Origin of the sequence: Citrobacter sp. CK199 (assembly GCF_030333285.1) — a bacterium.
GTDB classification, from domain to species: Bacteria; Pseudomonadota; Gammaproteobacteria; order Enterobacterales; family Enterobacteriaceae; genus Citrobacter_B; species Citrobacter_B koseri.
The window spans coordinates 402,885-460,555 of record NZ_JAOWGF010000026.1; the positions used below are offsets into that span (position 1 = coordinate 402,885).

Annotated in this window: 48 protein-coding genes, 1 tRNA gene and 3 pseudogenes (2 of these 52 cut by a window edge); 30 read left to right on the forward strand and 22 right to left on the reverse strand. The window is 53.8% G+C overall.

Features of this window, described 5'->3' with window-relative positions; translation table 11 throughout:
* On the forward strand, positions 1–1,780 hold the 3' portion of the coding sequence (gene rpoD, locus OGX75_RS13005; protein ID WP_256372597.1) for an RNA polymerase sigma factor RpoD. It extends 95 nt beyond the left edge of the window; 1,780 of the gene's 1,875 nt are visible here — the last part of the coding sequence; its start codon lies off the left edge, out of view; it ends in the stop codon at positions 1,778–1,780.
* A 51-nt stretch (positions 1,781–1,831) separates the two neighbouring features.
* Here rpoD and mug read toward each other — a convergent pair whose 3' ends face one another.
* Positions 1,832–2,338: a G/U mismatch-specific DNA glycosylase gene (mug, locus tag OGX75_RS13010; RefSeq protein WP_012135205.1), complete on the reverse strand. Its 507-nt coding sequence runs from the start codon at positions 2,336–2,338 to the stop codon at positions 1,832–1,834.
* 125 nt (positions 2,339–2,463) lie between these two features.
* Between mug and OGX75_RS13015 the strand changes: the two genes are divergently transcribed.
* Positions 2,464–2,539: transfer RNA gene (locus OGX75_RS13015), tRNA-Ile, on the forward strand.
* Between the two features lie 115 nt (positions 2,540–2,654).
* Here OGX75_RS13015 and OGX75_RS13020 read toward each other — a convergent pair.
* A complete protein-coding gene (locus OGX75_RS13020) occupies positions 2,655–2,978 on the reverse strand; it encodes a DUF1889 family protein (protein ID WP_012135206.1) in 324 nt (107 codons plus the stop codon).
* Between the two features lie 563 nt (positions 2,979–3,541).
* On the opposite strand from OGX75_RS13020, the pseudogene OGX75_RS13025 reads away from it, so the two are divergent.
* Positions 3,542–3,640, forward strand: a pseudogene (locus OGX75_RS13025) (hypothetical protein); the annotation flags it as partial.
* Positions 3,641–3,694: 54 nt separating this feature from the next.
* On the opposite strand, the gene dhaR reads toward OGX75_RS13025, so the two are convergent.
* Both dhaR and OGX75_RS13035 read right to left on the reverse strand, forming a co-directional pair.
* Positions 3,695–5,620: a dihydroxyacetone kinase operon transcriptional regulator DhaR gene (dhaR, locus tag OGX75_RS13030; RefSeq protein ID WP_114848348.1), complete on the reverse strand. Its 1,926-nt coding sequence runs from the start codon at positions 5,618–5,620 to the stop codon at positions 3,695–3,697.
* A gap of 105 nt (positions 5,621–5,725) precedes the next feature.
* The gene (locus OGX75_RS13035; RefSeq protein ID WP_286449073.1) at positions 5,726–6,823 is read right to left on the reverse strand and encodes a glycerol dehydrogenase; all 1,098 of its coding nucleotides are present in this window, start codon (positions 6,821–6,823) and stop codon (positions 5,726–5,728) included.
* Between the two features lie 594 nt (positions 6,824–7,417).
* Between OGX75_RS13035 and OGX75_RS13040 the strand changes: the two genes are divergently transcribed.
* A complete protein-coding gene (locus tag OGX75_RS13040; protein WP_286451106.1) occupies positions 7,418–9,076 on the forward strand; it encodes a glycerone kinase in 1,659 nt (552 codons plus the stop codon).
* A 59-nt stretch (positions 9,077–9,135) separates the two neighbouring features.
* On the opposite strand, the gene OGX75_RS13045 is transcribed toward OGX75_RS13040, so the two are convergent.
* Positions 9,136–9,912, reverse strand: coding sequence for a siderophore-interacting protein (locus OGX75_RS13045; RefSeq protein WP_047463900.1), 777 nt, complete (start codon positions 9,910–9,912; stop codon positions 9,136–9,138).
* Positions 9,913–10,151: 239 nt separating this feature from the next.
* Between OGX75_RS13045 and OGX75_RS13050 the strand changes: the two genes are divergently transcribed.
* On the forward strand, positions 10,152–10,712 hold the full coding sequence (locus OGX75_RS13050) for a PadR family transcriptional regulator (protein WP_048902416.1): 561 nt from the start codon (positions 10,152–10,154) through the stop codon (positions 10,710–10,712).
* Here OGX75_RS13050 and OGX75_RS13055 read toward each other — a convergent pair.
* Both OGX75_RS13055 and OGX75_RS13060 read right to left on the reverse strand, forming a co-directional pair.
* A complete protein-coding gene (locus OGX75_RS13055) occupies positions 10,709–12,274 on the reverse strand; it encodes a methyl-accepting chemotaxis protein (protein WP_275165166.1) in 1,566 nt (521 codons plus the stop codon). The genes OGX75_RS13050 and OGX75_RS13055 overlap by 4 nt on opposite strands.
* A 327-nt stretch (positions 12,275–12,601) precedes the next feature.
* Positions 12,602–14,122 carry a methyl-accepting chemotaxis protein gene (locus tag OGX75_RS13060; RefSeq protein ID WP_286451105.1) on the reverse strand — a complete coding sequence of 507 codons (1,521 nt, stop codon included), beginning with the start codon at positions 14,120–14,122 and terminating at the stop codon, positions 12,602–12,604.
* A gap of 431 nt (positions 14,123–14,553) precedes the next feature.
* Between OGX75_RS13060 and ygjG the strand changes: the two genes are divergently transcribed.
* Positions 14,554–15,933, forward strand: coding sequence for a putrescine aminotransferase (gene ygjG / locus OGX75_RS13065; RefSeq protein ID WP_111925746.1), 1,380 nt, complete (start codon positions 14,554–14,556; stop codon positions 15,931–15,933).
* Between the two features lie 91 nt (positions 15,934–16,024).
* Here ygjG and OGX75_RS13070 read toward each other — a convergent pair whose 3' ends face one another.
* Both OGX75_RS13070 and OGX75_RS13075 read right to left on the reverse strand, forming a co-directional pair.
* On the reverse strand, positions 16,025–16,222 hold the full coding sequence (locus tag OGX75_RS13070) for a hypothetical protein (RefSeq protein WP_286451714.1): 198 nt from the start codon (positions 16,220–16,222) through the stop codon (positions 16,025–16,027).
* Positions 16,219–16,551 carry a tRNA-binding protein gene (locus OGX75_RS13075; protein ID WP_049009430.1) on the reverse strand — a complete coding sequence of 111 codons (333 nt, stop codon included), beginning with the start codon at positions 16,549–16,551 and terminating at the stop codon, positions 16,219–16,221. The genes OGX75_RS13070 and OGX75_RS13075 overlap by 4 nt, the downstream gene beginning before the upstream one ends.
* Before the next feature lie 219 nt (positions 16,552–16,770).
* On the opposite strand from OGX75_RS13075, the gene ebgR reads away from it, so the two are divergent.
* The 7 genes from ebgR to OGX75_RS13110 all read left to right on the forward strand — a co-directional run bounded on the left by ebgR (position 16,771) and on the right by OGX75_RS13110 (position 28,762).
* Positions 16,771–17,754: a transcriptional regulator EbgR gene (ebgR, locus tag OGX75_RS13080; protein WP_049009429.1), complete on the forward strand. Its 984-nt coding sequence runs from the start codon at positions 16,771–16,773 to the stop codon at positions 17,752–17,754.
* A 207-nt stretch (positions 17,755–17,961) separates the two neighbouring features.
* The gene (gene ebgA / locus OGX75_RS13085) at positions 17,962–21,054 is read left to right on the forward strand and encodes a beta-galactosidase subunit alpha (protein WP_286451104.1); all 3,093 of its coding nucleotides are present in this window, start codon (positions 17,962–17,964) and stop codon (positions 21,052–21,054) included.
* Complete coding sequence (locus OGX75_RS13090; protein ID WP_049009427.1) at positions 21,051–21,500, forward strand: beta-galactosidase subunit beta; 450 nt, start codon at positions 21,051–21,053, stop codon at positions 21,498–21,500. The genes ebgA and OGX75_RS13090 overlap by 4 nt, the downstream gene beginning before the upstream one ends.
* A gap of 67 nt (positions 21,501–21,567) precedes the next feature.
* Positions 21,568–23,001, forward strand: a complete 1,434-nt coding sequence (locus OGX75_RS13095; RefSeq protein ID WP_049009425.1) for an amino acid permease — start codon at positions 21,568–21,570, stop codon at positions 22,999–23,001.
* A gap of 88 nt (positions 23,002–23,089) precedes the next feature.
* Positions 23,090–24,145 carry a protein YgjJ gene (ygjJ, locus tag OGX75_RS13100; protein ID WP_407056836.1) on the forward strand — a complete coding sequence of 352 codons (1,056 nt, stop codon included), beginning with the start codon at positions 23,090–23,092 and terminating at the stop codon, positions 24,143–24,145.
* 16 nt (positions 24,146–24,161) lie between these two features.
* Positions 24,162–26,513, forward strand: a complete 2,352-nt coding sequence (gene ygjK, locus OGX75_RS13105) for an alpha-glucosidase (protein WP_286451103.1) — start codon at positions 24,162–24,164, stop codon at positions 26,511–26,513.
* 230 nt (positions 26,514–26,743) lie between these two features.
* Positions 26,744–28,762: an NADPH-dependent 2,4-dienoyl-CoA reductase gene (locus OGX75_RS13110; RefSeq protein ID WP_286449081.1), complete on the forward strand. Its 2,019-nt coding sequence runs from the start codon at positions 26,744–26,746 to the stop codon at positions 28,760–28,762.
* Between the two features lie 91 nt (positions 28,763–28,853).
* On the opposite strand, the gene rlmG is transcribed toward OGX75_RS13110, so the two are convergent.
* A complete protein-coding gene (gene rlmG / locus OGX75_RS13115; protein WP_012135225.1) occupies positions 28,854–29,990 on the reverse strand; it encodes a 23S rRNA (guanine(1835)-N(2))-methyltransferase RlmG in 1,137 nt (378 codons plus the stop codon).
* An 86-nt stretch (positions 29,991–30,076) separates the two neighbouring features.
* Here rlmG and OGX75_RS13120 point away from each other — a divergent pair, with 86 nt between their 5' ends.
* From OGX75_RS13120 to sstT, 4 genes are all read left to right on the forward strand, one after another.
* Positions 30,077–30,580 (forward strand): M48 metallopeptidase family protein, encoded by a 504-nt coding sequence (locus tag OGX75_RS13120; RefSeq protein WP_012135226.1) that lies wholly within the window; start codon positions 30,077–30,079, stop codon positions 30,578–30,580.
* A gap of 69 nt (positions 30,581–30,649) precedes the next feature.
* On the forward strand, positions 30,650–31,636 hold the full coding sequence (locus OGX75_RS13125; protein WP_012135227.1) for a Gfo/Idh/MocA family protein: 987 nt from the start codon (positions 30,650–30,652) through the stop codon (positions 31,634–31,636).
* A gap of 325 nt (positions 31,637–31,961) precedes the next feature.
* Positions 31,962–32,930, forward strand: a complete 969-nt coding sequence (locus tag OGX75_RS13130; protein WP_012135228.1) for a TerC family protein — start codon at positions 31,962–31,964, stop codon at positions 32,928–32,930.
* Between the two features lie 255 nt (positions 32,931–33,185).
* Positions 33,186–34,430, forward strand: coding sequence for a serine/threonine transporter SstT (gene sstT / locus OGX75_RS13135; RefSeq protein WP_012135229.1), 1,245 nt, complete (start codon positions 33,186–33,188; stop codon positions 34,428–34,430).
* 93 nt (positions 34,431–34,523) lie between these two features.
* On the opposite strand, the gene OGX75_RS13140 is transcribed toward sstT, so the two are convergent.
* Together OGX75_RS13140 and uxaC are read right to left on the reverse strand one after the other, a co-directional pair.
* Positions 34,524–36,011 carry a UxaA family hydrolase gene (locus tag OGX75_RS13140; RefSeq protein WP_153257879.1) on the reverse strand — a complete coding sequence of 496 codons (1,488 nt, stop codon included), beginning with the start codon at positions 36,009–36,011 and terminating at the stop codon, positions 34,524–34,526.
* A gap of 14 nt (positions 36,012–36,025) precedes the next feature.
* Positions 36,026–37,438, reverse strand: a complete 1,413-nt coding sequence (uxaC, locus tag OGX75_RS13145) for a glucuronate isomerase (RefSeq protein WP_286451102.1) — start codon at positions 37,436–37,438, stop codon at positions 36,026–36,028.
* Positions 37,439–37,910: 472 nt separating this feature from the next.
* Between uxaC and OGX75_RS13150 the strand changes: the two genes are divergently transcribed.
* The 11 genes and pseudogenes from OGX75_RS13150 to OGX75_RS13200 all read left to right on the forward strand — a co-directional run bounded on the left by OGX75_RS13150 (position 37,911) and on the right by OGX75_RS13200 (position 45,348).
* Positions 37,911–39,212: an MFS transporter gene (locus OGX75_RS13150; RefSeq protein ID WP_047463898.1), complete on the forward strand. Its 1,302-nt coding sequence runs from the start codon at positions 37,911–37,913 to the stop codon at positions 39,210–39,212.
* A 142-nt stretch (positions 39,213–39,354) separates the two neighbouring features.
* Entirely contained in the window at positions 39,355–40,131 is a 777-nt protein-coding gene (exuR, locus tag OGX75_RS13155) for a transcriptional regulator ExuR (RefSeq protein ID WP_012135233.1), read from the forward strand.
* A 349-nt stretch (positions 40,132–40,480) separates the two neighbouring features.
* Positions 40,481–41,143, forward strand: coding sequence for a DedA family general envelope maintenance protein YqjA (gene yqjA, locus OGX75_RS13160; RefSeq protein WP_012135234.1), 663 nt, complete (start codon positions 40,481–40,483; stop codon positions 41,141–41,143).
* A gap of 3 nt (positions 41,144–41,146) precedes the next feature.
* Positions 41,147–41,530 carry an EnvZ/OmpR regulon moderator MzrA gene (gene mzrA, locus OGX75_RS13165; RefSeq protein WP_047461090.1) on the forward strand — a complete coding sequence of 128 codons (384 nt, stop codon included), beginning with the start codon at positions 41,147–41,149 and terminating at the stop codon, positions 41,528–41,530.
* Positions 41,531–41,677: 147 nt separating this feature from the next.
* Positions 41,678–42,046, forward strand: a complete 369-nt coding sequence (locus tag OGX75_RS13170) for a DUF1090 domain-containing protein (RefSeq protein ID WP_049010354.1) — start codon at positions 41,678–41,680, stop codon at positions 42,044–42,046.
* 41 nt (positions 42,047–42,087) lie between these two features.
* Positions 42,088–42,393 (forward strand): ElaB/YgaM/YqjD family protein, encoded by a 306-nt coding sequence (locus OGX75_RS13175; protein WP_012135237.1) that lies wholly within the window; start codon positions 42,088–42,090, stop codon positions 42,391–42,393.
* Positions 42,394–42,395: 2 nt separating this feature from the next.
* Positions 42,396–42,801 (forward strand): annotated as a pseudogene (locus OGX75_RS13180) (phage holin family protein).
* The gene (locus OGX75_RS13185; RefSeq protein ID WP_012135239.1) at positions 42,791–43,090 is read left to right on the forward strand and encodes a YqjK-like family protein; all 300 of its coding nucleotides are present in this window, start codon (positions 42,791–42,793) and stop codon (positions 43,088–43,090) included. The pseudogene OGX75_RS13180 and the gene OGX75_RS13185 overlap by 11 nt, the downstream one beginning before the upstream one ends.
* Positions 43,091–43,367: 277 nt before the next feature.
* Positions 43,368–43,760, forward strand: a complete 393-nt coding sequence (locus OGX75_RS13190; RefSeq protein WP_012135240.1) for a DoxX family protein — start codon at positions 43,368–43,370, stop codon at positions 43,758–43,760.
* 68 nt (positions 43,761–43,828) lie between these two features.
* A complete protein-coding gene (locus tag OGX75_RS13195) occupies positions 43,829–44,824 on the forward strand; it encodes a glutathione S-transferase family protein (RefSeq protein ID WP_049010352.1) in 996 nt (331 codons plus the stop codon).
* A 158-nt stretch (positions 44,825–44,982) separates the two neighbouring features.
* Complete coding sequence (locus tag OGX75_RS13200) at positions 44,983–45,348, forward strand: DUF805 domain-containing protein (RefSeq protein WP_012135242.1); 366 nt, start codon at positions 44,983–44,985, stop codon at positions 45,346–45,348.
* Between the two features lie 89 nt (positions 45,349–45,437).
* On the opposite strand, the gene yhaJ is transcribed toward OGX75_RS13200, so the two are convergent.
* The gene (yhaJ, locus tag OGX75_RS13205) at positions 45,438–46,334 is read right to left on the reverse strand and encodes a DNA-binding transcriptional regulator YhaJ (RefSeq protein WP_012135243.1); all 897 of its coding nucleotides are present in this window, start codon (positions 46,332–46,334) and stop codon (positions 45,438–45,440) included.
* Positions 46,335–46,438: 104 nt separating this feature from the next.
* Between yhaJ and OGX75_RS13210 the strand changes: the two genes are divergently transcribed.
* Together OGX75_RS13210 and OGX75_RS13215 are read left to right on the forward strand one after the other, a co-directional pair.
* Positions 46,439–47,140: a pirin family protein gene (locus tag OGX75_RS13210; RefSeq protein ID WP_219936544.1), complete on the forward strand. Its 702-nt coding sequence runs from the start codon at positions 46,439–46,441 to the stop codon at positions 47,138–47,140.
* 26 nt (positions 47,141–47,166) lie between these two features.
* Positions 47,167–47,331, forward strand: coding sequence for a protein YhaL (locus tag OGX75_RS13215; protein ID WP_047463896.1), 165 nt, complete (start codon positions 47,167–47,169; stop codon positions 47,329–47,331).
* Positions 47,332–47,363: 32 nt separating this feature from the next.
* Here the strand turns inward: OGX75_RS13215 and OGX75_RS21315 are convergent.
* The 9 genes and pseudogenes from OGX75_RS21315 to tdcB all read right to left on the reverse strand — a co-directional run.
* Positions 47,364–47,501, reverse strand: a pseudogene (locus tag OGX75_RS21315) (hypothetical protein); the annotation flags it as partial.
* A 76-nt stretch (positions 47,502–47,577) separates the two neighbouring features.
* Positions 47,578–48,888, reverse strand: a complete 1,311-nt coding sequence (locus tag OGX75_RS13220; RefSeq protein WP_286451100.1) for an L-cysteine desulfidase family protein — start codon at positions 48,886–48,888, stop codon at positions 47,578–47,580.
* Positions 48,889–48,913: 25 nt separating this feature from the next.
* Positions 48,914–50,245 carry an SLC5/6 family protein gene (locus tag OGX75_RS13225; RefSeq protein WP_047461077.1) on the reverse strand — a complete coding sequence of 444 codons (1,332 nt, stop codon included), beginning with the start codon at positions 50,243–50,245 and terminating at the stop codon, positions 48,914–48,916.
* A gap of 381 nt (positions 50,246–50,626) precedes the next feature.
* Entirely contained in the window at positions 50,627–51,991 is a 1,365-nt protein-coding gene (tdcG, locus tag OGX75_RS13230) for an L-serine ammonia-lyase (protein ID WP_200073985.1), read from the reverse strand.
* A gap of 100 nt (positions 51,992–52,091) precedes the next feature.
* Positions 52,092–52,487, reverse strand: a complete 396-nt coding sequence (locus OGX75_RS13235) for an enamine/imine deaminase (RefSeq protein ID WP_153257884.1) — start codon at positions 52,485–52,487, stop codon at positions 52,092–52,094.
* A 13-nt stretch (positions 52,488–52,500) separates the two neighbouring features.
* The gene (gene pflB / locus OGX75_RS13240) at positions 52,501–54,795 is read right to left on the reverse strand and encodes a formate C-acetyltransferase (RefSeq protein ID WP_012135251.1); all 2,295 of its coding nucleotides are present in this window, start codon (positions 54,793–54,795) and stop codon (positions 52,501–52,503) included.
* Between the two features lie 32 nt (positions 54,796–54,827).
* On the reverse strand, positions 54,828–56,036 hold the full coding sequence (gene tdcD, locus OGX75_RS13245; protein WP_024130974.1) for a propionate kinase: 1,209 nt from the start codon (positions 56,034–56,036) through the stop codon (positions 54,828–54,830).
* 31 nt (positions 56,037–56,067) lie between these two features.
* On the reverse strand, positions 56,068–57,399 hold the full coding sequence (gene tdcC, locus OGX75_RS13250; protein ID WP_012135253.1) for a threonine/serine transporter TdcC: 1,332 nt from the start codon (positions 57,397–57,399) through the stop codon (positions 56,068–56,070).
* Between the two features lie 34 nt (positions 57,400–57,433).
* Positions 57,434–57,671, reverse strand: partial view of a bifunctional threonine ammonia-lyase/L-serine ammonia-lyase TdcB gene (gene tdcB / locus OGX75_RS13255; protein WP_012135254.1) — the 3' end only. The gene runs 752 nt beyond the window's last position; 238 of the gene's 990 nt are visible here — the last part of the coding sequence; its start codon lies off the right edge, out of view — the gene reads right to left on this strand; the stop codon is at positions 57,434–57,436.

Below are 57,671 nucleotides of genomic sequence, written 5' to 3' on the forward strand. Positions count from 1 at the left end.
GACCTATGCCGAGGTCAATGACCATCTGCCGGAAGATATCGTCGATTCAGATCAAATCGAAGACATCATCCAAATGATCAACGACATGGGTATTCAGGTGATGGAAGAAGCACCGGATGCCGATGATCTGCTGCTTGCTGAAAACACCAACAACACCGACGAAGACGCGGAAGAAGCTGCTGCTCAAGTTTTATCCAGTGTTGAATCTGAAATCGGTCGTACCACTGACCCGGTACGCATGTACATGCGTGAGATGGGTACGGTTGAACTGTTAACCCGTGAAGGCGAAATCGACATCGCTAAACGTATCGAAGACGGGATCAACCAGGTTCAATGCTCCGTTGCCGAATACCCGGAAGCGATTACTTATCTGCTTGAACAGTACGATCGCGTTGAAGCCGAAGAAGCTCGCCTGTCAGATCTGATCACCGGCTTTGTTGACCCGAACGCTGAAGAAGATATGGCGCCTACCGCCACGCACGTCGGTTCTGAACTCTCTCAGGAAGAGATGGACGACGACGATGATGAAGACGAAGAAGAAGACGACGACAGCAGCGATGACGACAACAGCATCGACCCGGAACTGGCGCGCGAAAAATTCGCAGAGCTGCGTACGCAGTACGAAGTCACCCGTGACACCATCAAAGCGAAAGGTCGCAGCCACGCCGATGCGCAGACCGAAATTCTGAAGCTGTCTGAAGTGTTTAAGCAGTTCCGCCTGGTGCCGAAGCAGTTCGACTACCTGGTGAACAGCATGCGCGTCATGATGGATCGCGTTCGCACGCAAGAACGCCTGATCATGAAGCTCTGCGTTGAGCAGTGCAAAATGCCGAAGAAAAACTTCATCACCCTGTTCACCGGCAACGAAACCAGCGAAACCTGGTTCAATGCCGCCATTGCGATGAACAAGCCGTGGTCCGAAAAGCTGCACGATGTCACTGAAGACGTTCAGCGCAGCCTGCAAAAACTGCAACAGATTGAAGAAGAAACCGGCCTGACCATCGAGCAGGTAAAAGACATCAACCGTCGCATGTCCATCGGCGAAGCGAAAGCCCGCCGTGCGAAGAAAGAGATGGTTGAAGCGAACTTGCGTCTGGTTATCTCTATCGCCAAAAAATACACCAACCGTGGTCTGCAATTCCTGGATCTGATTCAGGAAGGCAACATCGGTCTGATGAAAGCGGTAGACAAGTTCGAATACCGTCGTGGTTACAAATTCTCCACCTATGCCACCTGGTGGATTCGTCAGGCGATCACCCGCTCTATCGCGGATCAGGCGCGCACCATCCGTATTCCGGTGCATATGATTGAGACCATCAACAAACTCAACCGTATCTCCCGCCAGATGCTGCAAGAAATGGGTCGCGAGCCGACGCCAGAAGAGCTGGCCGAGCGCATGCTGATGCCGGAAGACAAGATCCGTAAAGTGCTGAAGATCGCCAAAGAGCCTATCTCCATGGAAACGCCGATCGGCGACGATGAAGATTCGCATCTGGGAGATTTCATCGAGGATACCACCCTCGAGCTGCCGCTGGACTCTGCCACCACCGAGAGCCTGCGTGCCGCAACGCACGACGTGCTGGCTGGCCTGACGGCGCGTGAAGCAAAAGTGCTGCGTATGCGTTTCGGTATCGATATGAACACCGACCATACGCTGGAAGAAGTGGGTAAACAGTTTGACGTTACCCGCGAACGTATCCGTCAGATCGAAGCGAAGGCGTTGCGTAAACTGCGTCACCCGAGCCGTTCTGAAGTGCTGCGTAGCTTCCTGGACGATTAATCTCGCCGCATAAGCATCAACGCCACCGCAAGGTGGCGTTTTTTTTACCGCTTACAGTCCATCAACCACCAGCGATTCATCAAGTTCCCGATACGCCTCCACCAGCTTTTCCGTCCTGATGCGATTTAAGCCGCTGGGATTCGGCAACACCCAGATCTGCGTATCGCCAATGGTCATCGTCTGTTTTCCCCACTGCGCGCCGCGCTGGCTAAATCCCTGCTCAAACGCCTGCTTGCCCAGAATCGCCAACGCCGCAGGTTGATAGTGCTCAATCTTCTCAATGAGCTTATGGCCGCCGCTACGCATCTCCTGAAGCTTAACTTCGTTCGCCTGCACGGTAGGCCTGTCGACAAATTTGGTAACGCCACAGCGGAAATCCAGCAGATGCTGCGCCTCTTCCGGTTTCAGTTGACGCCCGGTAAATCCGGCAAGGTGGATTACCTTCCAGAAACGGTTGGCAGGATGCGCGAACGGGAACCCTGTCCCCGCAGAAGAGAGGCCGGGATTGATGCCGCAAAATACCACTCTCAGCTCCCGCGCCAGTATGTCCTTAACCATATTAACTCCTGAACGATACATCAGGCTGAAAGTATAACGGATTGAAAATACGTTGTTTATAAAAACAGCATCCGTACGGTTATGGCTGGATTGCAACACGGAGTTACTTTATAATCCACCGCCACGGCCCCTTAGCTCAGTGGTTAGAGCAGGCGACTCATAATCGCTTGGTCGCTGGTTCAAGTCCAGCAGGGGCCACCAAATATCAAGGACTTGCGAGAAATCGCAGGTCCTTTTTTTTGGGTGGCCGGAATAGATGCTCCCGAATTGAAGGCGAGAGCATCGGGGCAGATAGATCTTTTTGCGCGCGCTCAGCTTATACCAGTGCCCGAAGCTGCTCACGCATATATAAAGAAAAATATTCAGGGTTTTTAATAAGCACCCGTTCTCCTGACGCAATTTTTTCAGCCCACCCGACCAATTTTTCCGTAAACCCGGCATTCCACCCTTCCCGATCGCCTCGGGCTGCCACATCTTCTGCTCTCGCCGGAACCCCCAACTCGTTCAAATATTTAAAAATCCCCTTGGCTGTACTTTCATCCATTGGGTGTGGGACTGAAGCGGATGTATTCATACCGTTAATGAAATCTAAGGCTTTATCAATGACTGCTGGCATACTTTTATCCTTAAAATTAACCATCTGAAAAACACCTCTCTAATATGCCCCTGGATTGAACTTAATATCAAAGAAATCATTAAATTTATCCTTTTCTTTCAACCAGGTTTCGAGGTGAGTCACAACACCATCCGTCTTCCTCTCCACAGATCAACCAGATAGCCCGCAAGGCAGGAGACAACAAGCGCAGCAAGTGTGGGGGATTAGACGCCTGGTGAGGGGCGGTCAGTGCCGGGTTCACCGAGAGAAAAAACAAAATTAATTACGTTCCAGTTTGATACGCCTCTAAAAATATGAGTTTCAGTATGAAACACAAATAATGGTCTGTAGAGAAAAGTGTGATCATGTCGAATGACATTAATCAAAAAATACGTTTGGAAGATAATTGCGTTATCAATTGAGTAATTTTTATCCTGCTGACTTAATACCTGAGAGCGACAAAATAAAGAACACGAAATAAAACATTTACCGCCGCGCGATAATTCATCGCGGCCTCAGCCCTGTACGTCGTAGCAGGATATGTTATTGGCAGAAACTGCGTTGCGCTGTTTCTCTGAATGCTCATCCGAACCCTGGAAGGTCTTATTATGAGCTATCGTATGTTTGATTATCTGGTGCCAAATGTGAACTTTTTCGGCCCCAATGCCATTTCGGTTGTGGGCGAACGCTGCAAACTGTTGGGCGGGCTGTAACCCGGAAAAATTTGCGGATATCGTCGGGAGCTCCCGGCGAAAGCCGGTCTAGTCGTGATGCTTGCGCTTGAACTGGCTGGCGTCGATGTCGTACTGCTTCATCTTACGCCACAGCGTAGTGCGGCCAATGTTCAGCAAATGAGACATTTCCTGCACCCGTCCGCTGGTGACGCGGGCGGCATGGATAATCGCCTCTTTCTCGATAGCCGTAAACGTCAGGCTGGCGGGTAACAGCGATGATGTCGTATCCACGCCGGGGCGTTCAGAAAACAGATATTCCGGCAGATTACTCAGGCGGATGTGGCCGTTATCGCTGCTGATAGCGATGTTTTCGATGACGCTGTTCAGCTCGAAGTCATTGCCCGGCCAGGAATAGGCCACCAGTTGCGCCAGCGCATCATCATCCACCTTCAGGCTGGTTGAAAAGCGTTTTTTCAGGCCGTTCAGCCGGTTATAGACCAGCGAAGGGATGCTGTTACGCCGCGCGCGCAGCGGAGGAATAATAATTTCAAACGAATGCAGGGCATAGTAAAGCTGACGGCTAAAGCGGTTCTGCTCAACCAGATTCGCCAGATCAACCGTGGTCGTCGCGATCACTTTCACATCCACCGGGATCAGACGTCGCGCGTCAAGGCGGGTTAACACGCCCTGCTTGATCACTTGCAGCAGCGCGGACTGCAACTCCGGCGCCAGATATTCAATTTTTTCCAGAAACAGCGTGCCACCGCTCGCCAGTTCAAGGCGGCTCAGACGACCATTTTCATCATCGGTTGGCGCACTGCCCATAAAATCCTGCCCCAGCACACTATTGGCATAGAGCTGGCAGTTTACGGCGATATAAGGCCCGCTCGCGCGCTCGCTTTCGTTGTGGATAGCCTGGCTGAGAAGCTCTTTGCCCACCCCTTCTTCACCACACAGCAGAACCGGGAAGCTCCCCCTCGCCGCCTGGCGGCCAAAGTGGATCAACCGACGCGTTTCTGGATCGTCCGTCGACATCTGTTCAAAGGTATGGCTCACTTTCCCCAGTTGACTGGTCATCAACTGGCGCATTTGCTCCACCGGGTGCAGCAGCAGAATAAAGCTGTTGCCCTGCTCCTCAACAATCGGTTTCAGGGTAATGACGGCATCAACAAACTGATGCTGACTTTCAAAAGTCACTTCGACATGGCTCAACCCGCGGACGTGTTTAATGGCGCGACGCAGCAAGGCAGGCAAATTGACCAGATCATGGATGTTTTTCCCCTGGCTGGCCTGCGTATCCAGATGCAGCATCGTGGCCGCCCGCGCGTTGAGAAACTGCAACACGCCCTGCTCGTTCCACGCCATAACGCCATCGTCCATGCTTTCCAGCAGCCCGTACATCTGATTCAGATGACGATTAGACTCGGCCAACAGGCTATCGGTTAACAGTGAATTTCCCACTTCACGGGCGATCGCCAGCGTCAGCGATAAATCAGAAACTGACTGGTGCTCCACCAGACAGCAGAGCGAAATGGAGCCAAACAGGCGGCCGTGATTATCAAATACCGGGGTTGAGCAGAACGACCACGGGTGCAGCGCCTGTTTAAAATGCTGCTCTCCGGCCGTTTTGGTTGGCTGCCCCGGCATGGTTGCCAGCGACAGCGCACAGCTGCCGATGATGCTTTCCGCACAGTAGCTGCCGTCGAGAAAGCCCAGTTCCGCCAGTTTCTCCAGCGTCCCGGGATCGCCGCAGCGGTTTAAGATACAGGCGGATTCATCCAGGATAAACAGCGCGCAAGGTCGTCCATCCATGAACTCCCAGGCATCTTCCAGCGCAGCCTGGCCTATCGTCAGCAACGCCGTTTTGCGTCGGCAAATCGATTCAAAGGTCAGCCCTTGCGCCTGGTGCGGCGTCTGCCAGGTTTCTCGCTGCATAAACTTGCTGCAACGATGCCATGACTGAGCGATGACGGAAGATACTTCCTTCCCGATGTCCTGCGTCTGAGCCGTCATATCCTTTTCCGCTGTTTTACCATAGACAACCCCTCCGGCCGGAACGGTCAGAGGGGAGGAGAAACTGCCTGTTCATCTCGGGAAGAGAACGTAACTAAAGGCGGATTAACGCGCCAGCCACTGCTGACCTAACAGATCCGCCGTCAGAATCGCGGCATAAACGCTGTCCGGCGTCACCTCAAACGGCATATTGTGGATGGTTTCGCCTTCCGCGCAGGTCGCTTTCGCCACCGCCTGAATTTTCCCTTCAATGCCGTCTTTCACGCCCATCTGCGCGAGGGTAATCGGCAGTCCCACTTTCTCGCAGAACCCCAGAACGGTTTCGATCTCTTCCATCGGGCTGTTCTGTAATACCAGTTGCGCCAGCGTGCCAAACGCGACTTTTTCGCCGTGATACAAATGGTGGCACTCTTCCAGAATAGTGAAACCGTTGTGAATCGCATGCGCCCCGGCCAGACCGCTGCTCTCAAAGCCAATGCCGCTGAGATAGGTGTTGGCTTCAACGATACGTTCCAGCGCATCGGTCACAACGCCAGCCTGAGCCGCCAGACGCGCTTTTTCACCTTCTGCGAGCAATGTATCATAACACAGGCGCGCCAGGCTCAAGGCCGCCGCCGTAGACTGCCCGCCCGCCATGCTGGTCGCTCTGGCGTCATAGCAGGCTTTCGCTTCAAACCAGGTGGAAAGCGCATCCCCCATCCCGGACACCAGTAAACGCACCGGCGCTTTGGCGATGATTGCCGTGTCCATCACCACCATATCCGGGTTTTTCGGGTAGATCAGATACTCTTCAAACTCGCCCGCTTCGGTATAGATAACCGACAATGCGCTGGTCGGGGCATCGGTGGACGCAATAGTCGGAATAATAACGACCGGCAGTTTCTGGTAGTAACCAATGGCTTTTGCCGTATCAAGCGTTTTCCCGCCGCCGATCCCCACCACGCCACGGCAGCCTTTTTGTTTCAAAATGGCCATCAGACGGTTGATTTCAACATGGCTGCATTCGCCATTGAAACGTTCTGCGTGGCAACGGATTTCGTGGCTATTCAGGCCATTCAGCACCTTCTCGCCCGCCAGGTTCATGACGAAGTCATCTGCAATCACGAAAAAGCTGTCCGCCAGGTCTTTGGCATATTGACCGAATAAGACAGAAGCATCAGGTCCCTGGAGATATTTGGCTGGAGATTGAATAACTTTTAGCATTCCTGTCATCCTCAAATAAGTGCATGTATTTACATGGTGAGCCCTGGCGTTATCCTGTTTGGCCCTGTGTTAATGGCGAAAACGGAGCGATACCGGAGCGATGCAATCACTGTAGGACGAGGCATCGCCAAAAAAATCTTTCCTCTTTTTGTTCTGAAATGGAACACAGAAAAATTCATCACGTTTCATAGTGGAACAATAAACCCTAAAAAACGGCAGGATTGCGATCCCGATCCGTTCAGCCTTCTCATAATGCCTCTGAAAAAAGGGGAATCATGCGTGGTTTTCGCCGCCGATTGCCGACAAGACAGGAAAATATTTTTCTGTCAGGCCAACTTTTCTGCGTGAATGAGCGGGAAAAAGGCGCGCTCCGGCTCGCATTTTGGCTTTTTTCCATCAGAAAACGTTTCATTACGGAACATAAAAGAATAATTTCGTTTCGTAATGAAACTCATTTTCCTCAAATTTTTTTCTTCATGAACTCAGCCAGAATCTCCTCATCGCCGACCTGCCCCGCAGCGTCCCGATGATGAGCGCCTCCGCAACCATAATGTGCAGCCGGGGGTCTGTTTTTCCCACTCTCCAGGAACCGTTATGACTCAATTCTTTTTTAACCAGCGACCCCATCTCGTCAACGACGTCATTGAAGGAACGATTATCTCCAGCCCGTGGAACAATCTGGTGCGCCTGGAGAGCGATCCGGCGATTCGTGTCGTGGTTCGCCGCGATCTGAACCGTAACAACGTCGCGGTGATTTCCGGCGGCGGCTCCGGGCACGAACCTGCCCACGTTGGTTTCATCGGGAAAGGCATGTTAACCGCTGCCGTCTGCGGCGATCTGTTTGCCTCCCCCAGCGTCGATGCAGTGCTGACCGCTATTCAGGCGGTCACTGGCGACGCCGGCTGCCTATTAATCGTAAAAAACTATACCGGCGATCGTCTGAACTTCGGCCTTGCGGCAGAGAAAGCGCGCCGTCTGGGCTACAACGTTGAAATGCTGATTGTCGGGGATGACATTTCGCTGCCAGACAATAAGCACCCGCGTGGTATCGCGGGCACCATTCTGGTTCATAAAGTCGCCGGCTATTTTGCCGAACGCGGCTACAACCTGGCGACCGTCTTGCGTGAAGCGCAGTACGCCGCCAACAATACCGTGAGTCTTGGCGTTGCGATTTCCAGTTGCCATCTGCCGCAGGAGACGGAGAACGCGCCACGCCATCATCCTAATCAGTCTGAGCTGGGAATGGGGATCCACGGTGAACCCGGCGCATCAGTCATTGATACCCAAAACAGCGCGCAGATTGTGAGCCTGATGGCCGACAAACTCCTCTCCGCTCTGCCTGAGACCGGTCGTCTGGCGGTGATGGTCAATAACCTTGGCGGCGTCTCTGTCGCGGAAATGGCCATCATCACGCGTGAACTGGCGCGCAGCCCGCTGCATAAACGTATCGACTGGCTTATCGGCCCGGCTTCACTGGTGACTGCGCTGGATATGAAAGGTTTTTCACTGACGGCAATGGTGCTGGAAGAAAGTATCGAAAAAGCGTTGCTCTCCGGGGTGGAAACCAGCAGTTGGCAAACGCCGGTGCCGCCGCGTGAGATAACCATTATGCCATCCTCATTGCAAAGCGCGCGGGTAGAGTTTCAGCCTTCAGAGAACGCGTTAGTTGCCGGGATTGTTGAGCAGGTCACCCGCACGCTGTCCGATCTGGAAATGGATCTTAACGCGCTGGATGCCAAAGTCGGCGACGGCGATACCGGCTCAACTTTTGCGGCAGGCGCGCGTGAAATCGCGGGCCTGCTACACCGCCAGCAGTTGCCGCTCGACCATCTCGCCACGCTGTTCGCACTCATTGGCGAACGCCTGACCGTCGTCATGGGCGGCTCCAGCGGTGTGCTGATGTCCATTTTCTTTACCGCCGCGGGGCAGAAACTGGAGCAAGGCGCCAGTGTGGCGGAAGCGCTGAATACCGGTCTGGCGCAGATGAAGTATTACGGTGGCGCGGATGAAGGCGATCGTACCATGATCGATGCTTTACAGCCGGCCCTGACATCGCTGCTTGCGCAGCCACAGGATCTGCACGCGGCCTTTTCCGCCGCGCAAAATGGCGCAGAACGTACCTGTCAGTCCAGCAAAGCCAACGCCGGACGCGCATCCTACCTCAGCAGCGAAAGCCTGCTTGGCAATATGGACCCTGGCGCACACGCCGTGGCAATGGTGTTTAAAGCGCTGGCGGAAAGTCACAACGCCTGATAGTCAGCAGAAAACCGGGCCCGCTGTGGCCCGGTTAAGCTTCCAGCTATAAGGAATGATTAAGCCGGCTTACGATGCCAGTATGCTGCGGCGCGCACCCGTTGCGGATCAAACTGTTCCGTCTCAAAGCGACGGCTCAGATGCTTAACCACTTTCCCTTCGCCCGTGATCCAGATGAAATAATCCGCCTCCGGCACCGTTAATTGCGCCAGTCGCTCATCAATCGCCTGCTCATCGTGTCCGACCACCCATTCAATGGCAAAGCCATCAAGATGCGCCAGATAATCCTGATATGCGGCATCCTGTACGCTGACCAGCGCCGTAACATGCGGGCGAACGGACAAGCGATCGAGCGCTTCCAGGCGGCGGCGCAGCGCTGGCATCCCTGACTCATCGCAGACATAAACCTGATATGCATAGTCTTCCGGCACCACCAGCGATCCACGCGGCCCACCGATGGTGAGCGTGTCGCCTTCGCGAGCGTTTACTGCCCATGTGCTCGCCACGCCGCCGTCGTGAATAAAGAAATCCAGCGCCAGCTCGTGCCGCTCTTCATCATATAAGGGCGTGTAATCGCGGGAAGCAGGACGTACGCCCTCTCCCCAGACAATCCCTTCGTCCGTCACCGTCGGAGGAACGAACAGGCTGCCCGGTTCAGGGAAAAACACTTTGGTGTGATCGTCAAAGCCGCGCGAGCTAAAGCCTTCCAGCGCTTCACCGCCAAGAACAATGCGCTGAAAACCGGCGCTAATACGCTCGACGCGCAGAACGGTAAGTTCACGAAAACGCAGTTCGTTACGAACGCGCTGTGGGTAGCGTGAGGATGTATTTATCATTTTTTCGCCTTCATGCAGATAATACGATATATCTAAATTAAATTTTAAATGATAATGATTGTTAGTTATGAAGATTGCAAGCACTTTTTTGATACAGTAATCTTCGATATATCTCACGATATAAAACAATTTTAATCACTTTAAAATCAATGAATTAAACAAAATAAAAATCTATCAACTTGCAAGATTACAAGTTTTAGATATAAATTAGATATATCTAAATAAAACAGGAGTACATCATGCGACATCATCATGAAGGTTGCGAGAGAGCGCATCACCACGGCCATGAACATGGCTGCGAGCACCGTCATGGCCGGGGCGCTGGCGGCGGACGTCGCCAGCGCTTTTTTGGCCACGGCGAACTACGCCTGGTGATTCTGGAAATTTTGACCCGCGAGGCCAGCCACGGTTACGAATTGATTAAAGCCATCGAGAACCTGACGCTGGGCAACTACACCCCAAGCCCAGGCGTGATTTACCCAACGCTGGATTTTCTTCAGGATCAGGAATTTATCACTATCAAAGAAGAGGACGGCGGGCGTAAGCAGATCACCATTACAGAACAGGGGCAACGGTGGCTGGAAGAGAACCGTGAACACCTGGAGCACATCCACGAACGCGTGAAAGCGCGCTGCGTCGGCTTTGAACTGCGTAAGAACCCGCAGATGAAACGGGCGCTGGACAACTTCAAAGCCGTGTTGGATCTGCGAGTGAATCAGGGCGGGATCAGCGACGCGCAGCTTAAGCAGATAATCGGCGTTATCGATCGCGCGGCGCTGGAAATCAGCCAACTGGATTAAGCAGGCGGTACGTCCTCCGCACGGATGCGGAATACTTTCACGATCTCTTTTAAGTGCCGGGCCTGCTCATTCAGCGACGCCGCTGCCGCAACGGACTCCTCAACCAGACACGAGTTCTGTTGCGTGGTGGCGTCAATCAGCCCAATCGCGCTGTTGATTTGCGAAATCCCATCGGTTTGTTCGCGACTGGCCTGACCGATTTCACGCAGAATCACATCCATCTCTTCAACGTTATCCACCATACCATTAATCAACGCACTGGCTTTTTCCACCAGTTGCATCCCCTCCTGCGTCTGGCTGGTAGAGTCTTCGATCAGGTGGCGGATCTCACTGGCGGACGACGCGCTTTTTTGCGCCAGTTGACGAACTTCCCCCGCCACGACCGCGAAGCCACGCCCGTGTTCCCCGGCGCGAGCGGCTTCCACGGCGGCGTTAAGCGCCAGAATGTTGGTCTGGAAGGCAATAGAATCAATCAGGTTGATAATGTCGGACATGCGGTTAGAGGTCTCATTTATCACGCGCATTTTTTGCGTGACCTGACGCATCATCTCACCGTTATTTTTCACCACGCTGGCCGCATCGGCAGAAAGATGGGTCGCTTCGCTGGTGTGGTCCGCCGTATTTTTGACGGTGGCGGTAATCTGCTCCATAGAGGCCGCCGTTTGCTCAACAGAACTGGCCTGTTCTTCAGTACGCGCCGCCAGATCCTGGTTGCCCGCGACAATTTGCGCCGCCGCGCTGGAGATATTTTCAGAGCCGTTCTGAACTTCCTGCACGATCACCAGCAGACGGTTTTTCATCTCCATCAGCGCCTGCAACAGCACGCCGGTTTCATCTTTTTGCGCGATATGAATCGTGCGGGTCAAATCCCCCTCCGCAATCGCCCCGGCAAACTGCACGGCGTCATTAAGCGGTCGGGTAATGGAACGTACGATGTACCATCCCATTATCACTCCGGCGGCAATGCTGATAAGCGCCAGGAGAATCAGCTGTGCCCGGTTGGTGCGAAAATCCTGGTCAACCGACGCGCCCGCATTGCGCATCAACGTATCTTCAATAGCGATCAGCTCCTGTACTTTGGCTTTATACGCCTGCTGTATGTTGACGGTGGTCGTCATCATTTCCTGTATCGCCGCCGGACGATTATGGTTCTGAATTTCCTGCAAAATACGGAACCGGGAGGCCAGATACTGCTGACGCACATCGCGAATTCCGGCGATGATGGCCTTTGAGGCCTCGTCATGACGGCTGGCGGACAGTTCATCGAGCAATACCGTAATGCGCTGGCTAATCGCATCCAGCTGCTTTTGCGACTCCTGGCTCCAGCGCCCTTCTTCATCCAGCAGCATCAGCTGCTGCGTGCTAACGAAATCCTGAAAATTATCGATCAGCAGGTTGGCTTTCACCGTTGTGGGATAATCGTGAGTAATGATGTTCTGCATACTGGTATTCGTTCGATCCAGGCTGAACAACGAAAGGCCAGAACTCACGATCATCAGTACAATAAACAAACCAAACGCAATAAATAATTTCGAGCGGATCTTCATGTTATGCAAAAGCATATTTCCCCCTGGAGATTGTTTTTCCTCTATACAGGGTTCGTTATCGGTTACGGTTGCGCTAACTTTATGATATTGATCGTTTTTTATTTCAAGTTATTACAGTAAATAGTTTTCAACGATGAATATCGGCAGACCGATCGTTATACAATTCATTTTTCAGGTTCGGAAAAATGAAGAATCACACAAAATAACGCAGCGGGTTTAAATAAGGAAATAGCTCGAAATGGTAAATATTTAATATGTGCTTAACATTGTTAGCCCAATATTATGACAAAACGCTTATCGGCTTCGATAAGCGTTTGTCGGCAGAAATAAAGGGAATTTGATTTAATGCAGAACCGTTACCGCATCTTCCAGACGGCTGGCGCGATGTTTAACCATCGCTGAAACCTGAGCGCTCTCCTCCACCAGCTCGGCATTTTTCTGCGTGATATGGTTTAACTCATCCACGGCGCGGGTCAGGCTGGAGAGTCCGTCCGCCTGTTCCAGCGTCGAGTGGCTGATTTGCGCAATAAGCTGAGTGACGTTTTGCACCTGAGCCACAATATCATCCATCGTGCGTCCTGCCGCATGCACCTGTTCGGAACCGGACTGTACCCGGCTTGCGCTGGCGTCAATGAGCTTACGAATATCATTCGCCGCGCTGGCGCTTCGGCTGGCAAGATGGCGAACTTCCCCGGCGACAACGGCAAATCCTTTACCCTGCTCGCCCGCTCGCGCCGCTTCAACCGCCGCGTTCAGCGCCAGGATATTCGTCTGGAAAGCAATATCGTTAATCAGCGTAGTGATTGTGCCAATCTGCTGCGTGCTGTCAGCGATGTCATCCATCGTTTTAATGACGGTTTCCATCGCCTCTCCGCCCTGCGTCGCCGCACTGCTGGCCGCGCTGGATAATTTATCGGCGGCGGACGCGGTGGTGGAATTTTTCTTCACGGACTCCGCCATCTGGTTCATGGTCGTCACCGTCTGCTGCACATTCTCCACCGTCTGGCGGGTGTGTTTATTCAGATCGTCATTGCCTTTCGCTAGCGTCTCGCTGCCGTTTCTGACGCTGGAGACCTGGCTTGAGACGTCATTAATCAGCCAGCAGCACATAAGCCCAAGCTGGCCTACCGCGCGCAACATCAGCCCCAGTTCGTCACTACGGTTAAGATGCGATACGCTATTACGCTCGCCCGTTGCGACTTTCAACGCCTGCCGGGCGACATTTTCGATCGGACGCACAATCTGCCATTCAAACACCGCCGTTCCCGCCAGCATCAGCAGGGCGTTCACGAATAGCGCTGGCCACGCAACGCCCATTTGCGCCATCGCCGCCATCAGCACCACGCCCGTTAGCGCCATAACGCTGCGTACACGCCAGCGAATGGGGATTGCCGGCAGTTTCCCCAGCCAGCCTTTACGCACCACCAGTCCTTTGTGGATACGTTTGTTGCTGCGGCCTTCATTCAGCGCCTTATACAAAGGCTCAACGGCAGCAATCTCTTCGTCTGTCGCGCGGGTACGAATCGACATATAGCCGGTCACGCGCCCTTCCCGCACCATCGGCACCGCATTCGCCCGCACCCAGTAGTGATCGCCATTCTTCCGTCGGTTTTTCACGATGCCGCTCCACGGCTCACCCTGCCTGAGGGTGTACCACATATCCGCAAACGCGGCTTTCGGCATGTCCGGGTGGCGTACCAGATTATGCGGTTGCATAAGCAGTTCATTCAGCGTAAAGCCGCTTACCTGAACGAAAGTATCATTTGCATGGGTGATATAGCTTTGCAGGTCAGTTGTGGACATCAGGGTTGTATCATCATCCAGCGGATAATTATGCTGGCTGACGTAGGGATGAGAAGACATGGTTGCGTCCTGTGCAGGTTACTTGAATGTTAACTTTTCTGTCAGATGTTATTTCGGCGATAATTGGTTTATCTTTAGTTGTTAAATTTGATTTAGATCGCAATTTGCGTTTAAACCGTAATATTTGTATGTTTTCTAATTCATTGATTTAAAATACTTTCGTTAAGTAACTATTCAGTTCCGCTATAACTTCCGCCCCATATACGCACACCGCCCGCACCGTTCTGGTGCGACTGCCCGCTCGTCAGCCCCGCTTCCCCCGCACACGCATTGCGCAAAACATCACCAATTGTTAATGAATGAGATTAAATATTGCACACTTGATATTTTCCCTGGTGTTTATCCCGATTTTCATGATCCACGCCGATATGGCGCAATCCCTGCAATACTTAACTCAGTATCATGTGATACGCGAGTTCCGGGAGCATATTTTGAACAGGTTACCTTCCAGCGCATCGGCCCTGGCCTGTAGCGCACACGCACTGAATCTCATTGAAAAGCGAACGCTTGATCATGAGGAAATGAAAGCACTGAACCGAGAGGTGATTGATTACTTCAAAGAGCATGTTAATCCGGGGTTTTTAGAGTATCGAAAATCTGTGACCGCTGGCGGGGATTACGGAGCCGTAGAGTGGCAAGCGGGAAGTCTGAATACGCTTGTCGACACCCAGGGACAGGAATTTATTGATTGTCTGGGTGGTTTTGGCATTTTCAACGTGGGGCACCGTAATCCAGTTGTCGTATCCGCCGTACAGAATCAACTCGCAAAACAACCTCTGCACAGCCAGGAGTTACTGGACCCGCTCCGGGCCATGCTGGCTAAAACGCTCGCAGCGCTCACGCCTGGAAAACTGAAGTACAGTTTTTTCAGCAACAGCGGCACCGAATCGGTGGAAGCGGCGCTGAAACTGGCGAAGGCGTATCAGTCGCCGCGCGGTAAGTTTACCTTTATCGCTACCAGCGGCGCGTTTCACGGTAAATCGCTGGGGTCGCTTTCCGCCACGGCGAAATCCACGTTCCGCAAGCCGTTTATGCCGCTGCTGCCAGGCTTCCGCCATGTACCGTTTGGCAACATTGAGGCCATGCGTACTGCACTTAGCGAGTGTAAAAAAACCGGCGACGATGTGGCAGCCGTCATTCTGGAACCAATTCAGGGCGAGGGCGGCGTGATCCTGCCGCCGCAGGGCTATCTGACCGCCGTGCGTAAACTCTGCGACGAGTTTGGCGCCCTGATGATTCTGGATGAAGTCCAGACCGGCATGGGGCGCACCGGTAAGATGTTTGCCTGTGAACATGAAAACGTGCAGCCTGACATTTTATGTCTGGCAAAAGCGTTAGGCGGCGGCGTGATGCCGGTTGGGGCAACCATCGCCACCGAAGAGGTGTTCTCCGTTCTGTTCGATAATCCGTTCCTGCACACCACAACCTTTGGCGGCAACCCGCTGGCCTGTGCGGCAGCATTAGCGACCATTAACGTGTTGCTGGAGCAGAATCTACCGGCACAGGCGGAGCAGAAAGGCGATATGTTGCTGGACGGCTTCCTCCAGCTTGCCAGGGAATACCCTGACCTGGTGCAGGACGCTCGCGGAAAAGGGATGTTGATGGCGATTGAGTTTGTTGACAACGAAATCGGCTACAACTTCGCCAGTGAGATGTTCCGCCAGCGGGTACTGGTTGCCGGGACGCTCAACAACTCGAAAACGATTCGCATCGAACCACCGCTGACATTAACAATTGAGCAGTGTGAGCAGGTGTTAAAGGCGACCCGCAAGGCTCTGGCGGCGTTACGGGTGAGCGTGGAGGAAACATAACACGCCGCCGGATGGCGCTACGCTTATCCGGCCTACAGGAATCCGATCCGTAGGCCGGATAAGATGCGCCAGCATCGCCATCCGGCAATGTTCACACAATCCGCACGCCCGCCTGTAGGCCGGATAAGACGCGCCAGCATCGCCATCCGACAATATTCACACAACCCGCATACCCGCCTGTAGGCCGGATAAGATGCGCCAGCGTCGCCATCCGGCAATGTTCACACAGCCCGCACACCCGCCTGTAGGCCGGATAAGACGCGCCAGCGTCGCCATCCGGCAAGTTCACACAACCCGCACGCCCGCAGGCATTACGCGTTCCGGCGTCAGCAATACGCTTTCACTGCCGTCATCGGTTTCGGCGCACAGCAACATGCACTCTGACGTTTCACCACGCATTTTGGCTTTTTGCAGATTGCACAGTACCACCACCGTTTTCCCCATCAGCGCATCCTCTCGGTAATAAGGTACGAGGCTGGTTACCGTTTGCAGCGTACGCTCGCCCACATCCACCTGCACAATGTAAAGCTTATCGGCATTATCATGACGCTTTACCTGTACAATCTTTCCAACACGCAGCTCCAGTCGGGCAAAATCCGCAAAGGCCACCGTCTCCATCTTTTTCTCCTTCTGGTAAAAATTTACTAAATCATAGCAATAATTTTTCCAGGCACTGTTCTTAAAAAAGGGGAAATGCTGCGTTTATCACACTCTTTAAGCTGAAATTTACCCCTGGCACGTCAAATAAACGCGCTTTATTTACTGAAAACAGATGCATAGATAAGCACTTCCTTTACAATGAAAAGGCTACTCAGGGGAAAGTCGAAAAAGGTAATCATGGCAACACTTAAAGATATCGCAATTGAAGCTGGCGTATCCCTGGCGACAGTGTCGCGGGTCTTAAACGACGACCCCACGCTGAATGTCAAAGAAGAGACCAAACACCGCATTCTGGAAATCGCGGAAAAGCTGGAGTACAAAACCAGCAGCGCCCGTAAGAGCCAGAATAGTACGGTCAGCCTGCAACACATCCTTGCCATCTACAGTTATCAGCAAGAGCTGGAAATTAACGATCCCTACTATCTGGCAATCCGCCACGGGATTGAGACACAGTGTGAAAAACTGGGGATTGAACTGACCAACTGCTACGAACACAGCGGGTTGCCGGATCTTAAAAACATCACCGGCATTCTCATTGTCGGCAAGCCCTCAGCCGCCTTACGCGACGCCGCCGCCGCGCTGACTGACAATATCTGCTTTATCGACTTTCACGAATCAGGCAGTGAATACGATGCCGTCGATATCGATTTGTCCCGCATCAGCAAAGAGATCATCGACTTTTTCATTGCTCAGGGCGCAACCCGTATCGGTTTTATTGGCGGGGAGGATGAGCCCGGCAAAGCCGATATCCGCGAAGCCGCGTTTGTCGAATATGGCCGTCTGAAGCAGGTCGTGCGTGAAGACGATATCTGGCGCGGTGGTTTTTCCAGTTCATCAGGTTACGAACTGGCGAAACAAATGCTGGCTAAAGCGGATTATCCGCGCGCGCTGTTTGTCGCCTCCGACTCGATAGCCATTGGCGTGTTACGCGCAATCCACGAGCATGGCCTTGAGATCCCGCGCGACATCTCCCTGATAAGCGTGAATGACATTCCGACGGCGCGATTCACCTTCCCACCGCTTTCCACGGTGCGCATTCATTCCGAAATGATGGGCAGCCAGGGCGTAAATCTGGTGTACGAAAAAGCCCGTGACGGGCGTGCACTGCCGCTGCTGGTCTTCGTTCCCAGTAAACTTAAACTGCGCGGCACCAGCCGCTAACCCCCCTTTTCCACCGCCCGGTTTTCCTGATAGCCGGGCGCATTCCGCTTTTCGCCGTTTTTCTTCTCACTGCTTATTTTCGTGATCCAGTTAAAGTAAATCATTTTACCCACTACATTTTAGTAAATATTTTACTAAAATCATTTCCCATAACGCACACTTACCATCGCCTTGAAGGGTTCCGACTTCGCTCCACAGGGAGGCATTATGAATCGCTGGGAAAACATTCAGCTGACCCACGAAAACAGACTGGCGCCACGCGCCTACTTTTTTTCTTATGACTCAATAGCCCAGGCTCGCACATTCGCCCGCGAAACCAGCAGCTATTTTTTGCCGCTAAGCGGTCAGTGGAACTTTCAGTTCTTCGACCACCCGCTTCAGGTGCCGGAAGCCTTTACCTCAGAGTATATGCGTGACTGGAGAACAATTACCGTTCCGGGGATGTGGCAAATGGAAGGCCACGGCAAGCTGCAATATACCGACGAGGGCTTCCCGTTTCCGATCGATGTGCCGTACGTCCCCAGCGATAACCCCACCGGCGCTTATCAACGCATTTTCACGCTGAGCGAAGGCTGGCAAGGAAAGCAAACGCTGATTAAATTCGACGGCGTCGAAACGTATTTCGAAGTTTATGTGAACGGCCATTATGTGGGATTCAGCAAAGGCAGCCGCCTGACGGCAGAGTTCGACATCAGCGCAGTCGCGAAGACGGGCGACAACCTGTTATGCGTCCGCGTGATGCAGTGGGCAGATTCCACCTATGTTGAAGACCAGGATATGTGGTGGTCGGCGGGCATCTTCCGCGACGTTTATCTGGTTGGTAAACACACCGTCCACATTCAGGACTTCACCGTTCGCACCGATTTTGACGACGATTATCGCAATGCCACCCTCTCCTGCCAGCTGGTTCTGGAAAATCTGACCGCCGACCCGGCAATCGCTTCTCTGGAGTATGCGCTGTTTGACGGTGAGGATGTTGTACATGCAGGCGCCATCAACGCACTGACCATTGACCAGCGCATCAGCACCGACTTTGCCGTTAGTGTTCACGCTCCGCACCAGTGGTCCTCTGAGTCGCCGTATCTCTACCACCTGGTGATGACCCTGAAAGACGCTAACGGCAATACTCTTGAAGTGGTGCCGCAACGCGTGGGCTTTCGCGATATTCAGGTTCGCGACGGGCTGTTTTACATCAACAACCGCTACGTGATGCTGCACGGCGTCAACCGCCACGATAACGATCATCTTAAAGGTCGGGCTGTCGGCATGGATCGCGTTGAAAAAGATCTGCGGTTAATGAAACAACACAACATCAACTCGGTACGAACCGCGCACTACCCTAACGATCCACGTTTCTACGAGCTCTGCGATATCTACGGCCTGTTTGTGATGGCGGAAACTGACGTCGAGTCACACGGATTCGCTAACATCGGCGATATCAGCCGCATCACCGACGACCCGGCGTGGGAAACGGTCTACGTCGAGCGCATCGTGCGCCATATCCATGCGCAGAAAAACCACCCTTCTATCATCATCTGGTCGCTGGGCAACGAATCCGGGTACGGCTGTAATATTCGCGCGATGTACCACGCCGCCAAAGCGCTGGATGACACGCGCCTGATTCACTACGAAGAAGACCGCGACGCCGAAGTGGTGGATATCATCTCCACCATGTATACCCGCGTGCCGCTGATGAACGAGTTTGGTGAGTACCCGCATCCGAAGCCGCGCATCATCTGCGAATACGCCCACGCGATGGGCAACGGCCCCGGCGGGCTAACCGAATATCAGAATGTCTTTTACCAGCACGACTGCATTCAGGGGCACTATGTCTGGGAATGGTGCGATCACGGTATCCAGGCGAAAGACGACGATGGCAACGTGTGGTACAAATTTGGCGGCGATTACGGCGACTACCCGAATAACTACAACTTCTGCCTTGATGGTCTGATTTACCCTGACCAGACGCCGGGCCCGGGTCTGAAGGAGTACAAGCAGGTCATTGCACCTGTAAAAATCCACGCGCAGGATCTGGAACGTGGCGAACTGAAAGTAGAAAACAAGCTGTGGTTCACCTCCCTTGACGACTATACCCTGCATATTGACGTTCGTGCCGAAGGGGAGACGCTCTCCACGCAGCAGATCAAACTGCGCGACGTCGCGCCGAATAGCGAGGCGTTACTGCACTGCACGTTGCCAGCGCTGGATGGGCGAGAAACGTTTCTTAACGTCACCGTGACCAAAGACTCCCCCACACTCTACAGCGACGCAGGGCATCATATCGCCGCCTGTCAGTTCCCGCTGAAGGCCAGAACGGCGCCTCCTGTACCGTTTAGCCAGCCAAACGCGCGCGCGTTGACGCTGGAAGACGATCGTCTGAGCTGCACCGTGCGCGGCTACAACTTCCATCTGACGTTCTCAAAACTGAACGGGAAGCCAACCGCCTGGAACGTTAATGGTGAAGCGCTGCTGACCCGCGCGCCAAAAATCAATTTCTTTAAGCCGACAATTGATAACCACAAGCAGGAGTTCGACGGGCTCTGGCAACCAAACCATCTGCACATCATGCAGGAGCATCTGCGGGCGTTTACCGTCGAGCAAACGGAAGATGCGGTGCTGATTACCAGCCACACCCTTATTGCTCCGCCGGTATTTGATTTCGGCATGCGCTGTACGTATCGCTGGCGCATTGCGATGGATGGTCAGGTAAACGTCGCGCTTTCCGGCGAACCCTACGGCGAATATCCGCACATTATTCCGTGTATTGGCTTCACGATGGGAATCAATGGCGCCTTCGATCAGGTTGCCTGGTATGGTCGCGGCCCGGGAGAAAACTATGCCGACAGTCAGCAGGCCAACATCATCGACATCTGGCGCTCCACCGTGGATGACATGTTTGAGAATTACCCGTTCCCGCAGAACAACGGTAATCGCCAGCATGTACGCTGGGCGACGCTAACCAACCGCCACGGCAACGGTCTGCTGGTGGTGCCGCAACGCTCCATCAACTTCAGCGCCTGGCATTACACGCCAGAAAACCTCTTTGCCGCGCAGCACTGCAATGAGTTACAGCGCTGCGACGACATCACCCTGAATCTGGATCATCAGTTGCTTGGGCTGGGTTCCAACTCCTGGGGAAGCGAAGTGCTCGATTCCTGGCGCGTCTGGTTCCGGTCATTCCGTTATGGCTTTACGTTGCTGCCGGTGTCCGGCGGCGAAGCGACCGCCCAGGCTATCGCCGGCCATGCCTTCGGCACGGACTTCTTTTCCACAAATTTGCATAGCGAGAATGAAAAATGAGGCTCCTCGATAACTTAGAACAGTTCCGGCAGGTCTACGCCTCTGGTCGAAAATGGCAGCGCTGCATTGAAGCGATTGAAAATATCGACAACATTCAGCCCGGCGTCGCTCACTCCATCGGGGATTCTCTGACGTATCGCGTGGAAACCGACTCTGCCGCCGATGCGCTGTTTACCGGGCATCGCCGTTACGTTGAAGTGCATTACTACCTGCAAGGGCGACAAAAAATTGAATATGCCGCCAAAGATACGTTGCAGGTCGTTGAATATTATCGCGATGAAACCGATCGCGAATATCTGAAAGGTTGCGGAAACACCGTAGAGGTTCACGAAGGACAGATGGTGATTTGCGACAACCATGAAGCCTACCGTTTTATCTGTAATCACGCTGTAAAAAAAGTCGTACTCAAAGTGACCATTGAAGATGGTTATTTTCATAACAAATAAAAATAACGGGCGGCACCTGTGATGTGCCGCTGACTACCCTACAAAAATCAGGAATCGGAGATGTGTTATGTCTGATACCAAACGTAATACAATCGGCAAGTTCGGCTTACTCTCGCTTACCTTTGCCGCCGTTTACAGTTTTAATAACGTTATCAATAATAATATTGAGCTGGGGCTGGCATCGGCGCCGATGTTTTTCCTGGCAACGATTTTCTACTTTATCCCCTTCTGTTTAATTATTGCAGAATTCGTTTCATTAAATAAAAACTCTGAAGCTGGCGTTTATGCTTGGGTAAAAAGCTCCCTCGGCGGACGCTGGGCATTTATTACCGCCTACACCTATTGGTTCGTTAATTTGTTCTTTTTCACCTCGCTGCTCCCGCGCGTAATTGCCTATGCCTCTTATGCGTTCCTGGGCTACGAATATATTCTGACGCCGGTCGCAACAACCGTATTGAGTATGGTGCTGTTCGCCTTCTCAACCTGGGTTTCCACCAACGGGGCGAAAATGCTGGGGCCAATCACCTCCGTCACCTCCACGCTGATGCTCCTGTTGACGCTTTCCTATATTTTACTGGCCGGTACGGCGCTGGTGGGCGGCGTTCAGCCTGCCGATCCGATCACCGTGGAGGCGATGATCCCGAACGTTAACTGGGCGTTCCTCGGTATTACGACCTGGATCTTTATGGCCGCAGGCGGCGCGGAATCCGTTGCGGTGTATGTTAACGACGTAAAAGGCGGATCAAAATCATTTGTAAAAGTGATCATCCTGGCCGGGATTTTCATCGGCGTGCTTTATTCTATCTCGTCGGTACTGATCAACGTATTCGTGAGCAGTAAAGAGCTGAAATTTACCGGCGGTTCAGTACAGGTCTTCCACGGTCTGGCAGCCTGGTTTGGTCTGCCCGAACTGTTGATAAACCGCTTTGTCGGTCTGGTTTCTTTTACTGCGATGTTCGGCTCTCTGCTGATGTGGACTGCAACGCCGGTTAAAATTTTCTTCTCCGAAATTCCCGCAGGGATTTTTGGCAAAAAAACCGTCGAACTGAATGAAAACGGCGTCCCCGCTCGCGCCGCCTGGATTCAGTTCCTGATTGTCATTCCGTTGATGATTATCCCGATGCTCGGCTCGAATACCGTTCAGGAATTAATGAACACCATCATTAATATGACCGCAGCGGCCTCCATGCTGCCTCCACTGTTTATTATGCTGGCCTACCTGAATCTGCGGGCAAAACTGGAGCACTTACCGCGAGACTTCCGTATGGGATCGCAAAGAACCGGTATTATCGTCGTGTCGATGTTAATTGTTATATTTACCATCGGATTTATTGCCTCCACTTTCCCAACCGGCGGCAATATTATGACCATTGTTTTCTATAACGTGGGCGGTATTGTTATTTTCCTCGGATTCGCCTGGTGGAAATACAGCCGATACATTAAAGGACTCACAAAAGAAGAACAGGATATTGAAGCCGCACCCGCATCAAACATTAATTAACAGATTTATTTTATAACTATAAGAACCATTTTCACATTGGCTATAACAATAAAAAATATTTATTTTGGCTTAGGACAGAAGCATGAAAATGATGAAAAATATTCGCAGGGCAATGATTGCCCTGCCCTTCCTCTGTGTTTTTCCCCTGGCTGCGGAAGACGTTCATCCGGCAGAACATGACGACACAAAAACGCCAGCCGTCACCTCTCCCTCCTTTCGTTTTTACGGCGAGATGGGGCTGGGGGGATATATGGATTTAGAGGGACAGGATAAACATAAATACAGTGACGGCACTTATATTGAAGGCGGCCTGGAGATGAAATACGGCTCATGGTTTGGCCTGATTTACGGCGAAGGTTGGACGGTGCAGGCCGACCATCAGGGTAACGCCTGGGTTCCCGATCATAGCTGGGGCGGGTTCGAAGGCGGTATCAACCGTTTTTATGGCGGTTATCGTACTGATGACGGCACGGAACTGATGCTGAGCCTGCGTCAGGATTCCTCGCTGGATGACCTGCAATGGTGGGGCGATTTTACGCCGGATCTGGGCTACGTCATCCCCAATACCCGTGACATCATGACCGCGATTAAGGTGCAGAATCTGAGCGGCGCCTTCCGTTATAGCGTCACCGCCACGCCAGCCGGGCATCACGATGAGGGGAAAGCCTGGCTCCATTTCGGCAAATACGATCGCTATGACGATAAATACACCTATCCGGCGATGATCAACGGTTATATCCAGTACGATCTTGTCGAAGGCGTCACCTGGATGAACGGCCTGGAAGTTACCGACGGCACCGGGCAACTGTTTCTGACCGGCGTTCTCTCTCCCAACCTGGCCGCCCGCGCCTGGCACCACACTGGTCGCGCCGACGGTCTGGACGTGCCGGGCAGCGAAACCGGCTTTATGGTCAGCGCCATGTACGAAGCGCTAAAAGGCGTTTATCTCTCTACCGCCTACAGCTATGCCAGGCACCGGCCAGACCATGCCGCAGACGAAACCACCTCTTTTATGCAGTTTGGCGTCTGGTACGAATACGGCGGCGGACGTTTCGCCACCGCCTTCGACAGCCGGTTCTATATGCAAAACGCATCTGGCGATCCCAGCGACCAGATTTTCCTGATGCAATATTTCTACTGGTAATAAGGACATGAACACCATGAAAATCACGACGACCCTGACGCCGCTGACCTGCGCTTTACTGATAAGCCTCTCCGCACATGCCGCCACTGCGGACGATTATAAAAATGTCATTAACCGCACCGGCGCGCCGGGCTATATGCATGATTACGATTACGATGATCACCAGCGTTTTAATCCGTTTTTCGATCTCGGCGCGTGGCTCGGATACCTGCTGCCAGACAGCAAGGCCACGATGGGCGGCTTTCCCGGCGTCGCACTGCTGACGGAAGAGTACATCAACTTTATGGCCACCCATTTTGACCGTCTGTCGGTGTATCAAAACGGCCAACAGGTTGACTTTGCGCTTGAGGCTTACAGCATTCCCGGCGCGCTGATCCAAAAATTATCCTCAAAGGACGTGCAGGTTGAGATGACGCTGCGCTTCGCCAGTTCGCGCACGGCCCTGCTGGAAACGAAAATCACCAGCAAGACGCCGCTGGATCTGGTGTGGGACGGCGAGTTACTGGAAAAACTGGAAGCGAAAGAGGGAAAAGCGATCTCCGATAAAACCATTGATGGAGAATACCCGGGCTATCAGCGAAAAATCATCGCCACCCGTGATGGTCTGAAAGTCACCTTCGGCAAAGTGCGTTCCACCTGGGATCTGCTCACTTCCGGCGAATCTGAATATCAGATACATAAATCCCTGCCAACAGACACGAAGGTCGACGGCCACCGCTTTACCAGCAAGGCGCACATCAACGGTTCCACCACGTTTTATACTACCTGGTCGCATCTGCTCACCGCGCAGGAAGTGGATAACGAGCAGGCGCAGATCCGCGACATTCTGGCTCGCCCGACTGACTATCTCAACGCATCACAAAAACGCTGGGAGGGCTATCTGCAAAAAGGCTTAACCAACCCGGACGCCACGCCAGAACAGACGCGGGTTGCGGTTAAAGCCATTGAAACGCTGAACGGCAACTGGCGCTCGCCAGGCGGCGCGATCAAACACCATACCGTGACGCCATCGGTCACTGGCCGCTGGTTTTCCGGTAATCAGACCTGGCCGTGGGACACCTGGAAGCAGGCCTTTGCGATGGCGCATTTCAACCCGGAAATCGCCAAAGAGAATATTCGCGCCGTCTTCTCCTGGCAGATTCAACCCGACGATCCGCTTCGCCCACAGGATGCGGGCTTCGTTCCCGACCTGATCGCCTGGAATCTCAGCCCGGAACGCGGCGGCGATGGCGGCAACTGGAACGAGCGCAACACCAAACCAAGCCTCGCGGCATGGTCAGTGATGGAGGTCTACAACGTCACCAAAGACAAAGCCTGGCTTGAAGAGATGTACCCGAAACTGGTGGCATACCATGACTGGTGGCTGCGTAACCGCGATCACAACGGCAATGGCGTCCCGGAATATGGCGCAACCCGCGACAAAGCCCACAATACCGACACCGGCGAAATGCTGTTTACGGTAAAACAGGGCGACAAGGAAGAGACGTTATCCGGGCTGAGAAACTATGCCCGCATCATCAGCGAAGGCCAGTACGACAGCCTGGAAATTCCGGCGCAGGTCGCCGCCTCCTGGGAGTCCGGGCGTGATGACGCCGCAGTGTTCGGTTTTATTGATAAAGCGCAGTTGGATAAATATGTCGCAAACGGCGGCAAACGCAGCGACTGGACGGTGAAATTTGCGGAAAACCGTCGCCAGGACGGCATGCTGCTGGGCTATTCGCTGCGACAGGAGTCAGTCGATCAGGCGAGCTACATGTACAGCGACAACCACTATCTGGCGGAAATGGCGACCCTCCTCAATAAGCCGAACGAGGCGCAGCACTATCGCCAGTTGGCGCAGAAGCTCGCGGATTACATCAACACCTGCATGTTCGATCCGACAACACACTTCTTCTATGATCTGCGGATTGAAGAAAAGCCGCTGGCAAACGGCTGTGCGGGGAAACCGATCGTTGAGCGTGGCAAGGGGCCGGAAGGCTGGTCGCCGTTGTTTAACGGCGCTGCGATGCAGGCTCACGCCGATGCGGTTGTGAAGGTGATGCTTGACCCGAAAGAGTTCAACACTTTCGTACCGCTCGGCACCGCCGCGCTGACCAATCCGGCGTTCGGCGCGGATATTTACTGGCGTGGACGCGTGTGGGTGGATCAGTTCTGGTTCGGATTAAAAGGCATGGCGCGTTACGGCTATCGTGATGATGCGCTGAAGCTGGCGGATACTTTCTTCAGGCATGCGAAAGGACTGACCGCCGACGGGCCGATTCAGGAAAACTACAACCCGTTGACCGGCGCACAGCAGGGCGCGCCGAACTTCTCCTGGAGCGCCGCGCACCTGTATATGCTGTATAACGACTTCTTCAGGAAACTGTAATCCGAAATGCAATGCCGGATGGCGCTACGCTTATCCGGCCTACAGGAATCCGATCCGTAGGCCGGATAAGACGCGCCAGCGTCGCCATCCGGCAAATTCGTTCTCTGCCCCCGCTCCTTTTTTGAATCCCATCACAATCATCGCATTCCCCTTTTCCCTTTTACGCCGCGACGGCTAAATTATTAACTCATCCGACCACATAACAATAATTTTACATACTGGACACACTTATGAGCTATCCGTCGCTTTTCGCCCCGCTCGATCTGGGCTTTACCCGGCTTAAAAACCGTGTGCTAATGGGTTCGATGCATACCGGGCTGGAGGAATACCCCGATGGCGCCGAACGGCTGGCGGCTTTCTACGCCGAACGTGCGCGGCATGGCGTCGCGCTGATCGTCACCGGGGGGATTGCCCCCGCACTGTCCGGGGTGGGAATGGAAGGCGGCGCTACATTAAATGATGCCAGTCAGCTGCCGCACCACCGCGTGATCACGGACGCCGTTCATGAGGAAGGCGGGAAAATTGCGTTGCAGATCCTGCATACCGGACGCTATAGCTATCAGCCGCATCTGGTCGCCCCTTCGGCGATCCAGGCGCCCATCAACCGTTTTACGCCGCACGAACTCACGCACGATGAAATCCTGCAACTGATTGACGATTTCGCCCACTGCGCCCAGCTGGCGCGGGAAGCGGGTTACGACGGCGTCGAGGTGATGGGTTCGGAAGGCTATCTGATCAATGAATTTCTTACCGTGCGCACGAACCAGCGCGACGATGAATGGGGCGGCGATTACGCCAGGCGTATGCGCTTCGCGGTGGAAGTGGTACGGGCGGTACGCCAGCGCGTGGGCAGCGATTTTATCATTATCTACCGCCTGTCGATGCTCGACCTGGTGGAAAACGGCGGGACGTTCGACGAAACCGTACAGCTGGCGCAGGCCATTGAAGCGGCTGGCGCGACGCTCATCAACACCGGTATTGGCTGGCACGAAGCGCGTATCCCGACGATCGCCACGCCGGTTCCGCGCGGCGCCTTTAGCTGGGTAACGCGCAAACTGAAAGGCCACGTCACCGTTCCGCTGGTCACGACCAACCGGATCAACGATCCGCAAGTAGCAGACGATATTCTGGCGCGCGGCGATGCGGATATGGTGTCGATGGCGCGCCCGTTCCTGGCGGATGCCGAGCTGCTGTCGAAAGCGCAATCAGGGCGGGCGGATGAGATCAACACCTGTATCGGCTGCAACCAGGCCTGTCTGGATCAGATCTTCGTGGGTAAAGTCACCTCTTGCCTGGTGAATCCACGCGCCTGTCACGAAACCAAAATGCCGATAGTTCCGGCTGAACATAAGAAAAGCCTGGCCGTCGTCGGCGCAGGCCCGGCGGGTCTCGCATTTGCCATTAACGCGGCAGCGCGCGGGCACGACGTTACGCTGTTTGATGCCCTGGCCGAGATCGGCGGGCAGTTCAACATCGCTAAACAGATCCCCGGCAAAGAAGAATTTTATGAAACGCTGCGCTATTACCGTCGGATGATCGAAGTGACCGGCGTGACGCTGAAGCTCAACCGGTTTGTCACCGCAGACGATCTGCAACCGTTTGATGAAGCGATCCTCGCTTGCGGGATCGAGCCGCGTAAACCGTCGATCGAGGGCATCGATCACCCGAAAGTGCTGACCTATCTTGAGGTGCTGCGCGATAAAACTCCCGTCGGGAAACGTGTCGCGATTATCGGCTGCGGCGGGATTGGTTTTGATACCGCGATGTACCTCAGCCAGCCAGGCGATCCCAGCAGCCTGAGCATTGCCGAGTTCTGCGTGGAATGGGGGATCGACACCAGCCTGCAACAGCCCGGCGGGTTACGCCCGGAAGGGCCGCATCTGTCTCGCAGCCCACGTCAGATTGTGATGCTACAGCGTAAAGCCAGTAAACCCGGTCAGGGGCTGGGAAAAACCACCGGCTGGGTCCATCGCGCAACGCTGTTGTCCCGCGGCGTAAAAATGATCCCGGCGGTCAGTTATCAGAAGATCGACGATGACGGATTGCACGTATTGATCAACGGCGAACCGCAGCTTCTGAACGTCGATCATGTCGTGATCTGCGCGGGGCAGGAGCCACGGCGCGAACTGGCGGAGCCGCTGCGCGCGTCAGGGAAAACGGTACACCTGATTGGCGGATGCGACGTGGCGATGGAGCTGGATGCGCGGCGGGCAATTGCGCAGGGAACAAAATTAGCGCTGGCGATTTAAGGGCATTGCCTGATGGCGCTACGCTTATCAGGCCTACGGGGTAGCACGTTGTAGGCCGGATAAGGCGTTAGCCGTCATCCGGCACACGCTATTAGCGGCGGCGACCGGTTTTGACCGCTTTCAACACCACGAATTTGTTATTGGTGGCGATGGTGGTGCAGTTACCGAAAATCTTCTTCAGCTTGTGGAAATAATCCAGGTGACGGTTCGCCACAATGTACAGCTCGCCGTTGATCTTCAGGCAACGGCGCGCATGGTGGAACATCTCCCAGGCAACGTTATCCGTCAGCGCATGTTTCTGATGGAACGGCGGGTTGCACAGCACGGCGTTAAAGCGGAAAGGTTCCACGCCGGACAAGGCGTTGTTAATCATAAACTCGCAGCGATCCAACGCTTCCGGCATATTGGTTTCCACATTCAAACGGCTGGACGCGACCGCCATCGGCGATTCATCGACAAACACGACGCTCGCCTGAGGGTTCTTCGCCAGTAGCGTCAGGCCAATCACGCCATTACCGCAGCCGAGATCGACGATCTCCCCTTCCAGATTTTCCGGTAAATGCTGCATAAAGAAGCGCGCGCCGATATCCAGGCCGGTACGCGAGAAAACGTTCGCATGATTGTGGATAGTCCAGTCGGTGCCGTCCAGTTTCCAGCTCAGCGTCTGCGGCGCATCCGCCAGTTCAGGCTTACTAAAGGTACAGTTGATCAGGCGCGCCTTTTTCCAGGCCAGCGTCGTGGTCGTGGGGCCGAGCACTTTTTCGAACAGTTCCAGCGTGGAGGTATGAATGTCACGCGCCTTTGCTCCCGCAATAATACGGGTCTGCGGAGTCACGACCTGGCGCAACGCGCGCAACTGTTGCTCCAGCAGCGCCAGCGTTTTCGGCACCTTAATCAACACGACGCCCGGCGCCGGCGGGTACGCGGCAGTGCTGTCGAGAAACTTCACGCTGGATTCGGCGATATCGTTGTGGCGTAAATTTTCGCGCGTCGCCAGCTCGCTTAAATACGAGTCGCCGATGCTGTATGGTGTATGCTCAGCCAGCGCGCAGCTTAATGCGCCAAAGGCATCATTCAGGATCAGCAGCGGGCCGCTGATTTCCGTGTCGTCTAACTGTTGCAGCAGATATTCATCCGCCGCTTCCCACGCCTGAAGCGGGTTAACGTCATCCGTTTCCGGGAAACGTTTCAGTGTCAGTGAACGGAAACCGTTGTCTACGTGGCTCATCGGCCCTCCTGAATGGTAAAATTTCGCTGTTATCCCTGAAAGGGTGCGTGAGTATACTCTTTTTTTAGATTTAATTTGGGGCTTTGATGGGTCAACTTACTTATCTCCACGGCTACCCGGAGAATTTACTGTCTCAGGTACGCACGCTCATTGCTGAACAGCGTCTGGGCGCAGTGCTGGAAAAACGCTACCCGGGAACGCATGATTTTGCGACCGATAAAGCGCTCTGGCAGTATACCCAGGATCTGAAAAGCCAGTTTCTGCGTAACGCCCCGCCGATCAACAAAGTGATGTATGACAACAAGATCCATGTGCTGAAAAATGCGCTGGGGCTGCATACCGCCGTTTCACGCGTACAGGGTGGCAAGCTGAAGGCGAAAGCCGAGATCCGCGTCGCTACCGTGTTTCGCAATGCGCCGGAACCTTTTCTGCGAATGATCGTGGTTCACGAACTGGCGCATCTGAAAGAGAAAGAGCACAACAAAGCGTTTTATCAACTGTGCTGTCATATGGAGCCGCAGTACCACCAGCTTGAGTTTGATACCCGCCTGTGGTTAACGCATCTTTCGTTAAAGCAATCTGAGCAGTAGCGCACTGGCTTTGTCATAAAGGCATGCTAAATTGACGAAAGAATCCCTTTATGGAGCCTGAAGGCGTTTATGATACGTTTCGCTGTTATTGGCACAAACTGGATCACCCGCCAGTTTGTCGATGCCGCCCATGAAACCGGCAAATATAAGTTAACCGCAGTCTATTCCCGTCGCCTCGAACAGGCGCAAACCTTCGCCAATGATTATCCCGTCGAGCATTTATTCACTTCGCTTGAAGCAATGGCGCAAAGCGACGCCATTGATGCGGTGTATATCGCCAGCCCGAACTCGCTGCATTTCCCCCAGACTCAGCTCTTTTTAAGCCACAAAAAGCATGTGATCTGCGAGAAGCCGCTGGCCTCGAATCTGGCCGAAGTCGACGCCGCCATCGCGTGCGCGCGTGAAAATCAGGTCGTCCTGTTCGAAGCCTTTAAAACCGCCAGCCTGCCTAATTTCCAGTTGCTACAGCAGTCGCTGCCGAAAGCAGGAAGAATGCGCAAAGCCCTTATCAACTACTGCCAGTATTCTTCGCGCTACCAGCGCTATCTGGACGGCGAAAACCCCAATACCTTTAATCCGGCCTTCTCGAATGGCTCCATTATGGATATCGGTTTTTACTGTCTGGCGTCAGCGGTTGCGCTCTGGGGAGAACCGCAAAACGTTCAGGCGTCCGCCAGTCTGCTGGAAAGCGGTGTCGATGCGCATGGCGTGGCGGTACTGGATTACGGCGACTTCAGCGTCACCCTACAGCATTCCAAAGTGAGTGATTCCGTACTGCCCAGCGAAATCCAGGGCGAAGCCGGTTCTCTGGTCATCGAGAAAATTTCGGAATGTCAGAAAGTGTGCTTCATTCCGCGCGGCGGAAAAACGCAGGATTTATCCGTTCCTCAGCATATCAATACGATGCTGTATGAGGCGGAACGCTTTGCACACCTGGTCGAGACCAACGAGGTGAACCATCCCGAGCTGACCGTCAGCCGTATCACGGCCAAACTGCTCACGGAGATTCGTCGGCAGACGGGCGTCGTCTTCCCCGCTGATGACGCCACAGCGTAAAACAATGTAAAACAGATGTAACAGGCCATTGACTGATCGTATGGCCTGTCATATTTTGTTACGTGCAAAGGGGAGTAACTTCATTGTCGGTCGATCGTCATTACGATGTGTGAAAAACCACATCCGGTCGCCGGGCAATAAGAAAGTGATGTGCCTTCATGTCTTTGATTGATGACGAAGCCGATTCGCCATCACCCGTGGAGTGAGTACATATCACTTTCTTGTTGTAAGTGAGACCTTGCCGGAAGGCGAGGTCTATGCATATAAAAAGCAGCGGCTGACGTCTTTCGACGTTGGCCGCTTTTTTTATGTGTAAGGAAATTCTATGAATACTGTCGGCACACCGTTGTTATGGGGCGGATTCGCTGTCGTTGTGGTGATTATGCTGGCTATCGACCTTCTGTTGCAGGGGCGTCGTGGCGTACATACGATGTCCATGAAGCAGGCGGCGGCCTGGTCTCTGGTCTGGGTGACACTTTCATTGCTGTTCAACGCCGCCTTCTGGTGGTATCTGGCGGAGACCCAGGGTCGGGCGGTGGCCGATCCGCAGGCGCTGGCGTTTCTCACCGGTTATCTGATCGAAAAATCGCTGGCCGTTGATAACGTCTTTGTCTGGCTGATGCTGTTCAGCTACTTCTCTGTTCCGCCTGCCCTGCAACGCCGGGTTCTGGTGTATGGCGTACTTGGCGCCATTGTTCTGCGTACGATTATGATTTTCGCCGGTAGCTGGCTGATCGCCCAGTTCGACTGGATACTGTACCTGTTCGGCGCTTTCCTGCTGTTTACGGGCGTGAAGATGGCGCTGGTGAAAGAGGACGAATCCGGCATCGGCGACAAACCGCTGGTTCGCTGGCTGCGTAGCCACCTTCGCATGACCGACACCATCGAAAACGAGCATTTCTTTGTGCGTAAGAATGGCTTGCTGTTCGTGACACCGCTGATGCTGGTCCTGATTCTGGTGGAACTGAGCGATGTGATTTTCGCCGTCGATAGCATTCCGGCCATCTTTGCCGTGACGACCGACCCGTTCATCGTCCTGACCTCCAACCTGTTTGCGATCCTGGGTCTGCGCGCCATGTACTTCCTGCTGGCAGGGGTAGCGGAGCGTTTCTCGATGCTCAAATATGGTCTGGCCGTCATTCTGGTCTTTATCGGTATTAAGATGCTGATCGTCGATTTCTACCATATTCCGATCGCCATCTCGCTGGGCGTGGTGTTCAGTATTCTGGTGATCACGCTGATTGTTAACGCGTGGGTAAATCGCCAGAACGATAAAAAGCAGCAGCTACAGTAAGATCCTGCCCGGTAGCGCTATGTCTGCCGGGCTTACAAAAACCACGGTCGTGGGTTGAGTACACGCAGCACTACCCGATAACATGTAAATGTTTAGTTAAAAAATATGACGTAGTACGTAAATTCCAGCATTTTACGCTTTCCCAATCCCCATCTTTCCTTATACTCACTCAGGCAAACACTTTGTTACATCCTGTAAAGATACGCCAACAGAGCGTGCAAAGGATGAACAACATCACACTGAAAGGATCATGAAATGACTACGCAACGTTCATCGGGGCTACTCCAGCGTTTGGTTCAAGGGAGCCTGGTTAAACAAATTTTAATTGGGCTTATACTGGGAATTTTACTGGCTTTAGTTTCAAAACCTGCCGCAGAGGCAACGGGTCTGCTGGGCACCCTGTTCGTTGGTGCGCTGAAAGCTGTCGCGCCGGTTCTGGTACTGACGCTGGTGATGGCGTCTATCGCCAACCATCAACACGGTCAGAAAACCAATATTCGCCCGATTTTGTGGATGTATCTGCTCGGCACATTTTCAGCCGCGCTGACGGCGGTTGTGGTGAGCTTCCTCTTTCCGTCCACGCTGCAACTGACGACTGGCGCCACGGATATCACGCCGCCGAGCGGCATTGTCCAGGTGATACACGGGCTGCTGATGAGCATCGTTGCGAACCCGATCCATGCGCTGATCAACGCCAACTACATCGGTATTCTGGTGTGGGCTATCGGCCTGGGCTTTGCGCTGCGCCACAGTAATCAAACCACCAAAAATCTGGTGAACGATCTGTCCGACGCCGTCACCTTTATTGTGAAACTGGTGATTCGCTTCGCGCCGATCGGTATCTTTGGCCTGGTCGCCTCAACGCTCGCCACTACGGGCTTCTCAGCGCTGTGGGGCTATGCGCAACTGTTACTGGTGCTGATTGGCTGTATGGCGATTGTGGCGCTGGTCATCAACCCGCTGCTGGTCTTTTTACAGATCCGCCGCAACCCGTATCCGCTGGTTCTCACCTGCCTGCGTGAAAGCGGCGTGACCGCCTTCTTTACCCGTAGCTCTGCTGCAAATATTCCGGTGAATATGTCGCTGTGCGAAAAACTGAATCTGGACAGAGATACCTATTCTGTTTCCATCCCGCTGGGAGCAACCGTCAATATGGCCGGTGCGGCAATCACGATTACCGTGCTGACGCTGGCGGCGGTGTATACGCTGGGTATTCCGGTTGATCTGCCGACGGCGCTGCTGCTAAGCGTGGTGGCATCGCTGTGCGCATGCGGCGCTTCCGGCGTGGCGGGCGGTTCACTGCTGCTGATCCCGCTGGCGTGCAACATGTTCGGTATTCCGAACGAAATCGCCATGCAGGTGGTTGCGGTTGGCTTCATTATCGGCGTGTTGCAGGACTCCTGCGAGACCGCAATCAACTCCTCTACCGACGTTATGTTTACCGCCGCGGTATGTCAGGCGGAAGACGCGCGTTTAGCGAAAAGCGCGCTGCGTAGCTAAATAACCACAAGCCTGATGGCGCTACGCTTATCAGGCCTACAACGCCCCACACGTAGGCCGGATAAGACGTTTACGTCGCCATCCGGCATTTTTTTACAGCGTTACGCCGCTTTTGAAAATCGCCAGCTCGCGGAAATCATTGCGCTCATTGCAGGTCTGCTTGCCGTTGGCAAACGCCACAATCGTATCCACAAATTCATTCAACAACTGCGGCATCGCCTTACCGTGAATCAACTGCCCGGCGTCAAAATCGATCCAGTGCTTCTTCTTCGCCGCCAGTTCGCTGTTGGTGGCGATCTTCACCGTCGGGACAAACCCGCCATATGGCGTACCGCGGCCGGTACTGAACAGCACCATGTGGCAACCCGCGCCCGCCAGCGCGCTGGTGGCGACCGCATCGTTGCCTGGCGCGCTTAACAGATTCAGACCGCGCGTTTTCAGGCGCTCACCGTAGCGCAGCACATCCACAACCTGGCTGGAACCCGCCTTCTGCGTGCACCCCAGAGACTTGTCTTCCAGCGTCGTAATCCCGCCCGCCTTGTTACCCGGCGACGGATTCTCATAAATCGGCTGGTCATGAGCGATAAAGTATTGCTTGAAGTCATTGACCATTGTCACCAGTTTTTCAAACGTCTCTTCATCACGGCAATGGCTCATCAACAGCTGTTCTGCACCGAACATTTCCGGCACTTCCGTCAGCACCGTCGTCCCGCCGTTGGCGATAACATAGTCGGAGAAGCGACCCAGCATCGGGTTCGCGGTAATACCGGACAACCCATCTGAACCGCCGCATTCCAGACCAAACTTAAGTTCGCTCAGTTTGCCCGGCACGCGTTTGTCATGGCGCATCACGTTATACAACTGATGAAGATGCTCAACGCCCGCCTCCACTTCATCGTCCTGCTGTTGGCAGGTCATAAAATGAACGCGTTCAGGGTCGAACTCGCCCAGCGTCTCGCGAAAGGCATCCACCTGATTGTTTTCGCAACCCAGTCCAATCACCAGCACCGCCCCCGCATTCGGGTGACGCACCATGTTTTGCAGCATGGTGCGGGTATTGATGTGATCGTCGCCAAGCTGAGAACAGCCGTAGGTGTGGCTGAAGAGGAAAACGCCGTCAGTTCCTTCGGCATCAAAAGTCTCTTTCAGGAAACGGTTCTGGATCTGCCGCGCAATGCCGTTGACACAGCCGACGGTCGGCAGAATCCACAGCTCATTGCGCACGCCGACGTCTCCGTTGGCACGGCGATAAATCTGTACATCGCGATCCGCCGGTTGTACTTCAGGGGCCTGAAAATCGGGTTGATAGCTGTACTCATCCAAATCGCTGAGGTTAGTCCGGGTATTGTGGGCATGAATATGCTCACCCGCCGCGACGTCCACCAACGTATGGCCGATAGGCAGACCATATTTGATGACGTCCTCCCCCTGCGCAATATCGCGTAAGGCAAACTTATGACCGCGTACGACATCCTGGCGTAACGTCACAGTATGGTTATCGACGCTGACCTCAGCGCCCTGCGTTAAATCGGCCAACGCTACCGCAACGTTATCCAGCGTATGGATCCTGATGTATTGCATATCAACCCCAGACCTTAGTTCAGTTCAATGGCGAAATAGTCGCGCGCATTGTTGAAGCAGATGTTTCGTACCATTTCACCCAGCAACTGGATATCCGCCGGTGCTTCGCCCGCATTAACCCAGCGGCCTATCATCTGGCACAGGATGCGACGGAAATATTCGTGACGGGTATAAGACAGGAAGCTGCGGCTGTCGGTCAGCATACCGACGAAGCGGCTCAGCAGGCCAAGCTGCGCCAGTTGCGTCATCTGACGCTCCATCCCGTCTTTCTGATCGTTGAACCACCAGCCGGAACCAAACTGCATCTTGCCCGGCATCCCTTCGCCCTGGAAGTTGCCGATCATGGTGCCCAGCACTTCGTTATCGCGCGGGTTCAGACAGTACAGGATAGTTTTCGGTAGCAGATTTTCTTCATTCTGCTTGCTCAGCAATTTTGACAGCTCTTCCGCCAGCGGACGATCGTTGATGGAATCGAAGCCGACATCCGGCCCCAGCAGTTTGAACTGGCGCTGGTTGTTATTACGCAGCGCGCCGATGTGGTACTGCTGTACCCAACCGCGACGCGCATATTCCGCGCCCAGCCACACCAGTACGGCCGTTTTGAACTGCGCGACCTCATGCTCGCTCAGGGTCTCGCCCGCCAGACGGCGCGCCAGAATGCTGTCCAGTTCAGCTTCGCTGGCTTCAGCAAACATAACGACGTCAAGCGCGTGGTCAGAAACCTTACAGCCGTGGGCGGCAAAATGATCCAGACGCTGAGTCAGCGCGGCTTGCAGATCGGTGAAGCGGCGAATATCGGTATCCGATGCTTCGCCCAGCTTCGTCATGTAATCGCCAAAGGTTGCCTGCTCAATGTTGAACGCTTTATCAGGGCGCCAGCTCGGCAGCACTTTAACGGTGAACGCGCTGTCTTTCGCGATCGTGGCGTGGTGCTCCAGCGAATCAACAGGATCGTCGGTGGTGCCGACCATTTTTACATTCATCTGCTGCATGATTCCCCGCGCGGAGAATGCATCCTGCGCCAGCAATTCATTGCAACGATCCCAGATCTCATCTGCCGTCGCAGGCGACAGCAGCTTACCTGTAATACCAAATGGGCGACGCAGTTCAAGGTGCGTCCAGTGATATAACGGGTTGCCGATCGTGTGCGGCACCGTGGCGGCCCAGGCGTCGAACTTCTCACGATCGGACGCATCGCCCGTACACAGACGCTCAGCAACGCCATTGGTGCGCATCGCCCGCCATTTATAGTGGTCGCCTTTCAGCCAGATATCATACAGGTTGTTAAAACGGTAGTTTTCCGCGATCTGCGGCGGCGGCAGGTGGCAATGATAGTCGAAGATGGGCTGATCTTTTGCGTAATCATGGTACAGACGGCGGGCAAACTCGGTATCCAGCAGAAAATCTTCAGTCATAAACGGGGTCATTATCGTCTTCCTCTCAACGAGTGCGTCAGATTGCTTATGTTTTGATGCTGTCAAAGTTATCACACCAATTTCCAGACCCTGAAGATATTTTCGTGAGTTGGATCAATAAAAACCAACAAATAAATTACCCCTAAAAGAGTAAACAGCGCTCCAGGCCGCGCCATTACTGGTATTTCTAAATCGAAATAATGACCACACTAAGAATCCTGCATTTGTGATGTCACTCACCTTTTGAAGTTGTATGACAAGTTATCTTTCTGGCCGTCGCGATACATAAGCCGACGGAATGCAAAGTTATCGATGGTTAAGACATCGAATTGACCGGTACGGAAACCGAATTAGCACGATGACTCATGGCAACGTTCGGGGCGTACCGGCTTTTTTTCGGTTATCCCGTCGTCAATAACTTCCCCGCTCAGCGCAGGAAGATAACCGCGATTGTTGCGGAAATAACAAAACGATGAGGTTTTACATGCGTAAAATTAAAGGGTTACGTTGGTATATGATTGCACTGGTGACATTAGGCACCGTGCTGGGCTATCTGACGCGTAACACTGTGGCGGCGGCTGCGCCAACGCTGATGGAAGAGTTACACATCTCCACACAACAGTATTCCTATATCATCGCAGCCTATTCTGCTGCTTACACTGTCATGCAACCCGTAGCCGGTTACGTACTGGATGTTCTCGGTACGAAGGTGGGTTACGCCATGTTCGCCGTTCTGTGGGCCGTATTCTGCGGCGCAACCGCACTGGCTGGAAGCTGGGGCGGCCTGGCGCTGGCGCGCGGCGCGGTCGGCGCTGCTGAAGCCGCGATGATCCCGGCGGGCCTGAAAGCCAGCTCTGAATGGTTCCCGGCAAAAGAACGCTCTATTGCGGTCGGCTACTTTAACGTCGGCTCTTCCATCGGCGCGATGATTGCGCCTCCGCTGGTCGTCTGGGCTATCGTGATGCACAGCTGGCAGATGGCGTTTATTATTTCCGGCGTGCTGAGCTTCATCTGGGCAATGGCCTGGCTGGTGTTCTATAAACACCCGCGCGACCAGAAAAAGCTGACGGATGCAGAACGCGACTACATCATTGGCGGTCAGGAAGCGCAGCACAAAGACAATACTGCGAAGAAAATGTCTCTCGCGCAGATCCTGCGTAACCGCCAGTTCTGGGGTATCGCCCTGCCACGTTTCCTGGCGGAACCGGCATGGGGGACCTTCAACGCCTGGATCCCGCTGTTCATGTTTAAAGTGTACGGCTTTAACCTGAAAGAGATCGCCATGTTCGCCTGGATGCCCATGCTGTTTGCCGACTTAGGCTGCATCATCGGCGGTTATCTGCCGCCGCTGTTCCAGCGCTGGTTCGGTGTAAACCTGATCGTCTCCCGTAAAATGGTCGTTACCCTGGGCGCGCTGCTGATGATTGGCCCAGGCATGATCGGTCTGTTCACCAGCCCGTATATCGCCATCATGCTGCTTTGCATCGGCGGTTTCGCTCACCAGGCGCTGTCCGGCGCGCTGATTACGCTCTCTTCTGACGTCTTTGGCCGTAATGAAGTGGCTACCGCGAATGGCCTGACCGGGATGTCCGCCTGGCTGGCGAGCACATTGTTTGCTCTGGTGGTCGGCGCGCTGGCTGACACCATCGGCTTCAGCCCGCTGTTCGCGGTACTGGCGGTGTTCGACCTGCTCGGCGCGCTGGTTATCTGGACGGTGCTGCAAAACAAACCGGCCAGCGAGGCGGGGCCAGGGTCGCAGGTCAATCACCCCGCAACGCAAAGTTGACCTGACCTGCGCCATCATCCAACAAGGTTTACTCATCCAAAGCCGCCTGTTAAACAGGCGGCTTTTTCAACGGTACAAGTGGAGCCAGCCTCGCAAAAGTGGTATAACAAATATAGTCTGCCGTCTTATGCCTGGAGCGCATATGGAAATCACCGAACCACGACGTTTGTATCAACAACTTGCTGCTGACCTGAAAGAGCGCATCGAACAGGGCGTCTACCTTGTGGGCGATAAACTCCCTGCCGAACGCTTTATTGCCGATGAGAAAAACGTCAGCCGTACGGTGGTTCGTGAAGCGATTATCATGCTGGAGGTCGAAGGCTACGTAGAAGTCCGCAAAGGTTCCGGCATCCACGTTATTTCAAATCAACCGAAATATTATGTCGCCCCGGATGAAAACCTTGAGTTCGCCAATTATGGCCCGTTCGAACTTCTCCAGGCGCGCCAGTTGATAGAAAGCAATATTGCCGAGTTTGCCGCCACGCAGGTGACGAAACAGGACATCATGAAGCTGATGGAAATCCAGGAGAAAGCGCGTAACGAAAAATGTTTCCGCGACTCCGAATGGGATCTCCAGTTCCATGTGCAGGTCGCGCTGGCGACGCAAAATACCGCGCTGGCCGCCATTGTCGAAAAAATGTGGACTCAGCGCGTACATAACCCGTACTGGAAAAAACTGCACGATCATATTGATTCACGCACCGTCGATAACTGGTGCGACGATCATGACCATATTCTCAAGGCGCTGATTCGCAAAGATCCTCATGCCGCGAAACTGGCAATGTGGCAGCATCTGGAGAACACCAAACAGATGCTGTTTAACGAAACCAGCGACGATTTCGAATTTAACGCCGACCGCTATCTTTTTGCTGAAAATCCCGTTGTTCATTTGGACACCGCCGCTAACGGGGCAAAATAGACAATCTTACGCTGGCAGGCGCATCAGGGCGCCTGTCTGCGACGCCGCTCAGTAAGCGTAAGATATAAAGTGTCAGCCTGTGTAAATCCTCTCGCCACCCACCTTTGTGATAAGCAAAATCATATTTTAACGACGTGCGATTTCTATAACGGACTACGTCGACCTTTGTTACAATTAGATGCATTTTGAATTTTTGTGTGTTAGTGCTTGCTTACTTCACAACTTAACAAGGAATGGTTCAGGCCGCGATTTTGCGCCCGTCCGCAACCCAAGTAAAAAATGAATAATGTTGCGGTATTGCAAACTCAAAAAACCGGCGTGACGTTAACCGATTCTCCAGGAATACTGAATGGAACTACTGACTCAATTACTGAATGCCCTGTGGGCTCAGGATTTTGAAACACTCGCCAACCCTTCCATGATTGGCATGCTTTATTTCGTACTATTTATGATTTTGTTCCTGGAAAATGGGTTGCTTCCTGCCGCCTTTTTACCTGGTGACAGTTTGCTGGTGCTGGTCGGCGTACTTATCGCCAAAGGCGCAATGGGGTTTCCGCAAACGCTCCTGCTGTTAACCGTGGCCGCCAGCCTGGGCTGCTGGGTCAGTTATATTCAGGGGCGATGGCTGGGCAACACGCGTATTGTACAAAACTGGCTGTCGCATCTGCCCGCGCATTATCATCAGCGCGCCCATCATTTGTTCCATAAACATGGCCTGTCCGCGCTGTTAATTGGCCGTTTTATCGCTTTCGTTCGTACCTTGTTACCCACTATCGCGGGTCTGTCCGGCCTTAATAACGCGCGCTTTCAATTCTTTAACTGGATGAGCGGGTTGTTGTGGGTCCTGATCCTGACCTCGCTGGGTTACTTACTGGGCAAAACGCCTGTATTCCTGAAGTACGAAGACCAACTGATGTCATGTCTGATGCTGCTGCCGGTGGTGCTGCTGGTCTTTGGGCTGGCGGGTTCGCTGGTGGTGCTCTGGAAAAAGAAATACGGAAATCGGGGATAGAGTATGGTGAAACCACGCATAACGCTTCGACAACTGGCCTGGACAACCTCTTTTCTCGTGCTGATGAGCGTGCTTTTTCTCGTCTGGTCGACCATTCGCCAGCAGGAATCCACGCTGGCCATTCGCGCCATCCATCAGGGCGTCAGTATGCCGGACGGCTTTTCCATCTGGCATCATCTGGACGCTAACGGCATTCGCTTCAAAAGCATCACGCCACAAAATGACGCGCTGCTTATTACGTTTGACTCCAGCGCGCAAAGCGCGGCGGCTAAGGCCGTGCTGGACAGAACGTTGCCGCATGGCTATATCATCGCCCAACAGAACGGCGACAGCCAGGCCGTACAGTGGTTGACCCGCTTACGGGATAACCCACATCGCTTCGGTTAATTTCCAGGAATCCGAATCATATCACCCACTTTGGTGATTTCGCCGTTTACTGACTATGATTAATAAGGCGGACTTATTGTCCGCCGTGTTATAACCTGGATCATCGTCCCCCGGTAACGGGTTCGAATCACAATGGAAGGTTCAAGAATGAAATACCGCATCGCTTTCGCCATTACCCTTTTCACGCTCAGTGCAGGCAGCTATGCCAATACCCTCTGTCAGGAAAAAGAGCAGGATATACAGAAGGAAATTAGCTACGCCGAAAAGCACAACAACCAGAACCGCATTAATGGTTTGAATAAAGCGCTCAGCGAACTCAGAGCAAACTGCACCGACAGTAAACTGCGTGCTGACCATCAGAAAAAGATCGCAAAACAAAAAGATGAGATTGCTGAACGTCAGCGTGATCTGGTCGAAGCAAAACAAAAAGGCGATGCGGATAAAATTGCGAAACGTGAACGCAAGCTGGCTGAAGCTCAGGATGACCTGAAAAAGCTTGAGGCACGCGACTACTAAGTCAAATCAAACGTTAACGACTCACTCACCTGGAGAAAACTATGTCGAAAGATAACACTACGGAACATCTGCGCGCTGAGTTGAAATCCCTGGCTGATACGCTCGAAGAGGTGCTTAGCTCCTCTGGCGATAAGTCGAAAGAAGAGTTGAGTAAGATTCGTAGCAAAGCCGAGCGCGCGCTGAAAGAAAGCCGCAACCGTCTGGGCGAAACCGGCGATGCGATTGCCAAACAAACCCGCGAAGCCGCAGCGCGGGCTGACGACTATGTACGCGAGAACCCGTGGACGGGCGTCGGCATTGGCGCAGCCGTTGGTGTGGTGCTGGGCGTACTGCTGACGCGTCGTTAATTATGGCGGATTCTCATCACGCGCAGGGGCCAGGCAAAAGCGTTCTGGGCATCGGGCAGCGGATTGTCACTATCCTTGTTGAGATGGTAGAAACCCGGCTGCGACTGGCGGTTGTGGAACTGGAAGAGGAAAAAGCGAATCTCTTTCAGCTTCTGCTGATGCTGGGGCTGACCATGCTTTTCGCGGCGTTCGGTCTGATGAGCCTGATGGTGCTTATCATCTGGGTGGTTGACCCTCAGTATCGCCTCAATGCAATGATCGCCACCACCGTTGTGTTGCTGGTTCTGGCGCTGATCGGCGGACTCTGGACGTTACACAAAGCCCGCCAGTCAACGCTGTTACGCCATACGCGTCATGAACTGGCTAACGACCGGCAAATTCTGGAGGATGACAAGCCGTGAGCAGTAAAGTCGAACGTCAAAAGCGTAAGGCGTTGCTGCTCAGCCAAATCCAGCAGCAAAGGCTGGACCTTTCAGCCGGTCGTCGCGACTGGCTGGAAGCGACGGACAGCTGGGATCGCGGCTGGAACACGCTGATCAGCCTGCGTTCCTGGGCGCTGGTCGGCAGCAGCGTTATGGCTATCTGGACAATTCGCCACCCGAATCTGCTGGTGCGCTGGGCAAAACGCGGTTTTGGCATCTGGAGCGCCTGGCGGCTGGTCAAAAGCACGATCCGAAAACAGCAACTGCGCGGCTGATCCCTGCCCCCTTCCTCCTCGCCATCCGGCATAACGCCCGATGGCGCTACGCTTATCGAGCCTACGTATTATTGTTGATCCAATAAGGTGTTTACACCGCCATCCGGCAATCTGTGCCCTGTCACTCAAAATTTTTGAAAATTATTGACAGTTTTCCTTGCTAACAATTGTTACATGTCACGTTTATGATTCTCTCCATCAACCGCAACGACGCGACATTCCGCGTGATTGCACAAAAAATGAAATCAGCAGCCTGAGTGGTTCCCTGGAGAGTAAAATGAAAAAATTAGAAGATGTTGGTGTACTGGTAGCGCGCATTCTGATGCCCATTCTGTTTATCACCGCAGGTTGGGGAAAAATCACCGGTTATGCGGGTACCCAACAATACATGGAAGCGATGGGGGTTCCGGGGTTCCTGTTACCGCTGACTATCCTGCTTGAGTTTGGCGGCGGTCTGGCGATTCTGTTCGGTTTCCTGACCCGTACAACGGCGCTGTTTACCGCAGGCTTTACCCTGCTGACCGCGTTCATCTTCCACAGCAACTTTGCGGAAGGCGTGAACTCACTGATGTTCATGAAAAACCTGACCATCGCAGGCGGTTTCCTGCTGCTGGCCATCACAGGGCCGGGCGCATTCAGCATCGACCGCGTCCTGAATAAAAAGTGGTAAGCACGCTATACTGAATCAAAAAACGAGGGGATATTCTCCTCGTTTTTGCTATCTGGAGGAGAGAGAAAATGGGACAACTGATTGACGGCGTATGGCATGACACCTGGTATGACACCAAGTCTACGGGGGGGAAATTTCAACGTTCTGTATCGGCTTTCCGTAACTGGCTCACCGCTGATGGCGCGCCGGGCCCGACTGGCGAAGGGGGCTTTGCCGCCGAAAAAGATCGCTATCACCTGTATGTTTCACTTGCCTGCCCGTGGGCGCATCGCACGCTGATCCTGCGTAAGCTCAAGGGGCTGGAACCGTTTATCTCCGTTTCTGTTGTGAATCCGCTGATGCTGGAGAATGGCTGGACGTTTGATGATAATTTCCCGGCGGCAACCGGTGATACGCTGTATCAACACGAGTTTCTGTATCAACTCTATCTGCATGCCGATCCGCACTACAGCGGTCGCGTCACCGTACCGGTATTGTGGGATAAAAAGAATCACACCATCGTCAGTAATGAATCGGCGGAAATCATTCGCATGTTCAATACCGCATTCGATGCGCTGGGCGCCAAAGCCGGGGATTACTACCCGACAGCCCTGCGCGGAAAAATTGACGAGCTCAATAGCTGGATTTATGACAACGTCAACAACGGCGTGTACAAAGCCGGGTTTGCCACCAGCCAGCAGGCCTATGATGAAGCCGTAGAGAAAGTGTTCGAGTCACTGGCGCGTCTGGAGCAAATTCTGGGGCAGCACCGTTACCTGACCGGCGACCAGTTAACCGAGGCGGACATTCGCCTGTGGACCACGCTGGTGCGTTTTGACCAGGTTTACGTTACGCACTTCAAGTGCGACAAATACCGCATCAGCGATTACCTGAATCTTTATGGTTTCCTGCGCGATATCTGGCAGATGCCCGGTATTGCGGAAACCGTCAACTTCGACCATATCCGTAACCACTACTTCCGTAGCCACAAAACCATCAACCCGACGGGGATTATCTCCATCGGCCCGTTGCAGGATCTCAATGAGCCTCACGGGCGCGACGTCCGCTTTGCAAAAGCGGGATAATCCCCTTACGCCGCCACCAGAAAACAGCCTGATGGCGGCGCTGACTCGCCTTACCCGCCCGGTGCATTAAACACATTAATCATTCGAATATTTACCACCATTCCATTCACGGCTATTCTTATTTAAAAACAAGTGATTGACCGTATGTTGAGGCGAAAATGGACTGGTATTTAAAAGTATTGAAGAACTATATCGGCTTTGGCGGCCGCGCGCGTCGTAAAGAGTACTGGATGTTTATTCTGGTCAACGTCATTTTTACGTTTGTGTTGGGCGTGCTGGACAAGATGTTCGGCTGGCAACGCGCCGGGGGCGAAGGCGTGCTGACAACCATTTATGGCATTCTGATTTTCTTACCGTGGTGGGCAGTACAGTTCCGTCGGTTGCATGATACCGATCGTTCCGCATGGTGGCTGTTGCTGCTCCTCATCCCTGTTATTGGCTGGCTGGTCATCATCCTCTTTAACTGCCAGAACGGTACGCCAGGCGAAAACCGCTTCGGGCAGGACCCTAAAATTCTGCCCTGAAGTGAAGCCGGTAGATGCCTGATGGCGCTGCGCTTATCAGGCCTACGCGAGCGCCTGCACCGCCATCCGGCTAAACCGGGCTTGCGCTCTTATCTGCTGGCAAACAGTTTCGGGATTTCCCGCAGGCACCAGGCTTTCGCCTCGCCCATGCTGTCGCGTCGCCAGGCCATAATAATATCAATTTCACTGGTCGATTCCGGGCTGACGACCCGCAGTCTTCCTTGTGCAATATCCTGTTCGACCAGCGGATACGGCATGGTCGCGACGCCCAGCCCGGCCAGCAAAGCCTGACGTTTGTCTTCAATGGTACTCACCGTCAGGCGCGGCTGTTTGTCCAGCAGCTGCACGGTCAATACCGGTCGCTCGCGGGCGGTATCCGCCACCGCCACACCACGATATTTCACGCGGGTCACTTCAGACAACGGCTCCGGCTCCTGATGAATCGGATGGTCCGGCGCCGCCACGTAGACGTTCATCAGCGTATACAGCTTGCGGGAGTTAATTTCTGACGACGAGCGGAAATGCATATCCGGTGCAATCACAATATCGGCCCTCCCCTGCTCCAGACGCTCCCAGGCGCCCGCCAGCACTTCCGTGATCACCGAAAGCTGGGTGTTGGCTTTCGCGGCCAGTCGGTCAATCAGCGGGAAGAAGGCTGAGGTCGGCACCAGCGCTTCTGTCACCAGCGTCAGGTGCGTTTCCCAACCGCGCGCCAGCGCTTCGGCATCGGTGGTCAGCTTGTCTGCCGCTTCCAGCAATACGCGCCCGCGTTCCAGCAGCATACGCCCCACGTTGGTGAATTTTGTCCGATGGCCGGAACGGTCAAACAACACCACATCCAGCTCCTCTTCCAGTTTTTGCATGGTGTAGCTGAGCGCGGATGGTACGCGACCTAACTCATCTGCCGCCGCCGCGAAGCTCCCGCGTCGATCTATTGCGTCCATGACGCGTAACGCTTCCAGTGTTAACGCCCTTTCTTTGGCCATATCGTTCTCATTCAGGAAATTTGAACATACCGGGCAGAATATCTGGCTAACAATGCAGCGTCCAGCCCCTTAACATAAAAGGAAGTAAAGAGAGGTCAAGAATTATGATTACTACCCGAACAGCCAAACAGTGCGGACAGGCAGACTACGGATGGTTGCAGGCCCGTTATACCTTCTCCTTTGGACACTACTTCGACCCTAAACTGCTGGGCTATGCCTCCCTGCGCGTACTCAACCAGGAAGTGCTGGCGCCGGGCGCCTCCTTCCAGCCGCGCACCTACCCGAAGGTGGATATTTTAAACCTGATTCTGGAAGGCGAAGCGGAATATCGCGACAGCGAAGGCAATCATGTCCAGGCGAAAGCGGGCGAAGCCCTGCTGCTCGCCACGCAGCCGGGCATTAGCTATAGCGAGCATAACCTCAGTAAAGATAAGTCGCTTACCAGGATGCAGCTATGGCTGGACGCCTGTCCTGAGCGGGAAAACCCGTTGGTACAGAAAACCACGCTAACCGCGAGCAAACAGCAACTCCTCGCCTCCCCGGATGGAGAACAGGACAGCCTGCAATTACGCCAGCAGGTCTGGGTGCACCATATTGCGCTGAAAAAAGGCGAGTCGCTGAGCTTTCAACTGCATGGCCCACGCGCCTATTTGCAGTCGATTCACGGTACGTTTCATGCGGTAACGCATAACGAGGAGCGAGAAGCGCTTACCTGCGGCGACGGCGCATTTATTCGTGATGAAGCTAACATAACGTTAGTTGCCGACACGCCATTGCGCGCTTTACTGATAGATTTGCCTGTGTAGTCAGAAAAAATAAGGGAGTTATGACTGTGAGCAAAAAATCGGCTAAAAAGCATCAATCCGTAACCCAACCCGCAGCACAGGATGCGGCAAACGCGCCCGGGAAATTTGGCTACGAGGAGATGCTAACCGAACTGGAAGCGATCGTCGCGGATGCAGAGATCCGGTTAGCGGAAGAAGATGAAGCCGCCTGAAAAGGCGGCTTCTGATTATCGACAAACGCAATGCCGGATGGCGGCGTAAACGCCTTATCCGGCCTACAAACACAAGTTACCGTAGGCCTGATAAGCGCAGCGCCATCAGGCAAACTGAAAAGGCGGCTTCTGATTACCGATAAACGTAATGCCGGATGGCGGCGTAAACGCCTTATCCGGCCTACAAACACAAGTTACCGTAGGCCTGATAAGCGCAGCGCCATCAGGCAAACCCGCGCCACCGGGTTAATGCGCCTTACTGGCCATAATTTCGATAACCTGACGGTCGGTTTGCTGCATTGCATGACAGGCCAACGCGCACAAATTCGAAATAGATTGCTCGACGTTATGCGCCACAATCCCTTCGTTGCCAGTTACCGCCGTATCATCCAGCGCCATTAACACCGCTTTCCAGGCCGCAGACGCACTGGTCGATACCTTCATCGCACAGCTATTCGATGCGCCGTCGCATATCATCCCGCTCACGTCGCCGATCATACTGCTGATCGCCATCGCAATCGTGTTATAGCGGCCATCCATCAGCCACGCCATTCCTGCCGCCGCCCCCATTGCCGCCGTGGTCGCCGCACAGAGCGCTGACAGGCGTGGAAGCTGATGGTGAATGTAGATCGCGCTCAGGTGCGAGAGCATCAGGGCGCGCGCCAGACGTTCGTCATCCGCCCCCACATGCTCCGCCACCACCATTACGGGAACCGTCGCGGTGATCCCCTGATTGCCGGAGCCGGAGTTACTCATGGCTGGCAGCGTCGCGCCGCCCATCCGCGCATCCGAGGCTGCGCTGGTGCGAATCAGGATCGCCGTTGACAGATCGTCCGCCAGCAGACCGCGTGCGCACTGCTTTTGCAACGTCGCCCCGATATGCAGCCCCCAGGTGCCGCGCAATCCTTCCTGCGACAGCGCGCCGTTCAGTCTGGCGGCCTCCAGAATAAAGCGGATTGACGCAAACGGCACCGCATTCACAAACGCCAGAATCTCTTCCAGCGAGGTCTTTGATAAGACCGACAGCGGCGATTCTTGCGCCTCCCCCTGCACGCTTTCGGTCTGCGTAAAGATCACTCCAGTGTGAGTTTCAATGCGCACGATATTGGTGTGCCCGCCGACGATCGTTACGCAGGCCCACGCATCGCCGCTGTACACTTTAGCGCGTGAGAAGAGGATGTCGTCGCATGGATCCTGCAACATCACCGACACCTTCCCGGCAGCCAGCATCGCTTTCGCATCCGCAATCGCCCCCGAAGAGGCGTTTTTCAACACTTCCAGCCCCGCGCTGGCATCGCCGCCAAGCGCCCCCAGCGCTGCCGCAATGGGAAGCCCAACCATCCCGGTGCCCGGCACGGTGACACCCAGGCCATTCTTCATCAGGTTCGGCGAGACCCACGCGTCAACGCGTTCAACTTCGCCGTCAAGTTCAGCCGCGGCAACTGCCGCCGCCAGCGCCAGAGAGACAGGTTCCGTACATCCCAGTGCCGGTTTTACCTCTTCTTGTACTGCGAGGATAAAACGCTGCCATAACGGATTTTCTGTAGACTCAAACATAACAACAACCTTACTTTCAGGAAGATCAAGCAAATGCCAGGAACGGAGAAACGCACAGCAGCAAACCCGTGACGATAATCAGATACAGAGACGCGCCCTTGTATTTGTGCAGTGCAGGAACTTTGTAGACCAGCCAGGCCGGGATCAAACATCCCACCATGCCGAAGATCGGGCTACAGATAGAGGTGAAACTCAGCACCGGCGCATTCAGCACAATGGCGCTCCAGGCCAGTAAGATGGCGAAAACCATAATGCCGCGCTGCACGAAGCGTTCGTTAATCTTCTCGACAGGCATTCTGCGGCGCAGCAGGTTCATCACAATTCCCTGAGTCGCTTCGCGAAAGCCTAAGTAAACGCCGAAGAACGCGGTCATAACGGCAAAGATATTCAGGATCACACTGACCACTTTCACCCAGCCCGCACCCGCGCCGCTAATAAACTGCGCGGCGATCGCCAGTGCAGAGATGTTCTGCTCGTAGGCTTTGACCGCTTCGTCATGCCCCATCGCCAGGGTGAAAGAGACCGCGTAGAAAAAGACGGTAACAAACAGAATGCCGAACGCGATGTTCATGGCGCGCAGCGCTTTATGCCGTGCGACCTCAATGGATTTTTCGCGTGAACGATAAGAGATCACCATCGGACTCAAGGTCTGGATAAACAGGATAGAGGTCAGCGTAAACGGCAAGGTGATGATGGCGTTTTTAATCAACAGCGCCATCGGCGGCAGCGCGCCAATGTTGTACAAATGCCACATCCCGATCATTGAGACGCCGAGTGCCGCGACCACCAGCAGTTTAGTCAGCACCATGCCGGTCGAAATCTTGAACAGAAGCTGCTCGCCGCGTGACGAGATCGCCACCAGAATGCAAATCAGCACCAGTCCATAAAACGGGCTGTCGGAGAGCAAACCTTCCGTGACGCCAAAGGTGTGCAGATAAGAGGCGCTGTCGTTAGTGATGGCGGTGGAGTAGACAAACATCCAGATCACCAGCATCACAAAGTAGAGTGCGCCTAACAGGATGCCCCAGTTTTTCCCCAGATAGCCGCTGATGACGCTCGGGTAGTCTTTACATTCCGGGGACTCCGCCAGCGTGTTGATGAACAGGCGCTGGAACAGATACATCGCGGGATAGCCGATAATAGAGGAGAGTAAAAAGACCCACAGCCCCATTAAACCGACCTGCACCGGGAGAAAAACAATCCCCGCGCCGATCGCCATACCAATACTCATGATGACCCAGCCCGTGTCGGTGCTGTCGAATTTAATGGCTTCGCGCCATTCGCTTTCGGTCATCCCTGCCCGGCGCGCCGGAGCTGATACGTCGAGTATTACGCTGTTATTCGTTGCCGTTTCCATTACGTTCTCGCTTAATATGTAGGTAGAGTTTTTTATTATTTTTCCGTGCCGCATCAAGGCGATACGCGGTACATCGTGCGCAGGCGAGTTATTGGAGTAGTGAGGAAATCATACGCGCAGGATCAGAGAAAAACTTCACAAACAAACCCCTGTAATTTCTAAAAGTTAAGAAATATTTTCTCTTTTACGGCCAAATAAAGAATTAAATTTCTATCCTTGAAGCAGATCACAACAAAAAAGGTGCACTAAAGTGCACCTTTTTTATCATGCCATGTTGATTAGTTCATTGCCGGATGGCGGCGCTTGCGCCTTCTCCGGCCTGCAAACGTACGTAAACCGTAGGCCTGATAAGCGCAGCGCCATCAGGCACGGCTATTCACCTCAGGTACAAACGACCTTAATCGCCAGCCCACCGCGCGAAGTCTCGCGGTACTTATCGTTCATATCCTTGCCGGTTTCATACATCGTCTCGATCACTTTATCGAGCGACACCCGTGGCTCAGACGTCCGCCGCAGCGCCATTCGCGCCGCATTCACCGCTTTTACCGCATTAATCGCGTTACGTTCAATGCAAGGAATTTGCACCTGCCCGGCCACCGGATCGCAGGTCAATCCCAGGTTGTGCTCCATCGCGATTTCCGCCGCAATGCAAACCTGCGATGGACTACCGCCCAGCAGTTCCGTCAGCCCTGCCGCAGCCATCGAGCAGGCGACGCCAACTTCCCCCTGACAACCCACTTCCGCACCGGAGATAGACGCATTCATCTTATACAGCGCGCCAATCGCGCCCGCAGCCAGCAGATAGCGGGCAATCGAGTTGGCATTCACCGGACGGCGGAACTTATCATAATAGGCCAGTACAGCAGGAATAATGCCGCATGCGCCGTTAGTTGGCGCCGTTACGACCCGTCCTCCTGCCGCGTTCTCTTCGCTGACGGCCAGCGCAAACATGTTGATCCAGTCGATAACGTTCATCGGGTCGCTGGAGAGGCTGTCGCTGGAGACCAGCAGACGCCTTAACGCAACGGCGCGACGCGGCACATTCAGCGGCCCCGGCAGTACGCCCTCGGTGTTCATACCGCGTTCAATCCCGGCGAGCATCACATCCCAGATGCGCGCGAATCCGGCGTCAATCTCCTCTTTGCTGCGCAGCGCCAGCTCGTTTTGCATCATCAGGCCAGAGACCGAAAGCCCGTTTCGCTCACACAGTTTCAGCAGTTCGCTGGCCGAGTGAAAATCATAAGGCACAGGCGTTTCGACATCATGCGCCTGCCCGAAACGCTCCTCTTCGACGATAAACCCGCCGCCGATGGAGTAATAGGTTTTGCTCAACAGCGTCTCTTGCCCGTTCCATGCCGTAATACGCATCCCGTTTTCATGGCGCGGTAGCGTTTCGGCGTGAAAGAGAATGCTGTCTGCTACCGGGAAATCAACAACGTGCGCTCCCTCGGCCACCGGCAGGCGTCCACTGCGCGTTACGTCTTCAATAAAGGTGGGAATCGCGTCGATATTCACGTTTTGCGGGCTGTTGCCTGCCAGCCCCATCATGATGGCGGTATCCGTCGCATGACCTTTCCCGGTCAGCGATAACGATCCATACAGATCAACCGTAATACGCGTCGTGCGGAGTAAATCACCCTTGCTGGTCAGTTGATCGATAAAACATTTTCCTGCATTCATCGGCCCTACGGTATGGGAGCTGGAAGGTCCAATGCCAATCTTAAAAATATCGAATGCGCTAATCATATCCAGAACCTCGGATTGCCGTTCAGTGGAGACCAGACATCAAATAGTTTCACACTCGTTTTTGGGATCGGGGCGATCCTGACGATCGCCCCGCAGGGGGTTACAGCGTATCGCCACGCACCGCGATAGCTTCAATCTCCAGCTTCACATCCTTCGGCAAACGGGCGACCTGCACACAGCTGCGCGTAGGGTAAGTCGCCTGATGCTCATCAAAGAACTGCTGATACACCTCGTTGATGGTGGTGAAATCGTTCAGATCGGTAATGAACACAGTGGTCTTCACGATATCGCCCACTTTCAGGCCCGCAGCTTCCACAATCGCTTTGACGTTTTCCAGGCTCTGACGCGCCTGATCGACGACATTTTCCGCGACCTCGCCCGTTTGCGGGCATACCGGGATCTGACCTGAGGTCAGCACCATACAGCCCAAATCCACACCCTGTACGTAGGGGCCGATGGCCCCCGGTGCATGTTGGGTGGCAATAATCTTTCTCATAGCGCCTCCGGCGTTATATCGCCTGGGTAAAGGTACGTGAAATCACATCCTGCTGTTGCTCGCGGGTGAGCGCATTAAAGCGCACGGCGTAGCCGGACACGCGGATCGTCAGGTTCGGATAGCTTTCCGGGTGCTCGATGGCGTCCAGCAGCATTTCACGGTTCATCACGTTGACGTTCAGGTGCTGGCCGCCTTCCACATGCGCTTCATGATGGAAGTATCCGTCCAGCAGGCCGACCAGATTGGTTTTCCGCACGCCGTCATCTTTGCCCAACGCCGCAGGCACAATGGAGAAGGTGTAGGAAATCCCGTCTTTGGCATAGGTGAACGGCAGTTTCGCGACGGAAGTCAGCGAAGCGACAGCGCCTTTACGGTCACGGCCGTGCATCGGGTTCGCACCCGGCGCGAACGGCGTACCGCCACGACGTCCATCCGGCGTGTTCCCGGTTTTCTGGCCGTATACCACGTTCGAGGTGATGGTCAGAATGGACTGCGTCGGCACCGCGTTGCGGTAGGTTGGCAACACTTTAATTTTCTTCATAAAGCGTTCAACCAGATCGCAGGCAATGCTGTCCACGCGCTCGTCGTTGTTGCCGTACTGCGGATATTCGCCTTCGATGACAAAATCGACTGCCAGCCCGTTATGGTCACGCACCGGTTTCACCTTCGCGTACTTGATGGCGGACAGCGAATCCGTCGCCACGGACAGCCCCGCGATGCCGCATGCCATCGTGCGATAAACGTCACGATCGTGCAACGCCATCAGCGACGCTTCGTAGCTGTACTTGTCGTGCATGTAGTGGATGATATTCAGCGCGCTGATGTACTGCACCGCCAGCCAGTCCATGAAGTGGTCAAGGCTCTCCATCACCGTGTCGTAATCCAGCACGTCATCCATTAATGGCGCCGTTTTCGGCCCAACCTGGATTTTCAGCTTCTCATCCACACCGCCGTTGATTGCATACAGCAGCGTTTTAGCGAGGTTGGCGCGGGCGCCGAAGAACTGCATCTGCTTACCGATGACCATTGGGCTGACGCAGCAGGCAATGGCGTAATCATCGCTGTCAAAGTCAGCGCGCATCAGATCGTCATTTTCATACTGCAAAGATGAAGTGACGATCGACACCTGTGCCGCATACTTTTTAAAGGCGACCGGCAGCGCTTCTGACCACAGCACGGTCAGGTTCGGCTCTGGCGCAGGCCCCATCGTGTGCAGGGTATGCAGATAGCGGAAGGAGTTTTTGGTCACCAGCGTGCGGCCATCCAGCCCCATACCGCCAATCACTTCGGTTGCCCAAATCGGATCGCCGGAGAACAGCGTGTCAAATTCCGGCGTGCGCAGGAAGCGCACCATACGGATCTTCATGATGAAGTGGTCGATCAGTTCCTGCGCCTGTTCTTCCGTTAAGATCCCGGCCTTGAAGTCTCGCTCAATGTAGATGTCGAGGAACGACGCGGTACGGCCCAGCGACATTGCGCCGCCGTTCTGCGATTTCACCGCTGCCAGATAGGCGAAGTAAAGCCACTGGACGGCTTCCTGCGCGTTACGCGCCGGACGGGAGATATCGCAACCGTATTTGGCGGCCATTTCCTGCATTTGCAGCAGCGCACGGCGGTGTTCGGCCAGCTCTTCACGCAGGCGAATCGTCGCTTCAAGGTTCTGCCCCCACTCCAGATTTGACTGGAGATCGGCAAACTGCAATTCACGCTCGCGCACCAGATAACGGATACCGTACAGCGCAACGCGGCGATAGTCGCCGATAATGCGCCCACGGCCGTAGCCATCCGGTAAGCCGGTCAGCACCCCGGATTTACGGCAGCGCAGCATATCCGGCGAATACGCGTCGAATACACCCTGGTTATGGGTTTTACGCAGCTCGGTAAACTGATATTCAAAATCAGCATCCATTTCACGACCATACGCCTGGAATGAGCTTTTGATCATGTTGATGCCGCCAAACGGATGCAGCGCGCGCTTGAGTGGCTTATCGGTTTGCAAACCGACGATTTTTTCCAGCTCCTGCTCAATATAACCCGCGTCATGGGCAGTAATGGTGGTCGCAATATTGGTATCGAAATCGACTGGCGCATGCGTCGAGTTTTCAATACGAATACCCGCCATAACTTTTTCCCACAATGCGGTAGTCGCAGGCGTGGCTTCCGCGAGGAAGGATTCATCTCCCTCATAGGGTGTATAGTTGTGCTGAATAAAATCACGGACATTAATTTCTTCTTTCCAGTCCGTACCTTTAAAGCCAAGCCAGGCTTCGGCATACAGCATATCGCTGGTATCGATATTTACCTTCATGAAAAATAGTCTCTCTACAGAACAACAATAAATTATGCAAATTCCACAGGTGCGTTAACTTTGCCTAAATGAATAGCGTCGAGGGCAATCATTTTTTCTTCATTCGTTGGAATGACGGCACAAATAACGTTGGTGTCTTTGCTGGAGATAATTCTTTCACCGTGAGAATTAGGCAGGCTATTCATCTCGTGATCTAATTTCACGCCCAGAACAGCCAAATGTTCAATGACCAGACGGCGAATTAACACGGAGTTTTCGCCAATCCCCCCGGTAAAAATAATACCGTCCAGACGGTGTAACGATGCGGCATGCCCGGCAATGTGGCGGGCAATACGGTGCACAAAGGTTTTAATCGCCAGTTGCGCACGTTCATGCCCTTCATGCCAGGCTTTTTCCAGCACACGTAAGTCAGATGACAGACCGGAAATCCCCAGCAAACCAGACTCTTTATTCACCACGCGTTCCATATCGCCCAGCGTCTGGTTGGTTTCGCTGGCAATCCACGCCATCGCGCCGAAGTCCACATCGCCGCTGCGGGTGCCCATCATCAGCCCTTCCAGCGGGGTCATCCCCATAGAGGTATCAACGCTTTGACCGTTACGAACGGCACAGATAGAAGCGCCATTGCCCAGATGCGCGACAACCAGACCCGAGTCCTCTTCCTGTAGCGCAAGAAGGTCATGCGCACGCTGCGAGACATAGCGGTGCGAGGTGCCATGAAAGCCATAGCGCCGGACGCCCAACTCCTCAAAATATTTCCACGGCAAGCCGTACAAATACGCTTCAGGCGCCATCGTTTGATGGAAGCTGGTATCAAATACCGCCACCTGCTGTACGCCCGGGAAAAGATGCTGCGCCGATTCAATTCCGCTTAAATTGGCGTAATTATGTAACGGCGCTAAAGGAGAAACCCGGCGGATATTCTCGATAACTTCATCCGTAATAATGGCTGATGCTGTAAAGATATTTCCGCCGTGGGCAATACGGTGGCCAATTAAGGCCACGCTGTCGATTAAATTACGTTTTTCCAGTTCAAACGCAATCGCCTTTAATGCGCCTTCGTAGCTGTGGTGAGCCAGCTTAGCTGGCTCTCCTCCATTTACGGATAAAAACGCATCTTCAGAATTAATACCGTCCGCAATTCCTGCCATTAACACATCGCAATGGGTTGCATCCAGTACTGAAAACTTAATGGAAGACGATCCACAGTTAATCACCAGAACTACCGGAAATTCATTCATTTCACTACTCCGCTCATCCTGAGCTAAAGGATTAGAACAGTTTGTACACGATATTCAGGATGGTCAGCAGACCAATCACGGTCACAAACACGTTATCCAGACGACCACGGTATTTCGCCAGTGACGGCGCTTTACGGATGGCGTACATCGGCAACAGGCAGAGCAGCGAGGCAATGATCGGCGCACCCATTGCTTCAATCAGGTCCAGGATGTTCGGGTTGGCGTATGCCACAACCCAGGTGGAACCCATGATGAAGATCATGCTGATGGTGTTGAGTTTGCCCAGTGAAACTTTGGTTTTATCGCCTTTGTAACCAAACTTCAGCACCAGACCGTTCAGGCCTTCCAGCGTGCCCAGATAGTGACCGAAGAACGATTTGAAGATAGCGACCAGTGCGATGATGGAAGCCCCGTACTCCAGAACCGTAGCAAACGTTGATTTAGTGCCAGACAGCGACGCAAAGTGGTTCGCCAGATATGAGAGCACCGGAATGTTCTGCGCTTTCGCATCCGCCATGTTGGCCGGAGAGAGCGTGAACAGGCAGCTGAAGGCGAAGAACATCACCACGGCCACCATCAGCATGCTGGCGCGGGAGATGATCTGCGAACATTTACGCTCGGTAAATTCACGACCAAAGTCTTTCTCATACTCTTCACGTTTGGAAACCACGAAAGAAGAGACGATAGGCGAGAAGTTAAAGGAGAACACCATGATGGAGATACCCAGCCACACGGTAACCAGAATGCCGTCATGCCCGGTTAACGCGATATTGCTGAGATCCACCTGATCGATAACCGCAGAGTTCCAGTAAGGGATCAGCGACAGAGAGATCAGCACCAGGCTGGCAATGAACGGCCATACCAGGTAGCTCATCACTTTAACCATCAGGTCTTTACCAAACCAGATAACGAAAGCCATCAGCAGCAGCAGGAACAGCGCCACAAAGCCACGGTTAAGCGCCGGCATCTGCAACTGGTTTTCCCAGAAGGTCATAAAGGTGTTGGTAATGGTTACGCCATAAATCCACAGCAGCGGACAGATAGCGAAGAAGTACAGGAACGTGATGACCACGCCGCCTGTTTTACCAAAGTGCTCTTCTACCGTTTCTGTGATGTTGCCGGAAGGGTTAGAACCGGAAAGACACAGGCGCGCCAGCGCACGGTGGCAGTAAAACGCGATGGGGTAGGCCAACACCAGCATCAAAAGAATCGGGATCAGCCCGCCAAAGCCTGCGCGAATAGGGAAGAACAACACCCCGGCGCCGATGGCAGTACCAAATAGTCCCAGTGTCCATGTGGTGTCCGATTTACGCCAGGACGACTGTTTTGTCTGGCTGGATACAATGCTATCAGTAGTACTCATATCCTATCCTCAACGAAAAGATTAATAGCCGGGTTTAAGCGTCAACTAAGCCCGTAATTTGCGATACACGAGAAAGATCGATATTGCCGCCAGAAATAATGCTGACCGTTTTTCTGTTCTGGATATAGCTATCTAATTTCCCGCTTAATAATGCGGCACATGCCAGTGCGCCAGCGCCTTCAGTGACGACTTTATTGCGCTGAATTAATGCAATCATGCTGTTACGAATTTCATCTTCGCTGACCAGGACAATGTCATCCACTAATTCACGA

Bases quoted from the DNA above. Each gene is read 5' to 3' on its own strand.
- exuR (WP_012135233.1), top strand. From the start codon at position 39,355: ATGGAAATCACCGAACCACGACGTTTGTATCAACAACTTGCTGCTGAC.
- tdcC (WP_012135253.1), bottom strand. From the start codon at position 57,399: ATGAGTACTACTGATAGCATTGTATCCAGCCAGACAAAACAGTCGTCC.
- OGX75_RS13060 (WP_286451105.1), bottom strand. From the start codon at position 14,122: ATGTCTTCTCATCCCTACGTCAGCCAGCATAATTATCCGCTGGATGAT.
- OGX75_RS13130 (WP_012135228.1), top strand. From the start codon at position 31,962: ATGAATACTGTCGGCACACCGTTGTTATGGGGCGGATTCGCTGTCGTT.
- OGX75_RS13140 (WP_153257879.1), bottom strand. From the start codon at position 36,011: ATGCAATACATCAGGATCCATACGCTGGATAACGTTGCGGTAGCGTTG.
- OGX75_RS13195 (WP_049010352.1), top strand. From the start codon at position 43,829: ATGGGACAACTGATTGACGGCGTATGGCATGACACCTGGTATGACACC.
- OGX75_RS13020 (WP_012135206.1), bottom strand. From the start codon at position 2,978: ATGGTTAATTTTAAGGATAAAAGTATGCCAGCAGTCATTGATAAAGCC.
- OGX75_RS13095 (WP_049009425.1), top strand. From the start codon at position 21,568: ATGTCTGATACCAAACGTAATACAATCGGCAAGTTCGGCTTACTCTCG.
- OGX75_RS13225 (WP_047461077.1), bottom strand. From the start codon at position 50,245: ATGGAAACGGCAACGAATAACAGCGTAATACTCGACGTATCAGCTCCG.
- OGX75_RS13120 (WP_012135226.1), top strand. From the start codon at position 30,077: ATGGGTCAACTTACTTATCTCCACGGCTACCCGGAGAATTTACTGTCT.
- pflB (WP_012135251.1), bottom strand. From the start codon at position 54,795: ATGAAGGTAAATATCGATACCAGCGATATGCTGTATGCCGAAGCCTGG.
- OGX75_RS13150 (WP_047463898.1), top strand. From the start codon at position 37,911: ATGCGTAAAATTAAAGGGTTACGTTGGTATATGATTGCACTGGTGACA.
- ebgA (WP_286451104.1), top strand. From the start codon at position 17,962: ATGAATCGCTGGGAAAACATTCAGCTGACCCACGAAAACAGACTGGCG.
- rlmG (WP_012135225.1), bottom strand. From the start codon at position 29,990: ATGAGCCACGTAGACAACGGTTTCCGTTCACTGACACTGAAACGTTTC.
- OGX75_RS13110 (WP_286449081.1), top strand. From the start codon at position 26,744: ATGAGCTATCCGTCGCTTTTCGCCCCGCTCGATCTGGGCTTTACCCGG.
- OGX75_RS13125 (WP_012135227.1), top strand. From the start codon at position 30,650: ATGATACGTTTCGCTGTTATTGGCACAAACTGGATCACCCGCCAGTTT.
- uxaC (WP_286451102.1), bottom strand. From the start codon at position 37,438: ATGACCCCGTTTATGACTGAAGATTTTCTGCTGGATACCGAGTTTGCC.
- OGX75_RS13220 (WP_286451100.1), bottom strand. From the start codon at position 48,888: ATGTTTGAGTCTACAGAAAATCCGTTATGGCAGCGTTTTATCCTCGCA.
- yhaJ (WP_012135243.1), bottom strand. From the start codon at position 46,334: ATGGCCAAAGAAAGGGCGTTAACACTGGAAGCGTTACGCGTCATGGAC.
- ebgR (WP_049009429.1), top strand. From the start codon at position 16,771: ATGGCAACACTTAAAGATATCGCAATTGAAGCTGGCGTATCCCTGGCG.
- OGX75_RS13075 (WP_049009430.1), bottom strand. From the start codon at position 16,551: ATGGAGACGGTGGCCTTTGCGGATTTTGCCCGACTGGAGCTGCGTGTT.
- OGX75_RS13210 (WP_219936544.1), top strand. From the start codon at position 46,439: ATGATTACTACCCGAACAGCCAAACAGTGCGGACAGGCAGACTACGGA.
- mug (WP_012135205.1), bottom strand. From the start codon at position 2,338: ATGGTTAAGGACATACTGGCGCGGGAGCTGAGAGTGGTATTTTGCGGC.
- ygjJ (WP_407056836.1), top strand. From the start codon at position 23,090: ATGATGAAAAATATTCGCAGGGCAATGATTGCCCTGCCCTTCCTCTGT.
- OGX75_RS13190 (WP_012135240.1), top strand. From the start codon at position 43,368: ATGAAAAAATTAGAAGATGTTGGTGTACTGGTAGCGCGCATTCTGATG.
- OGX75_RS13035 (WP_286449073.1), bottom strand. From the start codon at position 6,823: ATGCTAAAAGTTATTCAATCTCCAGCCAAATATCTCCAGGGACCTGAT.
- OGX75_RS13235 (WP_153257884.1), bottom strand. From the start codon at position 52,487: ATGAGAAAGATTATTGCCACCCAACATGCACCGGGGGCCATCGGCCCC.
- tdcD (WP_024130974.1), bottom strand. From the start codon at position 56,036: ATGAATGAATTTCCGGTAGTTCTGGTGATTAACTGTGGATCGTCTTCC.
- ygjK (WP_286451103.1), top strand. From the start codon at position 24,162: ATGAAAATCACGACGACCCTGACGCCGCTGACCTGCGCTTTACTGATA.
- dhaR (WP_114848348.1), bottom strand. From the start codon at position 5,620: ATGACGGCTCAGACGCAGGACATCGGGAAGGAAGTATCTTCCGTCATC.
- OGX75_RS13200 (WP_012135242.1), top strand. From the start codon at position 44,983: ATGGACTGGTATTTAAAAGTATTGAAGAACTATATCGGCTTTGGCGGC.
- OGX75_RS13045 (WP_047463900.1), bottom strand. From the start codon at position 9,912: ATGATAAATACATCCTCACGCTACCCACAGCGCGTTCGTAACGAACTG.
- OGX75_RS13055 (WP_275165166.1), bottom strand. From the start codon at position 12,274: ATGCTTTTGCATAACATGAAGATCCGCTCGAAATTATTTATTGCGTTT.
- OGX75_RS13050 (WP_048902416.1), top strand. From the start codon at position 10,152: ATGCGACATCATCATGAAGGTTGCGAGAGAGCGCATCACCACGGCCAT.
- OGX75_RS13090 (WP_049009427.1), top strand. From the start codon at position 21,051: ATGAGGCTCCTCGATAACTTAGAACAGTTCCGGCAGGTCTACGCCTCT.
- OGX75_RS13170 (WP_049010354.1), top strand. From the start codon at position 41,678: ATGAAATACCGCATCGCTTTCGCCATTACCCTTTTCACGCTCAGTGCA.
- sstT (WP_012135229.1), top strand. From the start codon at position 33,186: ATGACTACGCAACGTTCATCGGGGCTACTCCAGCGTTTGGTTCAAGGG.
- OGX75_RS13040 (WP_286451106.1), top strand. From the start codon at position 7,418: ATGACTCAATTCTTTTTTAACCAGCGACCCCATCTCGTCAACGACGTC.
- tdcG (WP_200073985.1), bottom strand. From the start codon at position 51,991: ATGATTAGCGCATTCGATATTTTTAAGATTGGCATTGGACCTTCCAGC.
- yqjA (WP_012135234.1), top strand. From the start codon at position 40,481: ATGGAACTACTGACTCAATTACTGAATGCCCTGTGGGCTCAGGATTTT.
- OGX75_RS13175 (WP_012135237.1), top strand. From the start codon at position 42,088: ATGTCGAAAGATAACACTACGGAACATCTGCGCGCTGAGTTGAAATCC.
- mzrA (WP_047461090.1), top strand. From the start codon at position 41,147: ATGGTGAAACCACGCATAACGCTTCGACAACTGGCCTGGACAACCTCT.